Source organism: Paracidovorax konjaci (assembly GCF_900112675.1).
In the GTDB taxonomy this organism is placed as follows: Bacteria; Pseudomonadota; Gammaproteobacteria; order Burkholderiales; family Burkholderiaceae_C; genus Paracidovorax; species Paracidovorax konjaci.
Genome location: NZ_FOMQ01000001.1, coordinates 1 through 57,671, shown reverse-complemented (window position 1 = coordinate 57,671; position 57,671 = coordinate 1). Strand labels below are relative to the sequence as shown.

At 65.3% G+C, this 57,671-nt stretch carries 42 protein-coding genes (1 of these 42 running past the window's edge); 10 read left to right on the top strand and 32 right to left on the bottom strand.

From position 1 onward, the window contains the following. The 3 genes in view from BM144_RS00210 to BM144_RS00200 are tightly spaced (at most 60 nt apart) and all read right to left on the bottom strand, a layout consistent with a single transcriptional unit that may run on beyond the window. Positions 1-835, bottom strand: the 5' portion of a protein-coding gene (locus tag BM144_RS00210; protein ID WP_092948640.1) for an NCS1 family nucleobase:cation symporter-1. It extends 668 nt beyond the left edge of the window; only the first 835 of its 1,503 coding nucleotides appear in the window; it begins with the start codon at positions 833-835; the stop codon falls past the left edge of the window. 16 nt (positions 836-851) lie between these two features. Then, positions 852-2,198 (bottom strand): NAD-dependent dihydropyrimidine dehydrogenase subunit PreA, encoded by a 1,347-nt coding sequence (gene preA, locus BM144_RS00205; protein WP_092948638.1) that lies wholly within the window; start codon positions 2,196-2,198, stop codon positions 852-854. Positions 2,199-2,258: 60 nt separating this feature from the next. Next, positions 2,259-3,614: an NAD(P)-dependent oxidoreductase gene (locus BM144_RS00200; RefSeq protein ID WP_092948636.1), complete on the bottom strand. Its 1,356-nt coding sequence runs from the start codon at positions 3,612-3,614 to the stop codon at positions 2,259-2,261. Positions 3,615-4,101: 487 nt separating this feature from the next. Here BM144_RS00200 and BM144_RS00195 point away from each other — a divergent pair, with 487 nt between their 5' ends. The 3 genes from BM144_RS00195 to BM144_RS00185 all read left to right on the top strand — a co-directional run bounded on the left by BM144_RS00195 (position 4,102) and on the right by BM144_RS00185 (position 8,752). Next, entirely contained in the window at positions 4,102-4,740 is a 639-nt protein-coding gene (locus BM144_RS00195; protein ID WP_092948634.1) for a TetR/AcrR family transcriptional regulator, read from the top strand. A 168-nt stretch (positions 4,741-4,908) separates the two neighbouring features. Continuing rightward, on the top strand, positions 4,909-6,906 hold the full coding sequence (locus tag BM144_RS00190) for a tetratricopeptide repeat protein (protein ID WP_092948632.1): 1,998 nt from the start codon (positions 4,909-4,911) through the stop codon (positions 6,904-6,906). Between the two features lie 16 nt (positions 6,907-6,922). After that, positions 6,923-8,752, top strand: a complete 1,830-nt coding sequence (locus BM144_RS00185) for a glycosyltransferase (protein ID WP_353615059.1) — start codon at positions 6,923-6,925, stop codon at positions 8,750-8,752. A gap of 22 nt (positions 8,753-8,774) precedes the next feature. Here the strand turns inward: BM144_RS00185 and BM144_RS00180 are convergent, their stop codons facing one another. The 17 genes from BM144_RS00180 to BM144_RS00100 form a co-directional block, all read right to left on the bottom strand. Further along, positions 8,775-9,866 (bottom strand): glycosyltransferase, encoded by a 1,092-nt coding sequence (locus tag BM144_RS00180; protein WP_092948628.1) that lies wholly within the window; start codon positions 9,864-9,866, stop codon positions 8,775-8,777. Then, positions 9,857-11,032, bottom strand: coding sequence for a lipopolysaccharide biosynthesis protein (locus tag BM144_RS00175; protein WP_092948626.1), 1,176 nt, complete (start codon positions 11,030-11,032; stop codon positions 9,857-9,859). Before BM144_RS00175 ends, BM144_RS00180 begins: the two co-directional genes overlap by 10 nt. Then, positions 11,033-14,398, bottom strand: coding sequence for a hypothetical protein (locus BM144_RS00170; RefSeq protein ID WP_092948624.1), 3,366 nt, complete (start codon positions 14,396-14,398; stop codon positions 11,033-11,035). After that, positions 14,395-15,909, bottom strand: coding sequence for a DUF2079 domain-containing protein (locus tag BM144_RS00165; RefSeq protein ID WP_139225599.1), 1,515 nt, complete (start codon positions 15,907-15,909; stop codon positions 14,395-14,397). Before BM144_RS00165 ends, BM144_RS00170 begins: the two co-directional genes overlap by 4 nt. A gap of 44 nt (positions 15,910-15,953) precedes the next feature. After that, positions 15,954-17,222, bottom strand: a complete 1,269-nt coding sequence (locus BM144_RS00160) for a DegT/DnrJ/EryC1/StrS family aminotransferase (RefSeq protein ID WP_139225598.1) — start codon at positions 17,220-17,222, stop codon at positions 15,954-15,956. Continuing rightward, the gene (locus BM144_RS00155; protein ID WP_092948618.1) at positions 17,164-18,114 is read right to left on the bottom strand and encodes a GDP-L-fucose synthase family protein; all 951 of its coding nucleotides are present in this window, start codon (positions 18,112-18,114) and stop codon (positions 17,164-17,166) included. Before BM144_RS00155 ends, BM144_RS00160 begins: the two co-directional genes overlap by 59 nt. 19 nt (positions 18,115-18,133) lie before the next feature. Beyond that, complete coding sequence (gene gmd, locus BM144_RS00150; RefSeq protein WP_092948616.1) at positions 18,134-19,213, bottom strand: GDP-mannose 4,6-dehydratase; 1,080 nt, start codon at positions 19,211-19,213, stop codon at positions 18,134-18,136. Positions 19,214-19,253: 40 nt separating this feature from the next. After that, the gene (locus BM144_RS00145) at positions 19,254-20,030 is read right to left on the bottom strand and encodes a hypothetical protein (RefSeq protein WP_092948613.1); all 777 of its coding nucleotides are present in this window, start codon (positions 20,028-20,030) and stop codon (positions 19,254-19,256) included. A gap of 4 nt (positions 20,031-20,034) precedes the next feature. Continuing rightward, on the bottom strand, positions 20,035-21,327 hold the full coding sequence (locus BM144_RS00140) for an oligosaccharide flippase family protein (RefSeq protein ID WP_092948611.1): 1,293 nt from the start codon (positions 21,325-21,327) through the stop codon (positions 20,035-20,037). A 34-nt stretch (positions 21,328-21,361) separates the two neighbouring features. Then, positions 21,362-22,462, bottom strand: a complete 1,101-nt coding sequence (locus tag BM144_RS00135) for a UDP-N-acetylglucosamine 2-epimerase (RefSeq protein ID WP_139225597.1) — start codon at positions 22,460-22,462, stop codon at positions 21,362-21,364. Between the two features lie 9 nt (positions 22,463-22,471). After that, on the bottom strand, positions 22,472-23,602 hold the full coding sequence (gene rffA / locus BM144_RS00130; protein WP_092948607.1) for a dTDP-4-amino-4,6-dideoxygalactose transaminase: 1,131 nt from the start codon (positions 23,600-23,602) through the stop codon (positions 22,472-22,474). Continuing rightward, positions 23,599-24,321: a GNAT family N-acetyltransferase gene (locus BM144_RS00125; RefSeq protein ID WP_092948605.1), complete on the bottom strand. Its 723-nt coding sequence runs from the start codon at positions 24,319-24,321 to the stop codon at positions 23,599-23,601. Before BM144_RS00125 ends, rffA begins: the two co-directional genes overlap by 4 nt. Positions 24,322-24,324: 3 nt before the next feature. Further along, positions 24,325-25,389 carry a glycosyltransferase family 2 protein gene (locus BM144_RS00120; protein WP_175525900.1) on the bottom strand — a complete coding sequence of 355 codons (1,065 nt, stop codon included), beginning with the start codon at positions 25,387-25,389 and terminating at the stop codon, positions 24,325-24,327. A 38-nt stretch (positions 25,390-25,427) separates the two neighbouring features. Then, a complete protein-coding gene (locus tag BM144_RS00115) occupies positions 25,428-27,209 on the bottom strand; it encodes a hypothetical protein (protein ID WP_245783463.1) in 1,782 nt (593 codons plus the stop codon). Continuing rightward, positions 27,206-28,168 carry a glycosyltransferase family 2 protein gene (locus BM144_RS00110; RefSeq protein WP_175525899.1) on the bottom strand — a complete coding sequence of 321 codons (963 nt, stop codon included), beginning with the start codon at positions 28,166-28,168 and terminating at the stop codon, positions 27,206-27,208. The genes BM144_RS00115 and BM144_RS00110 overlap by 4 nt, the downstream gene beginning before the upstream one ends. Positions 28,169-28,233: 65 nt before the next feature. Continuing rightward, positions 28,234-29,682, bottom strand: a complete 1,449-nt coding sequence (locus tag BM144_RS00105) for a mannose-1-phosphate guanylyltransferase/mannose-6-phosphate isomerase (protein WP_092948599.1) — start codon at positions 29,680-29,682, stop codon at positions 28,234-28,236. Continuing rightward, positions 29,679-30,047 (bottom strand): DUF2304 domain-containing protein, encoded by a 369-nt coding sequence (locus BM144_RS00100; protein ID WP_092948597.1) that lies wholly within the window; start codon positions 30,045-30,047, stop codon positions 29,679-29,681. Before BM144_RS00100 ends, BM144_RS00105 begins: the two co-directional genes overlap by 4 nt. 529 nt (positions 30,048-30,576) lie before the next feature. Between BM144_RS00100 and BM144_RS00095 the strand changes: the two genes are divergently transcribed. The 3 genes from BM144_RS00095 to BM144_RS00085 are packed head-to-tail and all read left to right on the top strand — an operon-like array spanning position 30,577 to position 37,418. Then, positions 30,577-32,271: a YfhO family protein gene (locus BM144_RS00095; RefSeq protein WP_245783462.1), complete on the top strand. Its 1,695-nt coding sequence runs from the start codon at positions 30,577-30,579 to the stop codon at positions 32,269-32,271. Beyond that, positions 32,264-34,042 (top strand): carbamoyltransferase family protein, encoded by a 1,779-nt coding sequence (locus tag BM144_RS00090; protein WP_092948595.1) that lies wholly within the window; start codon positions 32,264-32,266, stop codon positions 34,040-34,042. Before BM144_RS00095 ends, BM144_RS00090 begins: the two co-directional genes overlap by 8 nt. 25 nt (positions 34,043-34,067) lie before the next feature. After that, a complete protein-coding gene (locus BM144_RS00085) occupies positions 34,068-37,418 on the top strand; it encodes a hypothetical protein (RefSeq protein WP_092948593.1) in 3,351 nt (1,116 codons plus the stop codon). A 27-nt stretch (positions 37,419-37,445) separates the two neighbouring features. Here the strand turns inward: BM144_RS00085 and BM144_RS00080 are convergent, their stop codons facing one another. Next, on the bottom strand, positions 37,446-38,150 hold the full coding sequence (locus tag BM144_RS00080) for an SDR family oxidoreductase (RefSeq protein ID WP_092948590.1): 705 nt from the start codon (positions 38,148-38,150) through the stop codon (positions 37,446-37,448). 119 nt (positions 38,151-38,269) lie between these two features. Here BM144_RS00080 and BM144_RS00075 point away from each other — a divergent pair, with 119 nt between their 5' ends. From BM144_RS00075 to groL, 3 genes are all read left to right on the top strand, one after another. After that, positions 38,270-39,151 (top strand): LysR substrate-binding domain-containing protein, encoded by an 882-nt coding sequence (locus BM144_RS00075; protein ID WP_092948588.1) that lies wholly within the window; start codon positions 38,270-38,272, stop codon positions 39,149-39,151. 296 nt (positions 39,152-39,447) lie between these two features. Continuing rightward, complete coding sequence (locus BM144_RS00070) at positions 39,448-39,738, top strand: co-chaperone GroES (protein ID WP_092948586.1); 291 nt, start codon at positions 39,448-39,450, stop codon at positions 39,736-39,738. A 53-nt stretch (positions 39,739-39,791) separates the two neighbouring features. Next, positions 39,792-41,429: a chaperonin GroEL gene (gene groL / locus BM144_RS00065; protein WP_092948584.1), complete on the top strand. Its 1,638-nt coding sequence runs from the start codon at positions 39,792-39,794 to the stop codon at positions 41,427-41,429. Positions 41,430-41,541: 112 nt separating this feature from the next. Here the strand turns inward: groL and BM144_RS00060 are convergent, their stop codons facing one another. The 11 genes from BM144_RS00060 to tal all read right to left on the bottom strand — a co-directional run bounded on the left by BM144_RS00060 (position 41,542) and on the right by tal (position 55,890). Then, complete coding sequence (locus tag BM144_RS00060; protein ID WP_092948582.1) at positions 41,542-43,632, bottom strand: TonB-dependent siderophore receptor; 2,091 nt, start codon at positions 43,630-43,632, stop codon at positions 41,542-41,544. 224 nt (positions 43,633-43,856) lie between these two features. Beyond that, on the bottom strand, positions 43,857-45,329 hold the full coding sequence (gene xylB, locus BM144_RS00055) for a xylulokinase (protein WP_092949482.1): 1,473 nt from the start codon (positions 45,327-45,329) through the stop codon (positions 43,857-43,859). A 79-nt stretch (positions 45,330-45,408) separates the two neighbouring features. Then, positions 45,409-46,338 carry an AraC family transcriptional regulator gene (locus BM144_RS00050; RefSeq protein ID WP_092949480.1) on the bottom strand — a complete coding sequence of 310 codons (930 nt, stop codon included), beginning with the start codon at positions 46,336-46,338 and terminating at the stop codon, positions 45,409-45,411. A 66-nt stretch (positions 46,339-46,404) separates the two neighbouring features. Continuing rightward, entirely contained in the window at positions 46,405-47,382 is a 978-nt protein-coding gene (locus BM144_RS00045) for a carbohydrate kinase family protein (protein WP_092948580.1), read from the bottom strand. A 5-nt stretch (positions 47,383-47,387) separates the two neighbouring features. After that, positions 47,388-48,830, bottom strand: a complete 1,443-nt coding sequence (gene dalD / locus BM144_RS00040; protein WP_092948578.1) for a D-arabinitol 4-dehydrogenase — start codon at positions 48,828-48,830, stop codon at positions 47,388-47,390. 52 nt (positions 48,831-48,882) lie between these two features. After that, entirely contained in the window at positions 48,883-49,935 is a 1,053-nt protein-coding gene (locus tag BM144_RS00035; RefSeq protein ID WP_092948576.1) for an ABC transporter ATP-binding protein, read from the bottom strand. 43 nt (positions 49,936-49,978) lie between these two features. Then, positions 49,979-50,809 carry a carbohydrate ABC transporter permease gene (locus tag BM144_RS00030; RefSeq protein WP_092948574.1) on the bottom strand — a complete coding sequence of 277 codons (831 nt, stop codon included), beginning with the start codon at positions 50,807-50,809 and terminating at the stop codon, positions 49,979-49,981. A gap of 10 nt (positions 50,810-50,819) precedes the next feature. After that, positions 50,820-51,677: a carbohydrate ABC transporter permease gene (locus BM144_RS00025; protein ID WP_092948572.1), complete on the bottom strand. Its 858-nt coding sequence runs from the start codon at positions 51,675-51,677 to the stop codon at positions 50,820-50,822. A 78-nt stretch (positions 51,678-51,755) separates the two neighbouring features. After that, on the bottom strand, positions 51,756-53,066 hold the full coding sequence (locus tag BM144_RS00020; protein ID WP_092948570.1) for an ABC transporter substrate-binding protein: 1,311 nt from the start codon (positions 53,064-53,066) through the stop codon (positions 51,756-51,758). Between the two features lie 257 nt (positions 53,067-53,323). After that, positions 53,324-54,922, bottom strand: coding sequence for a glucose-6-phosphate isomerase (gene pgi, locus BM144_RS00015; RefSeq protein WP_092948568.1), 1,599 nt, complete (start codon positions 54,920-54,922; stop codon positions 53,324-53,326). Positions 54,923-54,942: 20 nt separating this feature from the next. After that, complete coding sequence (tal, locus tag BM144_RS00010; protein WP_092948566.1) at positions 54,943-55,890, bottom strand: transaldolase; 948 nt, start codon at positions 55,888-55,890, stop codon at positions 54,943-54,945. 251 nt (positions 55,891-56,141) lie between these two features. On the opposite strand from tal, the gene zwf reads away from it, so the two are divergent. Continuing rightward, positions 56,142-57,608: a glucose-6-phosphate dehydrogenase gene (zwf, locus tag BM144_RS00005; protein WP_092948564.1), complete on the top strand. Its 1,467-nt coding sequence runs from the start codon at positions 56,142-56,144 to the stop codon at positions 57,606-57,608. Positions 57,609-57,671 lie beyond the last annotated feature (63 nt).

The following is a 57,671-nucleotide window of genomic DNA, read 5'->3' as shown; positions in this document are numbered from 1 at the left end:
CCATCGGCACCGGCAGGCCGATGGCCTGGCCCACCACCTGGTCGCGCTGCGACTTCGCGAAGCGCGTGAAATCGGGGATGTTGAGCGCGAGCGTGGCCCAGAAGCCCACCATGGCCGTGAGCGAGGGCCAGAACACCGCGTGGAACTGCCCCGCCTTGGGGCCGCCGGGCGCGAACTGCGAGGGCTGGTGCAGGATCGGCCCGAAGCCGCCGGCCTTGCCGTAGGCCCACCACAGCAGCACGAAGCAGATCACGATCTTGAAGGGCGCCGTCCAGGTCTCGAGCTTGCGGATCGACTCGATACCGTGTACCACGAAGTAGAACTGGATGGCCCAGAACACGAGGAAGCACACGAGCTGGCCCGCGTTGATGCCCAGGCCCGCGATCTTCTCGCCCTCCAGCGGATGGCCCACGAGCACGCCGGCCAGCGTGTAGATCATCATCCCGCCGAACCAGGTCTGGATGCCGTACCAGCCGCAGGCCACGAGCGCCCGCAGCAGCGCGGGCAGCTTGGCGCCGCGCGTGCCGAACGAGGCCCGCGCGAGCACGGCATAGGGGATGCCGTACTTCGCGCCCGCATGGCCGATGAGCAGCATCGGCACGAGCACGATCAGGTTGCCCAGGAACACGGTGCCCACCGCCTGGCTCCACGACATGCCGCCCTCGATGAGGCTGGCCGCGAGTGTGTAGGCGGGTATGCACATCACCATGCCGATCCACAGCGCGGCGAAGTGGTACCAGCGCCAGGTGCGCTGGTGCGCCTGCGTAGGCGCGAGGTCGTCGTTCCAGAGGCCGTGGGCGCCGGCGGGGGCGGAGGGGCTGGAGGGGCGGTTCATGGCGGGCTCCAGGACATCACGCGGCGGCCACGGCGGCGGCCTGCGAGGCGACGGCCGATGGCGCGGCGCGGTTCGGGTTGTGCGGGTGCGTGGTCCAGTTGGCGTAGTCGCCCGTCACCACCCGGCCGGTGCGCGCATCCACCTCGCCGGGCGCCAGGCTGCGCAGCGTGATGCACTCGGGCACCGGGCAGATCGACACGCAGAGGTTGCAGCCCACGCACTCGGCCTCGTTCACCTCGAAGCGGCGCACGCCGCCCTCGCGCGTGAAGGTGATCGCCTGGTGCGAGGTGTCTTCGCAGACCACGTGGCAGCGGCCGCACTGGATGCACGACTCCTGGTGGATCACGGCCTTGTCGATGTGGTTGAGGTCGAGCTGCTTCCAGTCCTTCACGGTGGGCACCGCGCGGCCCTGGAAATCGGCCAGCGTGGCGTAGCCCTGCGCATCCATGAAGTTGGAGAGGCCGTCGCACATGTCCTGCACGATCTTGAAGCCGTACACCATCGCCGCGGTGCACACCTGCACCGTGCCGCAGCCCAGCGCGATGAATTCGGCCGCATCGCGCCAGGTGCTCACGCCGCCGATGCCGCTGATCGGCAGGCCCGCCGTCTGCGCATCGCGTGCGATCTCGGCCACCATGTTGAGCGCGATGGGCTTCACGGCCGGCCCGCAGTAGCCGCCGTGCGAGCCCCATCCGCCCGTGTTGGGGCTCATGGCCATGCGCTCCAGGTCCACGCCCATGATCGAATTGATGGTGTTGATGAGCGAGACCGCGTCCGCCCCGCCCGCCCGGGCCGCGCGTGCGGGCTGGCGCACGTCGGTGATGTTGGGCGTGAGCTTCACGATCACCGGCAGGCGCGTGTAGTGCTTGCACCACTGCGTGACCATCTGGATGTATTCGGGCACCTGCCCGACGGCCGCGCCCATGCCGCGCTCGCTCATGCCGTGCGGGCAGCCGAAATTCAGCTCGATGCCGTCGGCGCCCGTGTCCTCCACCATCGGCAGGATGTGCTTCCAGCTCTCTTCCACGCAGGGGACCATGATGGAGACGACCATCGCGCGGTCGGGCCAGGCGCGCTTCACGCGGCGGATCTCCTCCAGGTTCACGGCCAGCGGCCGGTCGGTGATCAGCTCGATGTTGTTGAGCCCGATCACATGCCGGTCCTGCGACATCAGCGTCGCGTAGCGCGGGCCGTTGACGTTGACCACGGAAGGGTCCTCGCCCAGGGTCTTCCAGACGACGCCGCCCCAGCCGGCCTCGAAGGCGCGGGTGACGTTCACCTCTTTGTCGGTCGGGGGCGCCGAGGCGAGCCAGAACGGGTTCGGGCTGCGGATGCCGAGAAAATCGCTGCGGATGTCTGCCATGTGCTTCTCCGGTCTCTGTCGTCGCGGGGGAATGTTGCGTGCGTGCGGGATGGCGCGGCGTCAGGCCGCCAGCAGCGCCTCGTGGATGGACACCGCGGCCACCTTGCCGTGCTCCACGGCCTCCACGGTGAGATCGCGGCCGCCGGCGCGGCAATCGCCGCCGGCCCAGACGCGCGGCACGCTCGTGCGGCCCTCGGCATCGGTGGCGATGCGCCCCTGGTGCAGCGCGACGGAGGCGCCGGCATGCTCGGACAGGTAGCTCTGGCCGATGGCCTTGAGCACCATGTCGGCTTCGATCGTGAAGGTCTCGCCCGTCTCCACCAGGCGGCCGCCCTGCAGCCCCATGGCCGCGAACCGCATGCCGCGCACCGCGCCGCCTTCGCAGAGCAGCTCCTTCGGCGCGGCCCAGTGCCGGATCGCCACGCCGTTCGTCTGCGCCCATTGCTGCTCCACGAGCGATGCGGACATGCTCTCCTGCCCGCGGCGGTACACGATGGTCACCTCCTCGGCGCCGAGCTTGGCGGCCTGCACGGCCGCATCCACCGCGGTCATGCCGCCGCCCACCACCACCACGCGGCGCCCTACGGGCAGGGTGGAGAGGTCCTGCGCCTGCCGCAGGTCGGCGATGAAATCCACCGCGTTCAGCAGGCCTTCGGCCCGGGGCTCGGCGATGCCCAGCGCATTCACGCCGGCCAGGCCCAGCCCCAGAAACACCGCGTCGTGGGACTGCAGCAGCCCGGCAAGCGCGATGTCGCGCCCCAGCACCTGGCCGCAGCGCGGCGCGATGCCGCCGATGGACAGCAGCCAGTCGATCTCCTTCTGCGCGAAGCCGCCCGTGGTCTTGTAGCTCGCCAGGCCGTATTCGTTGAGCCCGCCGAGCTTGGGCCGCGCGTCGAACAGCTCCACGTCGTGCCCGCGCCGCGCCAGCCCGTGCGCGCATGCCAGCCCCGCAGGGCCCGCCCCCACCACGGCCACCCGCTTGCCCGTGGGCGCGGCCCGCGTGAACATCGGGGCGCCCGGCTGCGCGAAGTGCGCATCCGTCGCGTAGCGCTGCAGCGCGCCGATCTCCACGGGCTTGTCTTCGTTCACGTTGCGCACGCAGGCCTGCTCGCACAGCACTTCGGTGGGGCAGACACGCGCGCACATGCCGCCCAGCGGGTTGGCTTCCAGGATGGCGCGCGCCGCACCGCGCTCGTTGCCCTGCGCGATGCGGTGGATGAAGGAAGGCACGTCGATGCCGGTCGGGCACGCCGTGGCGCAGGGCGCCTCATAGCAGTAGTAGCAGCGCTCGGCCTCGATCAATGCCTGCGCACGCGTGAGGGGCGGGTGCGCATCGCTGAAGTTCTGCGCGTATTCGGCCAGGTTCAGGCGTGCGCCATGCACGCCGCAGCCGGCGCTTGCGGTCGTCGTTTCCATCGGATAGCTCCTGTGGTGTGGGGTCCCGGGAGGGATTCAGGAAGGCAGGGGGGAGGAAGCCATGCGCAGCGGGGCCGCGCCGGTGGATCGGCCGCGTGCGCCGCCCGGAGGCAGCGCCGTTGCGGCGAATGGCGCACGCCGGGCGTACCGGGGCCGGAGGGAAGGCGGAGGGGTCATCGGGGGTCCTCGCTCGTGGTGGCAGGTGCGTGGCCCGCCGTTGTGTGATGGCAATTTACCAACCGGTAAAAACTTACCCATTGGTAAAATCCCGAACTGCAAGCACCATGCCAGCGGCGTTCCCTCTGCGAGAACGCCCGGAACGCCCCGGCTTCGGCCCACAATGGTGCGCATGAGCCCCCGCCGACCGCCTTCTCGCCCTGCCCCTGTGCATCCACGCACCGCGAGCGCGCCACGCCGCCGCGCCGCCGCCACGCCGACGCCATCTTCACCAGAGCCTTCTTCCGCGCCCTCTCCGGCTGCGGCACCCGTGTCCGCCCCGGGCGCGGGCGCGCTGCGCAGCCCCTCGCCCGCGCGGCTGCGCAAGGAGTTGGCCATCCTCGCGGAGGCCGAAAGCCACTTCGCGCAGTTCGGCTTCGAAGGTGCATCGCTGGAGAACATCGCTGCCGCGGCGGGCATCAGCCGCCACAACCTGCTCTATTACTTCCCGAGCAAGGAAGCGCTCTACCGCCGCGTGCTGGACGATGTGCTCACGCAGTGGCTGGACGGCATGGAAGAGATGTCGCACGGCGAAGACCCCGCGCAGGCGCTGCGGCGCTACATCGGCGCCAAGCTGCGCTCCTCGCTGGAGCGGCCCAACGCCGCGAAGGTCTTCGCCAAGGAGGTGATCGCCGGCGCGCCGCGCTACGGCAGCGTGATCGCCGAGCGCGTGGGCCCTGTGCTGCGCAACGACGTGCGCACCTTCGAGCGCTGGGCCCGCGAAGGCCGCATCGCCCGTGTGAATTTCACGCATCTGATGTTCATCATCTGGTCGGTCACCCAGGCCTATGCCGACCAGCAGGCGCAGTTCGCGCTGCTGCTGGGCAAGCCGGCGCTGACCCCGAAGGACTACGCGCAGGCCGAGGACCTGATCTGCCACATGGTGCTGAAAGGGCTGGCGCCCGGCTGAAACCGCCCCGGCCTGCGGGGCGCACGGCACGCCGGCTCGGCCATGCCGGCGGGCACCGCCCCATCGCTTAGACTTCCGCGGTTCATCGCCGCAGGGGCGCGCGCTCCTTGCGCGCCCGCCCCTTATTGACCGCCGCGGCGCCCGTCTCCGCGTCACGCCCCCATCGCCATGGCCACCAAACCGTCCGCCTCCTTCGTCGTCTTCGGGCTCGCCGTCCTGGCCGCCGTGCTGGCCATCTACCTGCCCAGCTGGAGCCATGCGCTGCTCTTCGACGATCTGGCGCTGACCGACGGGACGATCTTCGCAAACTACGGCAACTTGCTCGCCTTCAAGCAGCGCATGCTGTCCTACGGCAGCTTCGTCTGGGTGGACAGCCTGGCCGGCGCGGGCTGGGGAAAGCAGCGGCTCTTCAACGTGGCGCTGCACCTGGCCACCGTGGCCGCCCTCTATGCCCTGGTGCGCGAGCTGCTCGCGCGCACGCGCTTCCCCGAGGAATTCGAGGCGCAGCCGCATTTCGGACCGTCGCGCAGCGCCGCCGTCCGCGTGGGCGTGGCGCTCTTCGCGGTCAACCCGATGGCCGTCTATGCGGTGGCCTACCTCGTGCAGCGCTCCATCGTCATGGCCACCTTCTTCGCGGTGCTGGCCTGCTGGTGCTTCGTGCGGGGGTTGTCGGGCCGGGGCGCAGGCTGGTATGCCGGCGCCATCGTGGCCTATGCCGCGGCGGTGCTCTCCAAGGAGCACGCGGTGATGGTGGCGGCCATGGCCGTGCCGCTCTACATCCATGTCCGGCGCCCGGGCTGGCGCACCATCGCCGGCATCGCGGGGGTGTCCGCCGTGCTCGTCGCCGTGGCGGCGGCCGTGCTGTTCGGCGTCTACGGCGACCTGCTCGGCAAGGTCTTCGACCAGCGCTCCATCGATTTCACCCGGCAGCTCGAACGTCTGAGCCCGGGCATCGGCGCGCGCATGTACCCGCTCAGCATCCTGAACGAGGCGGCGCTGTTCTTCGCGTACGGCTTCCTGTGGTTCGTGCCGAACGTGATGTGGATGTCGGTGGACCTGCGCCCTGCATTCCCGCTCGGCTACGCGGCCTTCCCGCAGGTGCTGGGGCTCGTGGGCTACGTCGCCCTCTGGGCCGCCGCCGTATGGGCCGTCCTGCGGCGCCGGGGCGTGCTCAGCCTCGTCGGCGTGGCGCTGCTGTTCCCCCTGCTGCTCTACGTGACCGAATTCGCCACGGTGTGGGTGCAGGATCCTTTCGTGCTCTACCGCAGCTACCTCTGGGCGGTGGCGGTTCCCGTGCTCGTGGCGATCGTGCTCACGGGCTTCAAGCCCCGCACCATCTACGTGCTGGGCAGTATCGTGGGGCTGGTCTTCGCCATGCTCGCCTTCGAGCGCGTCGCCTCGCTGAGCGACGACTACACCGCCTGGGGCGACGCGGCCGAGAAGACAGACCTGAAGGCGCCGCAGAACGCGGTCGGTCGCTGGAGACCGTTCCTCAACCTGGGGGCCTACCACCTGGACCGCGGTTCGGTCACCGAGGCGCAGAAGGCCTTCGCCACTGCCGAAGCGCTGGGCGCCCTGCGCGGCACCGCGCGCTTCAATGCGGGCGTGGCACTGCAGCAGCAGAAGAAGCATGCCGAAGCCATCGCGGCTTTCGACGAAGCGCAGAAGCAGGGCTTCGATGAACTGCAGCTCTACTACCACCGCGGCGAGTCGGAATTCGCGCTGGGGCTCTACCCGCAGGCCTTCGAGCATTTCAGCCAGGGCTTGCGCCTGGAGCTGCCCAGCGTCAATGCGGCGGAGATGGACCGCATCCGGCAGGCCATGCGCCTGCGCCGTGCCGAAAGCGCGATCGGCGCGAACCGGTTCGACGACGCCATCGGTGGCTTCACGGAACTGCTCGCCGCCAGCCCGAACAATCCGCGGCTGCTGCTGGGCCTGGGGATGGCGCACGTGGGCAAGGGCGACACCAAGGCCGCCCTGGCCCTTTTCGACACGATGATCGCCCGCACGCCCAACGCCGCGGCCTACTACGGGCGCGCCATGGCCTACCGCGGTGCCAACCAGTTCGCGGCGAGCCTGAAGGATCTGGACGAGGCCATCCGACTGGATCCCCGCAACCCGCAATACGCGCAGATGAGGGCCCAGGTCGCCGCCGCCCGGAAATAGGCAGGAGGGCCTGGTGGTGCTGCGCGTCCTCCATGTGGGGAAATTCTTCCCGCCCTACCGCGGCGGAATGGAGGTCTTTCTCTCCGACTTGGTCGCGGCCCAGCGCGCCCAGGGCATCGATGCGTCCGCCCTCGTCCACGGCACGCCGCTGCCGGACGATCCGCCGTGGCTGGAACGCGTGCCGGTGCAGTTCCAGCTGGTCTATGCCCCGTTCGCGCTCGGGTTCCGCTCGGCCCTGGCGCGGGCGATCCGCCGCTTCCGCCCGGATGTGCTGCACCTGCACATGCCCAACAACTCCGCGCTCTGGGCGCTGACACTGCCCAGCGCACGCAAGATCCCCTGGGTGGTGCACTGGCACTCCGATGTCGTGGTGTCGGAGATCAAGCTCTCCGTCGCCCTGGCCTACGCCCTCTACCGCCCCTTCGAACACGCATTGCTGGATGGGGCCGAGCGCGTCATCGCGACCTCGCCTCCCTACCTCAAGGCCAGCAAGACGCTGCAGTACTGGCGCAGCAAATGCGTCGTCGCACCGCTGGGCATCGACCTGGAGTCCCTCCCACCGGCCGCGGTCAGCAACGACTGGTCGCCCGGGACGGCCCTGCGGCTGCTGTCGATCGGACGCCTGACCTACTACAAGGGCTTCGAAACGCTCATCCAGGCCGTTGCTGCCCTGCCGGGCGTGGAACTGCTCATCGTGGGCGATGGCGAACTCCGGGCCAACCTGCAGGCGCGCATCCAGGCCGCCCGCGCGCGCGGGTCAGGCGGCACGGTCCGGTTGCTCGGAGACGTGGACGATGCGCAGAAACATGCGCTGCTCGCCAGCTGCGACGTGTTCTGCCTGGCCTCCAGGGAGCGCACGGAGGCGTTCGGCGTGGTCCTCCTCGAAGCCATGTTCCACGCCCGGCCCTGCATCGTGACCGATCTTCCGGGCTCGGGAATGCCGTGGCTGGTCGCCCATGCCAGGGCCGGGCTGCGCGTGCCGATCGAGGATGTGGAGGGATGGACCGCCGCGATCACGCGCCTGCGCCATGATCCGCCACTGCGCCAGCGCCTGGGCGCCTCGGGCCGCCAGGCGCTGCTCAAATCCTTCGACATCCGCAGCAGCGCGCAAGCCATCGAGCGCGAATACCGGCACATCACCTCCAAGCCGCGCCCGTCCTCCCAGGGCAAGGGCCTGCTGGCGGTCATCACCACGCGCAACGATGCCGGGTCGATCGGTGCCCTCGTCGCTTCGCTGCGGCAGGCCGGCATGGACGCGCCGCTGGTGGTGGACAACCGCAGCACCGACGGCACCTGCCTTTTCGCGGAACAGGCGGGCGCGAAGATCCTGCGCCCCCTGATTCCCATGGACGCCTGGGAAGCCATCCAGACCGGCATGCGCTACGCGCTGTCCAAGGGCTATTGCGGTGTCATCACGGTACCGGGCGACCAGCCCCCGGGCGCCGAGGGCCTGCAGCCTCTGCTGCAGCACGCGGGGCAGGCGGACGCGGTGGTGATCGAGCCCCCATCGGCGCACGGCCTGCGCGCCCCCTGGTGGTGCCGGATCGTCCGCTTGGCCAGGCCGGAGCCGCCACGCCTGGGCTGCTACAGCCGCGCGGCGGTGGAAGCACTGTCCTCGCGCGAAGCCGCCCTGCTGGACGATGCGGAACTGGGACTGCTCTGGCTCCGGCGCAGCGCGCAACTGCGCGTCCTTCGTCTGGAACTGCCACCGGCGGAGGGAGCCCCGGCCGTGCCGCGGACGCCGCCCGCTTCATGGTGGAGCCTCGCCCGCCGGCTCGCACTGCTGGCCCTCTTCCGCTTCGCCGTGGCGCGTCCGCGGCCTGCGCGCTCCTCGCCGGCGGATTGAGCCAGGCCCGTCCGGAGGCCTTTCATTCGGCGACGAGGTCTTTCATCTTCCGCAGGAAGCGGTCTTTGCTGAACAGCTGCGCGCGGCTCTCGCAGGCGGGCCGCATGGCCGCGGCCCTGTCGCCCGACAGGGACATCACCGATTCCATCAATTGCTCCACCGTGGGCTCGGCCGGCAACAGCCAGCCTGTTTCGCCGGGAACGATGGTTTCGAGCAGGCCGCCCTCGGCCACTCCGATCACCGGCTTGCCCGCGGCCATGCTTTCGACCGGAGACATGCCGAAATCCTCGTCGCGGGGAATGTAGATCGATGCACGGGCCCCGCCCATCAGCTCGGCCAGGGCCTCATCGCCCAGCCACGAGGTGAACCGGATGTTGGGCGCAGAGGCGGCCTTGGCGCGCAGCATCTCGAACTGCGACCCACCCGAGACCACCACCAGTTGCCGCGAGGGCATGCGCAGGAAGGCATCCACGATCAGTTCGACGCGCTTGAAATCCTCCAGGCGTGCCAGCGAAAGGAAGTAATCGCCTGGCTGGCGCCAGCGGAAACGCTCGACGTCGATGGGCGGGTGCACCACCCTCGACTCCACACCCAGGTGGGTGCGCAGCCGGTTGCGCACGTTCTCGGAGTTGGCGATCACCACATCCATGGCGGCCACCGAAGCTTCGTACTGCTGCTTCAGGTAGGCCGCGAGCACCGCCAGCGCGGGCCGCAGGAGCGGCGAGAACTTGTCCCGGTAGTAGTCGCGGAGGTCGTACACGAACCGTGGCGGCGTGTGGCAGTAATAGAGGTTGCGTTGCCCCTTGCGGTGCCGCACGGCCACCGGTGCGAGCACGCCGCTGTAGATCGCCCAGTCGTACCCGTCCAGGAAGGCGGCCCGCCGGCCGGCAAAGGCACGCAGCACCTTCAATGTGCGCCAGCCCGGCACCGGCGTCGTCGCCTCCAGGTCATGGCATGCGATACCGGCCAGTTCGCTCGCCGGGAACACCTCGGGCTGGCGGTAGCCGTAGCACAGCTCGGTACCTTCCAGGCCGCGCACCAGGTCCAGCGTCAACCGCTCGGCACCGCCTTTCGCATGCAGAAAATCGTAGAGCACCACGCCCTTCATAGCCATGAACGCACCCCTTTGTACAAAAGCAGCATCAGCACCGCCTCGGTCGCGATGCTGGCCCAGGCCGCACCGACGACACCGAACCGGGGAAGCAGCCAGAAATTCAGACCGACATTGACAGCGGCGGCCACGCACACCGCGCCCGCATACCAGCGCTCGCGTCCGAGGGCGACCGCGGCCTGGGTCAACACATAGTTCGGCGCCAGGAACAGAAAGGCGACGAGCAGCCACGACAGCAGCGGAGCCGCCCCCGCATAGGCCGTGCCGTAGGCCAGCACCAGCAGGGGTTCGGCCAGCCAATGCACCACGGCGGCCCCGGCGGCAGCCAGCGCCAGCGCTCCCCCCAATGCACGCCGCAGCAGCACCCGCGCGGCTTCGCGTTCCTGCCAGCGCAGCCGCAACTCCCGGAAAAGGATGGTGGCAGCGGGTGCCAGCAGCAGCACGCCACCTTCGAACAGGCGATAGGCCGCGGCATAGCGGCCGATGTCGTCGGGCGGCACGCCCAGGCGCTCCATCATCACGATGTCGATGCGGAAATAGACGGTCGTGGCGAGGTCGATCAGCATGAACGCCGCGGCCGTCCGGTACACGGCGCCAGGAGGGTTCCACCGGGGCTTCGCCATGAAACGCACCACGGCCAGCGAGACCACCACACCGGCCGCCCACCCGACGAATACCGCCGTGGTGTCCATGCGCCAGAGCAGCACGCAGGCCAGCACCGCCAAGGCCGTGGCGCTGCGCAATCCCACTTGCCACAGAGCATCGCGCGCATAGAGCCCCTGCCCTCGCCAGCGCGCGGATACCGTGTTCGCCACCGCCAGCAGGGCCATCGTCGCCACCGCAAAGGACAGGGGAAGCCGGCGCTCTCCGGCCAGGGCCAGCACCAGGGCCAGCGCCACGGCACTGACCAGCAGAATGTGCCCCAGCGCATAGCGCAGCACCATCGGGGGCTCCACCTCGATGCTGCGGTGCGCGGACTCCCGCTGCAGCAGGGTCTTGAAGCCGCCGTCCTGCAGGATCGCGATCAGCGATGCCAGCGTCAGCACATAGTTGTATTCACCGAATGCCGCGGGCCCCAGCAGGCGCCCCAGCGCGAACACCAGCACCATGGAGACGGCCGCGACCCACAGGCTCGCAGCCGCCTGGTTGGCCCATCCGTGCAGCCACATCTACGGGGGCCCCCGCCTTGCATGCACCCAGGCCTGCAGCGCGACGCCGAGGCAGAGCTGGTAGAAGCACAGCGTCACCACGTGCGCTGCCAGCTGGCTCATGCCGAGTTGCAGCAGCACCATCGACGCCACCAGCGCGATCATCGCGCCGGCGAGGAAAGGCCCGCCACGTTCGTCGTACAGCCAGCGGGCCAACCCCGGCCGCCACCGCGTCAGGCCGTCGCGCGCTCCCCGCACAGCACACCACCATGCCGCGATCATGCAGAGCCCCCCCAATGTGATGAATACGTTCTCGCCCCAGTCGACCGTGCTCATGAAGCCGAGGCCATAGCAGGCAGCCGCCATGAACAGCACGCCGCCGATCAGCAGCCCCATGCCCCTGCGCATCCACCACAGCGACCGGTGTACCGCCGAAGCCACCGGCCAGAGGGTGCCGGCCACCACGGCCGCAGCGGCGGTCAGCGTCGCTGGCGCTTCGTAGGAGCCCAACGCCCAGGCCACCCAGGCCATCCACATGCAGGGCCACAGGTACCGGGCAAAGAACCGTCCCCAGGCCGGCAATTCCCGCCACAGGTGCAGGGCAGAGGTGATCCAGAGGGAAACGCCCGCACCCAGCAGCCAGGGGGCGCCCTCGTCACCGCGTCCCGCCCGCCAGAAAAGCGGCAGCGCGGCCACCATCACGGCGAAGTGGAACAGCGGCATGTAGCGGCTGGCGGCAGCGCTCAGGCGCTCGCACAGTGCCCAGGCCTTTGCGGCCAGTTGGCGGCCGCGGTCCAGCCGTGGCTGCACCAGCCGCAGGACCGAGCGCCACCGCGAGGCCAGCCCTCGCCACACCAACCAGACCACCAGCCCGGTCAGCAGTGCCGCACCGAGTTTCTGGAGCTTGCCCATGCCGGGCGATGGCGCCGGCGGACGCAGCTGCTCGCGCCAATGGACCACGGCCCCGGACTGCGCATCCTGGTCGCTGACGAGCGTGACACGCTTCAGCTCGAACAGGTCATCGTCCTGAAGCAGCGCGGGAGCCATGTCCTGCTCCGGTGCGACGGTCAACCGGCCGTAGTCCAGCCAGACAGGCCGGCGCCCCTTTGCCAGGGTCTTCCGGACATCGGCCGTCAGCGTCCCGGGAAGCCATCGCTCGCCCCCCATGAGCAGCACCGGTCCGCGGGACAGGGTCTCGTTCACGGACGGGCGCGCGCCGACGCCGATCGAGGCCTGCAGCTTCACCTGCGCAGGCTGCTCCACGTACAACGCTCCCTTCCAATGGATGGCGACGATCCGTTCGTCTTCGTCGAAATGTTCGAGAAGGTCGGCGGTCACGCCCTCCCGGATGTTTCCGTCGCGGGAGCACAGCTGCCGCTCCAGCCGGTGGCCGCGGTCGCCGCGGATCTCCGCGCGCAGCCAGCAATGGTCGATTTCCGCCCCCTGGATCTCATACCCCAGCCGCAGGTCGAGGACGTGCCGGGCCGGCAGTTGGACCGGGGTGGTCCAGCTCAGTACCGTGCCGCCCGGGGCTCCCAGGCGTGAGTGCAGCGCTCCGACGGCCTGCATGCCGTCGGAGCGCCACGTGTCGCCCGGGTCCGTTTCTTCCGGCTGTACCACGAGGGGGATCACGCCCCAGCCAGGGCGGTAGGCATCGCTCACCTGCGCAGCTTCCATGCGGTAGGGGCGGAATACCGTGACCCCGCGCACCGACCATGGCGTGCCCAGCCCCTGCGCATCCAGACGCAAGGCGATGGACCGCACCTGCACGCCTTCGGGGATACGGCGGTCGAGCAGCAATGGCTGGTTGGGCGGCACCCGGAAGTCATACTGCCGGCCCCCTTCGGCGGTGACCCGGACGTCGATCTCCGGCAGCCGGGGGTCTTCGGAGCGGACGTCCACGTGGAGGCGCTGGCCCGGCCGTACCCGGAAGTCGACGCGCCAATCCATCGATACCGCCGCCCCGCCGGAAAAAGCCAGGCCCTCTCCCTGCGCTCCGTCCAGGGCATCGCCTGCGGCCGCAGCCACACGCAGGCCCCACCCCGGGTACTCCGCGTCGGAGCCCCGCACCCGCGGAGACTGCGGCAGCGGCTGCGCCCAGGCGAGCGGCAACTGGGCTGCGATATCCAGCCATTCGATGCCCGTACGGTCCTCCGGCCTCACCAGGAAAGGACCGCCCAGCGCACGGACATGCGCCGCCATGTAGTTCACGAAAGCCGGCGAGCTGGATCGCTTCAGCTTCACCAGATGGGCGCCCAGAAGCTCCACCCGGCATGCGGCACCGCCGGTGATCTGCCACTCCGCCATGCGCAGCGGCATGCGGGCGACCCAGCGGCCCGTGACATCCTTGAGATCCAGCGACGTGCGCCAGGTGCTTGCCGTGAGCTGCTCCGTTTTCATGGGCGCCTGCAGCGTGCGGTCCCCCGCCGCCACGAGCCCGGAGCCGGGAAGGCTCAGTACGGTCAACCGGCGCAATGGCTTGTCGGCGAGCGCGCGCTCCTTGGTGCCTTGGTAGAACACCAGCACCTCGGCCAGAGACACCGGGCGCTTGCGTTGGCGGTACTCCGCGAGGACCCGGTCCACGCGCAACCGCACGCGCGTGCGCACGCCGTCGTCCTGGGTTTCACTGGTGAAATCGGCCGGGGTCAGCAGCCGGCTCGGACGATGGTGGTCTCCCACGCTGATGAGGAGGTTGACCCCGTTGAGGCGCGCCCCGGAAGGAAATTCCAGCTCGATGACCTGCGCCCGGTCCAGCGGAACCTGCAGGCGCCGCTGGAACACCGTGGCATCGCCATCCTGGGCATAACGCCACTGGCGGTCGTCGCGGCTTCCCAACTGGCGGGCCAGCAGGTAGAACATGTCCTTGCCGACCCACGGCATGCGGGACGGCTGCTCGGTGAAGAGAACGCCGCGCCCCTCGGCCATGCCCACGATGGTGGTGCTGCTGAGGCGCCCCTCCTGCAGTCCTTCGTTCGTCTGCAACTCCAGCTGCGGCGTACAGTGGCCCGGCGCACCATGGTCGACCCAGAGTTCGTCGTAGGCCGAGAGGTCCGTATCGGCAGGCGGGGTCAACCGGACGCCGCGCTCGGCTCCCGCAGACCGGCCGGACGAAGGGCCGGCTTCCAGGGGCACGCTCGAATCCAGCTCCATCGCGGGCACATGCTTCAAGCCCAGTTGCGCCTTGAGATCGAAAGACCCCGGCAGCAGGGGATCGCCCGCCTTCACGGGTTGCAGGAGCCGCCCGAGGTACCCCGGCATGGGCGGCGGACCAAACGCCACATCGGTGGCGACATCCGCCGCAGGAGCGGCGCCGGGAAGCAGCAGCAGCGCCAGGGCGCTTTGCCAGAGCCCCTGTCGCAACACGGTCCGCAGGACGGTTTTTCTCATGGTGTCTCCGTACGGCGGAAGATGGAAAAACCATCGTCTTCATAAACCAGCGCGTAGCGCTTTCTTACCTCGGCCACCGCACCGCGGTAGCGCTGTGCGGCGGCTTCGTCCGTGCAGCGGCCATGCAGCCAGAGGCACCCCTGGTCCAGCAGGAACCATGGGCGCTTTTCATCCAGGACGACATAGTCGGCATGGCGCATCCGGGCCGGTGCAACGCGCCATCCGGCACTGCCCGAAGTCCAACCGGGGACGGCCTTCGCGTCGAAGACCCCGTCGGGAAAAGCGAAGTACGCCTCGCGCCGTGGCAGATGGCCCCAGTTCAGGGGATTCTGCGTTGCGACGCTGACACCGGGATCGCGTGGAATCCAGTGCGCGATGGCCGACTTGATGCGTTGGGTGCGCGCATCCGGCCAATAGGCCTGCTTGCTGTAACTCCACACCTTGTCACTCCAGAAAAGACGCCCCAGCGGGGAAGGCGCGAACATCGCGTGGCCGACCAGCAGCACGAAACAAAGCGACCGCACCGTTGCCACCGAGGACAGTCCGCACCGGGAGCAGATGCGCTGGAACACCGGCATGCCGTGCGCAAACGCCACGATCAGCGGCGCGATGAGGCCGGCCGTGTAATGGTTGCCGTAGCTGTAATAGTTCTCCGACCGCGCCAGCATCGCAATCAACAACGGCGGCAGGGCCGGAATCAGCCATTGGGGGCTCAGCAGCGGGATGAAGGCCAGCAGTCCGAAACAGATGAACAGATAGAGCAATTTGCCCGGGTTCGCCAATGCTTCGGTCACGGGAAGCCAGGGGTGCGCCACCAGATGCCCCACCATGCTGCCCAATCCCTGGCCGAGCCAGGTGAACGCATCCGCATCCAGGCCCCCGCTCGACCCGGTGAAATGCGGAATGAGCCATTGCGTCGCCACATAGAACCACGCCAGTCCCGCAGCCACCAGCACCCCGCCTGCCATGGCCCAGCGCCGGGAAAGCGGGTCTGCCGCCCGATGCCGCCACGCCTGCCAGATCAGGAACACCCCGCACGCCGCGGTCTGCAGCGCGAACGGCTCCTTGACCCAGGCCAGCAGCAGAGCGCAGGCCATGGCCCAGGCAATCCTTCGCCGCTCATAGGCCACATAGAAGCCCAGCAACAACGGAACGGCGAGGTGATCGAAGTGGAAATCGAACAGCGCGTTGGCCCACAGCGGGTAATACAGCAGCAGTGCCAGGGCAGGCCAGGGACCGTACTGGCGCCAGACGCCCCATGCCGGAAGAGCGGCCAGCGCCAGCCCCTGGAGCGCCAACAGTCCCAGCGGACCCAGCCACAGGTAGACATGCGCATAGAGGCCCATGAACGGCTGGACGTGCCCGAAAAAGGCATGCCCGGTGCCGCCCTCCTGCGCGTAGGCGTAAAAGACGCTTTCAAAAAGCCCGAGATCGAACCAATTGCTGGCCAGCGCCTGGTATTTGAGCAAGGGCATGGCGACCATCGCGCCCGCGAGGGCGACAAGGACCACCCGGGTCCTCCAGCCCGCCGCATCCGCTCCAGTCACCGTGCGCCTCAACGCACCAGCGTGTCGAGCGCACTACGGAGCAGCTCGAACTCGGTGTCCAGGGGGTAGTGGTGGTTGCCGATGAACAGTCCGTTCTGGTCGATCCAGTCGGCGTTGCGCAGTTGTCCATGGATCTCATGGTCGAACCATGACATCACCTCGTTCTTGGCGAAGTTTCCCGCCACGATCGGGCGGCAATCGATCCGGTGCGCCTCCAGCGCCGCCACCAGTTGGCGCCGGTCGAAGGGAGCGTCCTCTGCCAGGACCATGCTGAAGCCGAACCAACTGCTTTGCCCGATCTCCTTCTGGACATGGAGCATCGGGTAGTCCGCCATCAGCGCCACGAACTTGCGGGCATTCTCCTGGCGGACTTCCACCATTCCTGGCAGCTTCCTGAGTTGTGCCGATCCCAGGGCTCCGCTCATCTCGAGGGGGCGGACGTTGTAGCCGGGCAGCACGAACCGGAAAGACTCCTGGAACGGGTCGTCCGATTTCTCGCCGCACACGTGGTTGAACTTGGGCAGGTTCCGTGTCCAGCCGTGTGCGCGCAGGCACACCAGGAGATGGTGCAGTTCGTCGTCGTCCGTGACCACCAGCCCCCCTTCCATGGTGGAGATATGGTGGCTGAAGAATGAGCTGAACGTCCCCATCAATCCGATCGTTCCCGCCTGCTTGCCCTGGAAGACGGCACCCATCGATTCGCAGTTGTCTTCGATGAGGGCGATGTCCCGCCCTTCCAGCAAGGAGGAGATGCGATCGAAATCATTGGGGTTGCCCAGCAGATTCACCGCCATGACCAGGCGCGTGGCCGGGGTGATGGCGGCTTCGAGCTGCGCCAGATCGTAGTTCAAGGTGTCGCGGTCGATATCCACGAACTTGAGCTTCAGTCCGTATTGGTACAGCGGATAGTAGGTGGTGCTCCAGGAGACCGCCGGCACGATCACCTCGTCGCCGCGGCGCAGCCTCGTGCCCTGCTTGCGGTAGAAAAGCGCCGCCACCATCAGCAGGTTGGCCGCCGACCCTGAACTCACCATCACGGCATGCTTGCTGCCGGCATAGTCCGCGAACTCCCGTTCGAATGCGGCCACCCGTGGCCCCATGGTGAACATCCCGGAAGTGATCACTTCCTGCAGGGATGCGTATTCTTCGTGGTCCCACGTGGTGCTGGCCAGGGGGTAGCTGTTTGCTGCTGTCATTTGCTCTCGCTTATCTGCTTGTTCACGCACGGCCGGCGGCCTGGGATGGGGTTTGTGGAGCCAGGCCGAGGTAGTAGTCATACGCCTTGCGCATTCCCTCCTCCAGTGGCGTCGAAGCCTGCCACCCCCAGCGCTGTGCCAATGAGGTATCGACCAGTTTGCGCACCATCCCGACGGGCTTAGTCAGGTCGTGGCGGAACGTGCCGGTATAGCCGACGATCTCGGCACCGATGCGGTAATAGTCATTGATGGTGTGATCGGCCCCGATGCCCACATTCATGACGGAAGGCAGGCTGTCGAAACGCCGGATGGCCTCTACCAGGCAATCCGCCAGATCGCCGGCATACATGAATTCGCGCCGTGCATTGCCATCTCCCCATATCTCTACGCTGGGAGAGCCGTCGCGCTTCGCGGCATGGATCTTCTGCAGGATCGCCGGCACCAGATGGGACACGTCGGGAGAAAACTTGTCGTGGCGGCCAAACAGGTTGCAGGGAATCAAGGTCTTGTATTCAAACCCGTCCTTCTGCCGGCTGATGTAGTCGCACAGCCGCGCCACCATGATCTTCGCCAGCGCATAGCCCTCGTTGGTGGGTTCCAGCTCGCCCGTGAGCACCATGTCTTCGCGCAGCGGTGTGGTCAGCCCCCGCGGGAACATGCAGGAGCTCCCGAGATTGAGAAGCCGACGAACCCCGGCAGAGCGTGCCGCCATTACCACGTTGCGGCCCATGTCCAGATTGCCCAGCAGGAACTGCACCGGCCGGGCGATGTTGGCCTGGATTCCTCCGACCACACCCGCAGCGTGAATCACCACATCCGGCTGGTTCTGCGCCATGAAGCGCTCCACCTGCGAATAATCCAGCAGATCGAGCGATTGATGGGACGGCGCAAGGATTTCGAAATCCTGCGCGGCAGGGTGCTCCATGAAGTTGCGGCCGACCATTCCGGTCGATCCCGTCAGAAGAATGCGCATCGCTTTCTCACCCACCGCGTCAGACGCCGCCGCCGGGCTGGAACCCCTCTTCCAGGCACAACCTGTCCCGCTCGGCGAGCTTGAGATCCGCCTGGGCCATCTCCTGGACCAACTCTTCGAACCGGGTCCGGGGCGCCCAACCCAACGCCTGCTTGGCCTTCGCAGGATCACCCAACAAGGTTTCGACTTCGGTCGGACGGAAATACCTCGGATCCACACTCACCCGCACGACGCCATTCTCGTCGTACCCCTTTTCGTCGATGCCCTCGCCTTGCCAACGAAGCACCATGCCCAGTTCCTGCGCAGCGGCATTCACGAAGTCCCGCACGCTGTATTGGATACCGCTGGCGATGACGAAGTCTTCGGGCGTGTCCTGCTGCAGCATCAGCCATTGCGCTTCCACGTAGTCCCGCGCATGGCCCCAGTCGCGCTTGGCATCCAGATTGCCCAGATAAAGGTTCTCCTGCATCCCGAGTTTGATCCGGGCCAAGGCGCGGGTGATTTTCCGGGTCACGAATGTCTCGCCGCGAATGGGAGATTCATGGTTGAAAAGTATCCCGTTGCAGGCATATATACCGTAGGCTTCGCGGTAATTGACGGTGATCCAGTAGGCATACAGCTTGGCGGCGGCATAAGGAGAGCGCGGATAAAATGGCGTGCTCTCACGCTGGGGAATCTCCTGCACCAGCCCATAAAGCTCGGATGTGGATGCCTGATAGAAGCGGCATTTTTTCTCCATGCCCAGGATACGTATGGCCTCCAGAATTCTCAACGGGCCGAGGGCATCCGAGTTCGCCGTGTATTCAGGCTCTTCAAAAGACACAGCCACGTGGCTCTGCGCGGCAAGATTGTAAATCTCGTTGGGTTGGACCTTCTGAATGATGCGCACCAGGGACAGCGAATCCGTCATATCGCCATAGTGGAGAATGAACTTCGGATCGGGCGTGTGGGGATCCTGAAAAAGGTGATCGATGCGCGCGGTATTTATCAATGAGGTCCTGCGCTTGATGCCATGAACCGTATATCCTTTTTCAAGCAAGAACTCCGCCAGATAGGCGCCGTCCTGTCCCGTAATCCCGGTAATCAATGCTGTTTTCATTTGGATTCCATTATTCTTGAATTTCTGAATAGATTGCTCTTCAATAGCAGATCAGGGCCCGCCGCAACGTATGCATCCACCGCAGACGACGCGGCCACGGAACGCGCGCCATCCAGCCGAAGTAGAGAGTTTGCAATACGGCGATACGCCCGCGCTGCCCCGTGAGCGCAGGCCGCTTCGCCACGTCGAGCGCAACACCTTCCTGCTTGGCCCAGCGAAGGGAGTCGGGAATCCAGTGTCCTTTTTCCACCAGATTCACGAAGTCGAAAAGGGGCTCTTTCATTCCATAGAAGCCGTCGCTATATGACGTCCTGTATGACCCCATGATCTCGAAGTTCCAAGGATTCTCTCCATCCAACAAGAGCTTGAGAAGATAATCGCGGTCCCAGAAAGCAGCCACGGTCGCCCGATAAGGGGCACCCCGCTTGAATTCACCGATGGCCGGATCATTCGTATCCCGGTCCGTCTTGATGTGATTCCAGTATTTCAGATGCAATGCATCGTGCCGCTCGATGAATTCCACACAGTGCCTGAAACGCGCGGCATCGATTCTCGTTGCCACCATCAGATCCTCGAGAAGCACGAAGACCTTCCTTGCCGGAATCTGTTGCAGGATGGCCCTGAAACTGCTGGACCAATCCCTGTCTTCGCCTGAAAGGATTGGAATTACTCCATTTTCAGAGAACGGTATTTCATTGGTACCGAAATAGACAGGATAGTTATTCTCAGGAAACTGCTTCCTGAATTGCCCCATGAACGGAGCCCAGAGGTCGCTGTACTTGTCGCACGACAATATCAATATTGCGAAATCACTCATCCGATCAGCCTCTGAAAATTGAGATCAGCGTACGGTATGCCGTACCTCTCCTGCGCACCAGCCAAGATATCAGCGCCACGGCCAGTATTCCAACACCGGCCGACAGCATGACCCAGACGAGATTCATCGGACTTCCGCGGAAGTACCATGCGCCCAAGGCCAATAGAGGCGCCGCCAGGAATACCAGGTAAGCGAACAGCAACTTGCCTTGGGCCAATAAATAATGCTCCAGCACCATGATGAGTGCGACCGGCACCATCGCCCATCCATACCATTTCAGAATGTGCCCCGCATCCCGATAGGCCTCTCCGAATAGAAGCAGGGTGACCTGCTCGGCGAAAAGCCAGTAGAAGCCTGCCCCCAGCACCGTCATGACCAGGGTCAATGCGATAGCCTTCGCAAGCAGATGGCCTGTATTGCTCTTCAAGGCCGAACCGGCGGCCGCCATAGGCAAGAGAGGTACCACCACGGCGGAAGGCAGATACATCACTGCCTTGCCCAAGGTCGCGGCGGCAGCATAGTACCCGGCATGCTCGGCATCGAAAAATGCCTTGGCCAAAAGCACATCGACCTGAAAGAGGAAATTGAAAGCCAGCGTGGCCAAAAGCACAGGAAACAGATCTCTCAGTCCGACATGATCGACAGGATTGTTCAGGCTGAGCGGAGCGTCCAGTTTTTTCCAGCAATAGGCAATGCTGAAAATCGCCAGGAACCCGCTGGCCAGTGCAAGTCCCAGCGTAGCCCCTTGCACACCCCAGCCGATCGCCACTAGGGCAGCACTGCCAACCAGCTTGGCAAGAGGCCCCAGAACGTTCAATACCGCGAGGAACCCGAAATGGTGCCGAGACTGTGCCAAGGCATTGGCTATGGGCAGCAAAAGCATGAAAAAGATATTCAAGCCAATGAAAGCAATGGGCAGGATGTCAGGCGAACGCAAGGCATTCCGGAGCATGACCGACACCGCGGCAAACACGACCAGCCCGCAGACGCCCAACCCCAGAAGCCAGAACTGGTTTCTCCAGAAGATCTGCCGAATATCCTTGCTGTCATGCAACGCCAGGTGCCGGGAAAACAACCGGGCCATGGCGATGTTCATGGTGGAAATAGGCACGCTCAGAATGGGTACCAAAGCCAGCAACGCGCCCAGCAAGCCGTAATCCTCGGGCCCGAGCATTCGCCCCATGGCCACGGAATAGGCGTACCCCAGAAGCCCACCCGCGATCGAAGTGACGAAAAGATAGCCAGATGTACTGACGAGCTTCTGCCCCAATGGCTTTTGCCCGGGCGATTCAGCCATTATCGGTAGCCCTTCATTGCAGCATGCACACGCATCATCGAATGCCTGAAAGCCGGTCCACAATGAGATCGCTGGCTTTGAAATCTGCGGGAGTCGGGGTGCGCTGATGGATCGACGGATCTTTCAAGAATTCGTCGATGACGGAATCATCAAGCTTGCTGAGCACTGCGTTATGTCCGATTCCCTCCATGCGCTCGGTCACGTTTCTCAGTATCAGGCACGGTTTGCCCAGGTAATAGCACTCTTCCTGATTCGACCCGCCGTCAGTGACTACATATTGAGCCCCGCCCAGGACCTTCATGAAGTCCATGTATGGCAAGCGCTTCATCAGCGTGATTCCAGCTTCTTTCTTCAGCACATCCAACAGACCAAGCCGAACCAGTGCCACCTCCGTAAGATGGTGAAGAATGAAAACGCATTGATCGCGTTTGGACTGCCGAATCGCCTTGGCAACAAGGCTCCTTACCAACCGGTCATTGAAAAGGTTCTCTTGGCGATGCACCACGAATACGAAATAAGGCCGGCTGATATTCAACGCCGGATCTGACGAAACCGCAGGTGAGGCCTGCGCCATGGCAAGGGCATCGCGCAACGTATTTTCCGACGTGTTGATCTTTTCGCCACCCAACCGATGGATGTTTTGCAGCGACCATTCATTCGGGCAAAAGTGCAGGTTGGCCAACCGTGAGGTGATGACTCGGTCGATCTCTTCCGGAAACGGATGGAGATAATTGAAGGAGCGCAAACCTGCTTCCACGTGAGCCACGTCCATCCGATGGATTTTTGCGAGCATGGCACCCATCACGGTAGAAACGGTATCGCCGTGGACCACCATGACGCTCGGGCCTGGCGCAGCACGTATGCTTCTTCTCAAAATACCGATAGACCGGAGAAAAGTCTTGAAAAACCAGAAAAGGAGCGAGGCCGCGCTTTTTCTGATGTTTCCTTCAAAAAGGATGACGTCCGGGCGGTTTTTTCCCAGAAGACCCAATAATTCACTGCTGCGGATGTCGTTCTGCCCAGAAGCGATGAGTTGGAAAGGAACACCACGCCTCCAGCAGACATGCATGACGGGCATCATCTTGATGAGCTCGGCAGTGGTTCCGATAAAGAAATAAATATTCTTGTATTGCACGGACAAGGCTCAAAGATAGAAATCGTGGATCAGCGTTGTAATACGCTCGACCTGCGCCTCTTCCAACTCATAGAAAAGAGGCAGCCTCAACAATGAATCCGCATACTTCTCGCAGTGGCTCAAAGAACGGCCATCATGGCGAGCTGCGTAATAGGGACTCAAATGCAGGCTTTGATAGTGGAAAACAGCATGAACTCCAGCCGATTTGAGGTGCTGTATCAAAGCTGAACGTTCATCCAGATTTGCACAGACGATGTAGAACATATGCGCATTGTTGGTCGCATATTCGGGAATATGGGGTAGCGTCAGCAGCCCCCTCTCTCCCAACGGCTGCAACTGGGAATAATATTGCGCCCAGAGTGCCAGGCGACGGTCCTGGATGCGCCTGAGCTGCTCGAGTTGCGCAAAAAGAAATGCTGCCGTGACATCGGATGGCAAGAAAGAGGAACCGATGTCCACCCAACCATATTTATCCACTTCGCCCCGCCAGAATGCGGAGCGGTTGGTACCCTTCTCCCATACGATTTCGGCCCTTGCCTCCAGCGCAGGATCGTTGATGCACAACATTCCGCCTTCGCCTGAGATGATATTTTTCGTTTCATGAAACGAGAAAGCACCCAGATCGCCAATGCCCCCGAGCGGTTGCCCCTTGTAATAGGAGTCGATGGCTTGGGCCGCATCCTCAACCACGAGGAGATCGTGGGCTTTTGCCAACTCCAAAAGCGGATCCATATCGCAAGCCACACCGGCGTAATGCACCGGAACGATGGCTTTGGTGCGAGAGGTGATGAGGGATTTCACACTCTCGCAGTCCATGTTGGGCTCATCCGGTCGGCTGTCGGCAAATACGACATGAGCGCCCCGGAGTACGAACGCATTGGCAGTCGACACGAAGGTATAGGAGGGAAGGATGACCTCATCTCCAGGAGAAATATCAGCCAGCAATGCCGACATCTCCAGAGCATCGGTACATGACGATGTCAGCAGCGTGCTTCGGAAGCCAAACTGCTCTTTCATCAGGCTATGGCATTTACCTGTGAAGCCGCCATTTCCCGATATCTTTCCTGACGCCACCGCTTGCTGGATGTAGTCCAACTCTCTGCCCGTCATGAAGGGCTTGTTGAAAGGAATCATTTTCATTGTTTATTCCCCGTCCAGCAGTGAAAAGTATGCGCAGCTTTCTTGATGAGAAACCCACTTTCCATCACCCCCCGAAGAGCTGGGATGTTTCTCAATTGGGTGGAGTATTCCATTTCCTTGACCCCCTGTTTTGCGGCCCAGGAACATGAAGCCTGAAGCAGTGCCCTGAAAATCCCCTTTTTCTGATAATCAGGAGCGACAGAAAAAAGCATTCCGTCGCAGCAGTCAGCACTCAACAGCTTCAAAGCAGCAAATCCTGCAACCACAGAATGGTGCTCATACACCAGCACACAGTCAGCCACTGAAGGAACCAAGACACATCTGCGGGCCCAGTCGGGATATATCCGATCGGCGGCATCGCGGGGCAACCGGCTATCAGCATGGTAATGCCCAACGTAATTCGCAAAAGATGATCGGGCGACACCCTCTACGGCATCTGCGTCGGCCGCTACCGCCTGCCTCACTTTTTCTCCATGCGTTTGAATTTCAACGGCGCTCACAGAGCGCGCCAGATAAATCAACGTGTCCATCAACTCAAATCCATTGGTTTCCAATTGATGGATTGCGGCCACCTCGTCCACCGGGCAACGTGCGATCATGAGCTCAATCTGCTCTTCTTTCGCCGCGTGCATCAGCCCTCTGGCTGCTTCCAGCCCGGAAATGGCCGTCTTGCCGATTCGCAAAGAGAACCGTTCGCTATCCATGGGTGAAAACAGCATTCTCTATTTCCCCTTGATGACGGATTTTTCATCGTAGCTCATCATTTCCGGATGGTGACCAACGATCTTGAGCACCATGTAGTGGCATATCTTCCAGGCCGTATAAAGCGTCAGCAAAGGATGGGCCATGTACAAAGCTTGGCGACGGCTGAACGACAACCATGCTCCATCGATCAATGGAAATACCAGCGTGAAAGCATAAGGAAGGAAAAGAAATTTCCTCACGGATAAAGACATCGGCTGGAAAGACTGGCGCCCCGTGAAACCTGCCGCACCGACCCCCTCGAGGTGGAAAATATTGTTCTTGATTCGCCACCTGATCTTCGCGAGGAATTTCGCCCACGTATCTCCAGAATAATGCCGCAGCGGATTATTCTTGGCTACAGCAAACGAAGCACCTTTTTCATTCAGCAAGAAAAACAAATGGCACAAATCCTGCGATTTTTCGATGGCGATCTGGCTCTTCAAAAAATCGATATCCGTCACCACGCCTGCCGCCAGATTTTCAATGAAAAGACGGTTATTCGATGCTGAGGGAGCAAAGATGATTGCATGGGGGCCCTCTGCAGTCATCTTGGCCTGGCGAGCTACCGCCGGCAGGTGAAAGCCCATTCCGCGGGACTGCCGATACATGAAGAATGAGAAGGGTTCTCCGAATTCATTGATATATTCATTGACGAGCGGATACCCCTCGGGATTGATGTATCCAGAGCTGTCCACCGTTCTCACATCGGGAAATTGCCTGAACGTGGCAATTATTTCCGACAGTGCATCGGAATTGACGACCTCCTCGTCGTGGTCAAGGTACATCAAATATTTTCCACGCGCCGCCTGGAAGCCCAGATACTTGGCATGCACAGGCTCGGTGAGGGGGTTATCGATCACCCTGCAACCCATGCTTTCCGCCATTTGCCTTGTTCCGTCGGAAGAGCCGCCATCCACGGCCAATATCTCCAGACACTCCTGGGGATAGCTCTGTTTCCGCAATGCCCCGATCACCATCGGCAAGAGCCTGGTCGAATTGAAGGTGGCTATGACTACGGTGATGAGCGGCATGTCTGTGCGCATGGGGCTTTCCATTTCAGTCTGCATTTTTTCCACGGCTATCACATGCTCCTGGAGATTTCAGGCAATGCAGGTGCTGCAACCTGCTTGATGCCATAGACACTGATATCCAGTGAACGGCACAGCAAGGATGGACCACACTCATGCTCAGGTATTCTTCGGTTCTCCAGCAAAATCAGCCGGGGATCAGCGTTCAATTCGGCATTGACCGCTGAAGCATTTTCCAGAATTCGGTTGTAGATCACGATGCGATTGATACCATTTCTCGCCAAATTGGCCACCGTCCCCGGGTCATCAATCTCTCCATAAATGGGACGCCCTTCGGGATCTCGCTGAAAGAGACGAAGATCTTTGCCGCCTGCGATAGGCTTCTGGTGGACAATCTGCCCCAGTGCCTCGAACAATGGTGCGGTCCCCCAATTGACGTTGGAATAAACCATGGGGTAACTTGCTATGGCGGTGATTTCTTTGTCTTCTGCCAAGCCTTCATAGATCTTGGCGACTTGGCTGAAATCGGTTTTCTGCACCACCGTGGGTGAACCCGGAAATACCTCCCACACATACAGCAAGCAAAACAGCAAGGCGATTGGTATTTGCGCTCTTGGCCTCAGACGTTCCGAGGCAAAAACCAAAGCCAGCAGCAATGCGCCGAAAAAGGACGCCAACTGAACGATCCGAGAGACCCCGCGAAACATGTCGAAGAAAAAGAAATACGCATGATTCACCAGAATCAAAGCGGGAAAATTGGATGAAAGCACCACAGCCGCTAAAAAGCTGATGATGAATGGCGCCCAGTATCTCCGTTTCCATGCGCCACGATAAAAACACGCTGCAGCTATCAAGAATACGACGGAATAACCCAAGAAAGCCCCTACATCGACAGGGGCAGAAAATGGATAAAGCTTGGAACCGACACCGGGAACCAGTGGTACGCCTTGCTGGAATATGGCATTTTCAAGCCCCCCCGCAGGCCTCACCAGATTGGACTGGATGGGATTGGTCATGAGAAACCACTGCTGCTGGATGAACTGTATATTCACCAAGAACAGGAAAACGCCGCTCAACAGGCAGTATGTGGCCAACCGTTCAAGCCGCAGCCTCCAGGGCCACCGTTGCATGACAAGAATCAATGGCGTGAAAAGCCATCCATAAAAAGCCCAGTAAGGATTGATCCTGAATTCCAGGGCATTGAGCAGGCACGATAACAGCACGTGCCGCAACAAACCTGTCTCCAGGTACTTCAAGAAAAAAAGATACACCAGGGGAAGCAACCAGAAGTGGTTGTTCGACATCGATCCCCTTGACAACATCAGAAAATAGCCGGAGAAGGCAAAGACAATCGCCCCCACAAAGGCCGGCACATGCTTGCGCGTAATATGCCAGCACAGCAGATACATGCTATACGCCGAAAGCGGATAAGCAATCAGCGCAGACATGTTGATAACCCAGACCAAGTCCCGCCAGGAGCCGCCTGCCCATTGAACGACCAGGGCTCGGGCGTCGTCCAGAATATTGTCGAATGGGAATGGAGAAAGATCGTACCCGAACGGAAAAGTCAAATCTTTGGCAACACCAAGACTTGAGAATATATTCCCGGTATGTACTTTCAGCCAAATGAACCACAGCGTTCCATCCGTATCCACATCGGGCATGGAGTAAACCGAAGATGGATCCACCCAAAGCCATCGATGCGCAAACAGTGCAGCTGTCAGTGCAGTAAAAAGCAATAGGGCACCCACATGCCACTTCCAGCCGATGCGGGTCAGGGCAGTCGGCCTTTCTTCCCCCATTGCGATCGAACTGTCCCTCATGGCGAGATTCACGGACGGTCTTGCTCGGGCGTTGCCTGGAAATTCAGCCGCTCGCGAATGATGTACACAGGCCGGTGAATCGCCTCCGTGTGGATCGCACCGATGTACAGCGACATGAGGCCCATGGCCATGAGCACAAGTCCGATGAAAAATGTGTTGGCCACCACCACGATAGCGAGCGGTGTATAGACATGCAGCTCCGAAAGAAAATAGGACATCAGCATCCAGGCCAGAAGCCCCCCACTCAGAAGCGTGATGAATGCGCCGATATATCCAATCAGTCGAAGAGGAAAAAGCGAAAATGACGTGATGCTGGAGACAGCCATCTTCATCAAGCGCAGGTAGGAATATCCCGGCACCCCCGCTTCCCGAGCACCCGCGTGGAACTCGACATATACCTTGCGGAATCCCATCCAGTCCATGATTCCTCGGAACATTGGCTGGCGATCGGTGACGGTACGGAATGCCTCCACCACCTTCCGGTCAAAAAGACGGAAATCTGTGGTTTGGGAAACCATATCCAGGCCAGATATCTTGGACATCAGCCAATAATATCCATGGGACCCGACACGCCTCAAGATCGGCTGCTTGTCGATCCCTGTGCGTATCGTTGCAACAATATCAGCCCCGCTGGCTCTCCATGTTTCGATCAATGTGGGGATCAACTCCGGAGGATGCTGCAGATCGGCATCCATGCAAATCACGGCGTCTGAATCCGCACAATGGACGCCAGCGGTCAAAGCGACTTCCTTGCCAAAGTTTCTGGAAAAATCGATCACCTTGATATTGGCATGGGTCTGCGCCATCTCACGCAGCACGTCCATGGACCTGTCGGAGCTTCCATCGTTGACGAAAATATAGTCCACCGAGATATCCCGGACCTTCTCCATAGCAGCAGCGGTTCTTCTATGAAGGTTGGCAATATTCTTTTCTTCACAGAAAACCGGTACCACGATCGATATTTTTTTCATCATTGCCTATCCGCCATTGATTCACTCACCGCCGGCCTTGCGGCCGCCCCCTGTCCGCCAGGCGCTCAGCGCCCGTAGGTATCCTGCAGACGGACGATGTCGTCCTCGCCCAGATAGCTGCCTGACTGCACCTCGATGATTTCCAGAGGCACCTTGCCGGGATTCGAGAGGCGGTGCACATGCCCCAGCGGAATGAATGTGGATTCGTTCTCGCCAAGAAGAAAGACCTCATCACCCTTGGTCACTTCTGCGGTCCCCTTCACAACCACCCAGTGCTCGGCGCGGTGGTGATGCTTCTGCAAGCTCAGGCTGGCTCCAGGATTGACCACGATGCGTTTCACCTGGAATCTGTCGCCACTGTCGATCGCGTCGTACCACCCCCAGGGACGGTGCATCTTGCGGTGGTTCTGGGCCAGTGCATGGCCGTTCTGGCGGAGCATCGCAACGATCTGCTTGACATCCTGCGTCTGCCGTTTATCGGCCACCAATACTGCATCCGGTGTCTCGATGACGACGACATGTTCCAGCCCCACCCCGGCCACCAGCCTGCTGCTCGAGAAAAGCAGCGAGCCCTCACAGTCGTGTGCCACCGCATCGCCCACCACGGCATTGCCGTTGCAGTCATGCGGCGAGATCTCCCAGACCGCATCCCATGCGCCAAGGTCCGACCATCCCACGTCCAGCGGAACAACGCAGGCAGGAATACCCAATTCGGGCATGGCGGGAAGGCGCTCCATGACCGCGTAGTCGATGGAGTCCGAGGGGCATGCTTCGAAGGCCGCGCCATCTGGCCGTACAAAGTCCAGATCCTTCTGCGCTTGTTCCATCGCAGCCGCGCAAGCGGAGGCAATATCGGGTCGGCACTTCCGGATGGCCTTCAGCCAGATGCTGGCTCGGACCATGAAAAGACCGCTGTTCCAGAAATAGTTGCCGTCATCGATATACCGCTGCGCCCGCTGCGCATCGGGCTTCTCCGCAAAGCTGATGATGCTGTCGATACCGGGCCCGTGCGGCCCTCCGCGCTGGATGTATCCATACCCGGTCTCGGCGCGACTGGCGACGATGCCGAAGGTGATCATGGCTCCGGCGCACGCGTGTGGAAAGGCGCACGACACGGCTCCATGAAAGGCAGGAAGATCGGCCATGACGTGGTCTGCCGGCATCACCAGCATCACCGGATCGTTGCCTTCCGCCCGTGCCTGCAGCGCCGCCAAGGTGAGCGCAGGCGCGGTATTCCTGCCCGACGGCTCAAGAAGAATGCGGGCCCGATCGACACCCGCCGCGATCAGTTGGCTTGCAGCCAGGAAACGATGCTCTCTATTGCAGACCACGACCGTAGAAAGATCCACGGGTATGGACGATGGCAAGCCTCGAAGGCGCAACGCGGTCTGCTGCAGCATCGTTTGCTGCCCTGCCAGCGGAAGAAATTGTTTGGGGTAGGTTTCTCTGGACAAAGGCCAGAGGCGCGTCCCAGAACCGCCACACAGGATGACGGGAAGCAATTGATCATTCATAGCGGAGCATCCGAGACAGAGTCGTGGCGCACTCCTTCGTTGTCTGCTTCCAGCATGGCAAGGCGCTGGTTCAAACGGCGCACGTCCCTTTCGATCCGGGTGTTCACCATGTCGGAGTGCAACGCCTTGACCAACAAGACGATGGAAGAGAGCAACAGCAGGAGGGCCGGCGGATAGCTGATTCCCAGCACCTGCGCCAGCCGATCGATGAGACCAGGCCAAGCACCCAACAGCGCGGCGGAACATGCAACCACCACCCAGAACAGGCCATGCATCAGATAGAGATGGTCTCGCCGAATCAGGTAGAGGATGAGGCCCGCCAAGCCGATGCCCATCAATGCGGTGGTTACTTGCAGGGAAGCCATCGGACTCCGGTGATTTTTGATGAGTGATCGCTGGCCGGCAGGTTCGCTACGGCAGCAGCAGCATTTTTCGGACAATACGCAAAGCCCGTGAGGCTTTGGCCCCCTCCTGTCCGATCTCCCGGAGAGCGGCGATTGTAGTCGCCGGCTCCACCATTCGACCAGCGCAAGCACCAACACCAAGCGTTGATTTTCCGATTGCCATCACTGGCATTAGCACGCGAACACATCGAAAGGCAACCCCCGCATGCATTAAGGCGTTGGGTAACAGCATCGGATTCTCGCACACATGGTGTTACATTCCTCCAGCACGGCAGTGGAGGGCCATGATCTGGGAAATTCCAGGAGGGCAGTCCCACAAGCGTTTATGGGATTCATTCTCACAATCCCATTATTCACGGCCTTTCTTCGGTTTGCCAACGGCGGCGCGTGAAAATCTAGATATATGGCGCCATATAACATCCGTAATTCGCACTATTCCATCGCACTGCGATATGGATCGGCATTTTCCCTTTTCATATGCCTGACTGCGGTGCTGTTCAGCCACCGCTGGTGGTCCGTGAACCCGTTCGCCGTTTACTCGATGCCCGACGTCGATACCGATGGCACGCTCTGGTTCATCTGGATCAAGGCCTATTCAGGCAAGATCTTCTCCAGCATGGAGTTGACTTCATTGCTGAGCTATCCCTACGGGTTCGATCTGAGCCCCTTCCCGTTCGATAATCTCATCGACGATCTGCGCTCTGCCGCAATCCGATGGTCCGGGGGCGGGTGGCAAACTGCCGTGTTTGTCATCAACGCGTCGGCCCTGATTGCCTATCCGTTGTCTGCGGCCACGATGTACATGCTCTGCTGGCACCTCACGCGGCGGCAACTCGCGTCTTTGGCCGGCGCTATCGTTTTTGGATTTTCTGGCTACTTCATCATGCTGTCCCGGGGATCCATGGCAAACAACCATTTCTGGTTGCTTCCCTTGGTTTATCTCTGCTTCATTCGTTATTGCGAATCAGGCCGCTGGCATCAGCTTGTGCTCTCCTGCATCTTGACGGGAATCCAATTTCGCATCAATCCATATTGGGCATTCTACGGCTGGCTATTCACCCCGGTATTCCTGGCTTTTGCCCAAAAAAGCTGGAAATCCAAGGCCGCCGATTTCATCAAGTATTCGCTCTTGAGTGGCTTGTTTCTTTTTCTCCTGAACATCCAGTTCATTCAGCAACAGTGGTATCTCATTACCAATCCTGTCATGGCAGGATTGGTTCGACCGCCCGGTGAAGTGCTGTCTGCCATATTCGAGCAGGGCGCACCTTTCATGCCGGGCGTGATACCAAAGATCTACCCTTTCTCCGCACCCATGGATGTGGGCGCCTTTCTCGGCTATTCCCTCCTGCTGCTGCTGACGGCCGCATGTTGCCGCAAAGCATCCTGGAGCCATCCAGCATTCAAGCCTGCGTTGCTGTGCTTTGCGGGCGCGGTCGTTCTTTCTTCTTATGTACCGGCACTGACGGGCTTCAATTTTCTTTATTTTGTCTTTTTCGATATGTTCCGCGGCGTATCGCGGGTCATACAGATGGCTTCATTTTTTGCGGGCCTTCTCGTGGCCATCTACGTTGCCAGCTACAAACAGCGGCCCTCATGGGTATTGATGGGCCTGGCCGTCTTTCTGACCTGGTACCTGGCGGAGACGTACCCCGGTTCGCCGACGATTCGCCAGAAGACAGACTTCTCGCAGGTGGCAAAAGTCTACGAAAGCCTTGCCGAAGACACCCGGGTCACGGCCATAGCCAGCTATCCAATGACTTATTACAACCAGCGATGGGGAACCGCCCCGTTGTTTGAAGTCATTGGACAAGTCGTGCACCAGAAACCGCTCGCAGGCGCAAAAGACCTGCGCCTCTTCCAGTGGGATCCTGAAGCCCGCCCTTTGTTTGGCGACATCGCCGATCCACGGACCATCGATGTGCTGGCGAGCCACGGGATCAATCGCATCGTCATCTACAACCGGCTGATGGATAACGTACGACAACTCCATCAGACGCTTTCTTCCGACCCCCGGCTGACATCGCTGGGCCGCCATTTCCTCGAAGAAAAAGACTGCGGTGTCTCTCTGACCTGCAGATCGCTGGATATCAGCATTTACGAGATCAACGGCGTCGACGTCCTGAAAGAAATACCTGCGCCCATCGGCAGCATCCATACAACACAGCGTTTGGGAAAAAATGAATAGCGATTCTTTGTTCATCGGCATCTCGCCTCAACATACGTCATCCGTTTGCGTCGTCGATGCGGAAGGAAAGATTCTTTTTGCGGCATCTGAAGAGCGGTTCAACCGAATCAAATGCTACAACTCCATCCCGTTGAATGCGCTAGCCCATGTCGCGCAGAATTTCGACATGGCCCGGGTCCGCGGCGTTGCCATTGCGGGCGGGCACCGTTTTAGAAAAATTGATTTTCTGCCATCGGATCAGCAGGAAAAGAGCCTGAGAAATCCGTTGCTGCTACCGCGCTTTCTTTCAAAGAAGGACGGCCGCTCGGAATGGCAGGCCATACTGCGCAATATGGGCATTTCCGGCACGCCGGCATGGTATGACCACCATGAGTGCCATGCGGCGAGCGCCTACTATGCCTGCGGATTCGACGATGCCCTGGTGGTCACTGTCGATGGGGGGGGCGACGGACTTTCTCTGACCGTATCGCACGGCAAGGGCGGTTCACTGAAACGCCTTAAAGAATTCAAGGAAAACGCATCGCTGGGGTTTTTCTATGGAGCCATTACCAGCGGCCTGGGTTTTCGCATCTTCAGGCATGAAGGGAAGCTGACAGGCCTTGCGGCCTATGGAGATAAGGCGAAGCTGTATTCCAAGCTCAGCAATCTCTTCCAGATCAGCACGGAGGGAGACGAGATCAAGATCAAGTCGGATCTCGTGGATGCCATGTTTGCCCGGGACTTTCCCTCGGAGCAAATATTCCTGGCCCGCAATTATTTCAAATTCATCAGTGGTCGGCAGACCATGCAGCAATTCAAGGATGAATTGAACAATTACCGACCCGGTTCTGCTTTCCGGCAACATTTCCAGGATGGGCAATACACCCGCGAGGACATGGCGGCGGCTGCGCAGGCGGTGCTCGAGGACAGTATCAAGCAGCTCATTCGGCATTACCTGAAAAAGACCGGCTGCTCCAATCTGGTACTTGCGGGCGGCGTGGTCGCCAATGTGAAGATGAACCAGCACCTCTTCAATCTGGAGGGCGTTCAGAATATTTTTGTCGCTCCTTACATGGGTGACGAAGGACTGTGCGTGGGGGCGGCTTATCTGGACCTGAAGCGCCAGGCCCCTGCATTTTCGGGACGGGTGCTGGACACGATGTACCTCGGCCCTTCCTACGGCAGCGAGCGCGTGGCCAAAGCCCTCGAAAAAGCGGCAGTACCCAATGTGGAGCGCATCGACGACCCGGCCCTTCGGGCCCAGCGCATTGCCAGCCTGATTGCACAGAACCGTGTGGTGGGGTTTTTCAGTGGCGCCATGGAATTCGGACCCCGCTCGCTCGGGGCCCGGAGCGTTCTGGCGTCGGCAAAGCAATATGAGATCAACGACACGCTCAACAAGCGCATGAAACGCTCCGAGTTCATGCCCTTCGCCCCCGTGATGCCCCATGAACGCGCAGGAGATGTGCTTGCCGGCAAGGTTGCAGGCTCGGAATTCGCAGCGGAATTCATGACCATCACTTATGAGGTGCATGAAAAATACCGGCAGCTTGCGCCTGCCGTCGTCCATGTCGATGGAACGGCGCGCCCTCAGCTGATCAAGAAGGAAAAACATCCGCTGTATCACGAAGTGCTGATCCAGTACGAAAAGCTCACCGGTGTGCCGATCTTGGTCAATACCAGTTTCAACATGCACGAGGAGCCCATCGTCAACACGCCGGAAGACGCGATCCGGGCCTACCAGCAGGGCTGCGTGGATGCGCTCGCCATAGAGAACTTCGTCGTTTCCTGATGGGCGATCGCACTTTCACGCCAGCATGACGCGCGATTTCTCATCCCTTTGGCAGGTCACGTCGGGTGCGCTGCGGCGGGGCCTTGCCCTGCTTGCCGTGGCCGGAGCAGGCGCGCATGCCGCAAGCTCCCCGGGCTCTGTCCAGGAAGTCACCTTCGGCCAGGCGACCGTTGCCAGCTACTGGGGGCAGAGGATCCAGCCGCTCGGCGGCGGCGAGGCGATGCTGGCCGGCAGTTACCGCGTAAAAGCAGAGCTCGTGCCCCGCTTCGCCAGCGACGAAGCCAGCGACCTCGGCGTCGCGCTCCAGTCCGGTGGGGCGCCACGGACCAGCCAGGGCACCTCCACCGTGGAACTGTCTCCGCCGTCCGCCACCCGCCTGCGCAGGTACGGCACGCTGGTCGTCGAACACGATTACCGGCCCGGCTGCCCGGCAGAGCTGGACATGGTGCTGCAGTCGCCGCAGCCGGGGGCGTCCCGGCAGGTGGTGAATCTGCAGAAAGACCATGGCACCAATGCCGCGGAGGCGATGGCAGAGCACCCCCACGAGATGGAGTGGGCCAAGAAGGATCTGGGGTACATCGTCCGGCGCCAGTTGGGCTTGGCACCCGATCTGCGGTGGCGGTACGCGCAGGACGGCGATTTCACGGTGCTTCAGCGCCGCATGGATGTGCCGCTGCGCCGCAGCCATACGATCCAGCTGGAATTCCCGAGCAAGACGGTTCTCAGTGGCGTGAATCTGTCCATCGGCAAAGGGACCGGAGCACGCGCCACCCAACTGCTCTCGGGCAGCGAGTTCACGAGCCGCACGGAGGACGACGGAACACGCACGCGGGTCTCCCTCTATCTGGGGTCCGTACTGTCGGACACGGCGCGCTGGGGCACCGACCCGCACCTCGCCGAAATACTCATCGCCTACCAGGGCACCGAGGCCGAGGTGGCCGCGCGCAAGCCCCTGCAGAGCATGCGCGTGCTGGCCGATCCGGAAATGGGCGCGGCCGGTGCCGACAGCGGCCAGGCCGCAAAAATCCAGACCCTGAAGGATGAGGCGTCCGGCAAGCTTCGCCGCCGATACCAATTTGCCTTGCGCGACCTGCAGGGCGGGCCACCGGAGGCGCCCCAGGAGGTGGTGGGCCTGGTGGTGCAAAGCACCGCAGGATGCGATCTCGGCCCCATTCGGGCCCATCTGATCCAGGCGCAGCGTGCGCAATCCCAACCGGTCTTCCAGTCGAAGGTCGGCAAGACCCTCGAGAAGCTGGGAGGGCCGTTCCTGCCGCCCCGCGAGGGCTCGGTGGAATGGCTCCAATGGATGGCCTGGCTGCCGATCGCCCAGGCCCAGCCGGCGCTGAAGCCCAGCGAAATCCCCGGGTTCCACGCCGAGTTGCCCGGCTGGGAGGCCCGCTGGCAATGGACGGGTGACAAGCCAGTCGCCACCGTGGGCAAGGAGGGCATGCAGGCCTCGGGCATCCGCACTGCGCAGTTGGAATGGAAGACGGACGTCGCCGTGCAGCCGCAGCTTCGCATCTATGTGGATATGCCCGCAGGTGCGCGGCAGTTCGACACACTCCATGCAGAGCTGCAACTGGACTCCGGGGCCGTAGAGCGGTTCGAGGTGGGCCCGAACCGGGCGCAGCTTCTGCCCCCCGGCCTGCCGATGGGAAGCCGGGTCAACGCCGTCCGCGTGCGCTTCCAACCCACGGGGACGACAGAGGAATGGACCCTGGCCGGCATCGGCATCTTCCGTTCCGACGCCGTTCCGCAGTCCCTGATCGTGGAGCAGCCGCGCCCCGGCTGGAAGCTGCTGCCCCAATCGCTGGCGCGCCAGACGGGATTGCTGGCGGATGGCACCTATCGCTGGAACAGCTCCCCTGCGCCATTGCGCGCCGGCGACCTGCTCCAGGCCCGCATCACGCAGGGAACCGGCGCGGTGCCTTCCGAAGCGTGCTGGCTCACGCTGGAAGTGACAGGCGATCAGGGTTCACACGCCCGGCAGCGCCTGTGCCCGGTGGACACGGAGTGGCAGACCGGACTCTCCGAGGTACTGAGGAAGGGCGGTTTCGCAGCCGACGAAACGGTCCTGACCATGGCGTGGACGGCCCACCTCTCCACGCCACCCGCGCCCGGGGCTGAACTGGGCGTCGTTCTGGGGGTCGGCACGGTGCCTTCGGTGCGCCAGGCCCTTGCGGACGGGCTGGTCCTGCGTCTGGGCACGGGCCACGCGGCGCTGCAACCGGACCGGAGCGCACTGAAGGACTTCCCGGCATTGCCTGCCCCGATGTGGCTGGACTACGGGCCATGGATCGGTGCCGAGGGGCAGCCGGCACCGGCCGTGCACTGGGACGACGAGGACCTGTTCGAACTGCGGCGCATCACCTGGGTGGCAGAGCCCGCGCTGTGGCCCCGGCTCGCCGAACGGCAGGAGGCCGGGCGCCGCCAGTCCCTGCAGGCAGCGCCGTCCCCCGAGGCGGGGTTGCGCCTGCAAAGTGCCTGGCTGGTGTTCTTTGCCGTCGCGGTGTTGCTGGCGACTCTCCGCATGCCGGCACTGCAGGCCGCGGCAGGGCGCTGGACAGTGCCGGGCCACGAAAGCCGCGCGCTCCGCAGTGCGTGGGCTCGCCTTCGAACGGCGGTGTCCCTGTATGGAGAACCTGTGCTCAAGGTGGCGGGGGTCGCGCTGGCCTGCTTCTGGATCTGGCGCGGTGGCCGCGGGGGTCCGGACGCGCCCTGGTTCATCGCGGCCGGCGGGTTGCTGGTCCTGACGGTGTGCATCGGGCTCTGGTTTCCGCGCGTCGGCGCTCCGGCAGCCCTGGCCCCGCTCCGCGCCACCGTGGCGGTGCTGTGGCTGGCCTGGCTGGCCTGGCTGGCGGGTACTTCCGGCTTCCCGAAGCAGCCGCTGACCTATGCAGCCCTGCTGGCTGCGGCCGCCCTGCTGCCGGGACACTCCACCCTGGCCAGGGGTGTGCCATTCCTGCGCACGGCAGTGGCCAGTCCGGCCCTCCTCGTGGGAGCATGCAGCGCCGGGCTGTACGCCATAGGCTTGGCTTCGCCCCAGGTCGTGCGGCGCGAGAACCTCTGGATCACCATGGGGGCCATCGTTGCCGTCGCCGCATGGTGGCTCGCCATGCACGCTGCGCGCCCTGCCCTGGAAGCTTTCCGCCCCCGCTGGGCCAGCAGGCTCTATGGTGTGCCTGGGGGCCCGCTCTTCCTGGGCGCGGTGGCGGCCCTGGTGCTGTCGATCGCCGCGCTGTGGCTGGGCCTGAGCGGTATCGCGGCCCACCTGACCACGCTGTTCTTCTATTTGTGGTGTGCGGGGGCGCTGCTGACCGGAGTCAGCCTGTGGGCCCGCGCGGCGCCAGAGCCCGGGCCGGGGTCAGGGCCGTAGCCCTGCGGCAGAGGATGCGGTTGCCCGTCAGGGGGACCGCATCAGCCCGCCGTCGACCCGCAGGTTCTGCCCGGTGATGTAGGCCGCGCCTCCGGATACCAGGAAAGCCACCGTGGCCGCCACCTCCTCGACCCTGCCGTACCGCCGGAGGGGCACGCTGGCGCGGCGCTCCTCCCACACCGGCAGGCTGTCGATCCAGCCGGGCAGCACGTTGTTCATGCGGATGTTGTCGCGGGAATAGCTGTCGACAAAGATCCGGGTGAACGACGCGAGGCCTGCCCGGATGATGGAAGAGGCCGGAAACAACGCGCTCGGCTCCAGCGCCCAGGCCGATGAGATATTGACGATCGCGCCAGCCTGCTGCCTCTGCATGATGGGCGCGACGAGCCTGGTAGGGCGGACCACATTGAGCAGGTACGTTTCCAGACCCTGCAGCCACTGCTCGTCGGACAGTTCGAGCAGGGGAGCGCGCGGCCCGTGACCCGCACTGTTGACGAGTGCATCGATGCGCCCCCACCGGTCCTGCACGCGATCCACGAGCCGGCCGATATCTTCCACCGACTGGTTCGATCCGGTGATGCCGATGCCGCCCAGTTCTTCGGCGATGGCCTCGCCCCTGCCGGACGAGGAAAGGATGCCCACCCGAAAGCCGTCCGCCGCTAGCCGGCGCGCCGCGGCTGCGCCGATGCCCGTTCCTCTGGCCGTGATCACTGCCACTTTTTCTACTGCCATCAATCGCCCCTTCCACCCGCCACCCGGCAGATGTGCAGGAATTGTTTCTCTTTTCCTGGCGGGCAAACCGATCGGATGCAGGGGAATAACTGCTTCGATTCAGTAGAAAATCTACACCTATGAGCAACCCTCTCGGTTCCACGCCGTCCCTCAATGCCCTGCGTGCGTTCGAAGTGGCCAGCCGGCACCTGAATTTCCGGCTGGCCGGGCTGGAGCTGGGTGTGACCCAGGGCGCCGTGGCGCAGCAGATCCGTGCGCTGGAGGCAGACCTCGGCCTGAAGCTGTTCGAGCGCCAGCCCCGCACGCTGGCGCTGACGCAGAACGGGCAGCGCTACGTGGTGGGCGTGCGCCGTGCCTTCGAGATGCTGGCCGAAGCCACCCAGGGCCTGCGGCCCGAGCCCCTGCGCCTCACGGTCAGTGTCACGCCCACGTTTGCCGCCAAATGGCTCATCCCGAGACTGGCGGACTACACGCGCCTCCATCCCGGCGTGGACTTGCGCATCCTCGCGACCGAGCGGCTGTCGCACTTCCACACGGAGGCCGTGGACCTGGCCGTGCGGTATGGCCGCCCCCCTTTCGGCCCGGGACTCCAGGCCGACCTGCTGTTCGAGGAATGCCTGGTGGCGGTCGGCAGTGCCCGGTGGCTCGATGGCTCCGGGTCGATGCCCGCGGCCCCGGCCGCTGGCCGGTATGTGCTGCTGCACGACTCGCAATCGCCCTGGGACCAGTACCTGGAACACTGCGCCGGTCAGGCCGCGACAACGCCGCCGCAGGCCATCTGGTTCAACCAGACCACACTGGCCATCGACGCCGCGCTCACGGGCCAGGGCGTGGCGCTGGTCCAGCAGGACTTCGTGGCCCAGGATCTGTCCGCGGGCCGCCTGGTGCAGATCTTTCCCCACGCAATGCGGACCGACGCGGGGTACTACCTGGTGTCGCCGCGCAAGCAGCGGCAACCCCAGGCCGTGGCAGAACTCAGGCATTGGCTGTCGGGCGCCTGATCGGCTCCCGCACCGGGGCACGTCGCAGGAGGCCTTCGGCGCGCTCCTGCAGGACGGGGCACCGTCCCGGAAAAGTCACGCGAATGCCGTACCGTCCCGGCATCTTTTCGCGCCCGGTCCGTGCGCTTTGGTTGCAACCCGGGCTCTTGAAACGCCAATAAATGCCCGTATCATTAGCACTCGAAGCGGACGAGTGCTAACAATCCTGTGGGACACGGCCGCTGAAGATCCCGACGCCCGCCCCTGCGGGCGTCTTGTCGATGTCGCAATCCTTTACTGACTCAGGAGAGATGCAAATGAACCTTCGCCCCCTGCACGATCGCGTGATCGTCAAGCGCATTGAAAGCGAAACCACGACGGCCTCCGGCATCGTGATCCCCGACAACGCCGCTGAAAAGCCCGATCAAGGTGAAGTGCTGGCCGTGGGTCCTGGCAAGAAGAACGACAAGGGCGAGCTGAGCGTGCTGAGCGTCAAGGTCGGCGACCGCGTCCTGTTCGGCAAGTATTCGGGCCAGACCGTCAAGGTCCATGGCGACGAACTGCTCGTGATGAAGGAAGACGACCTGTTCGCGGTCGTCGAGAAGTGATCCGCTGACAAGCGCATTTCCACCTTCCTGTTGACTGAATCCGGAGAATCAAAATGGCAGCAAAAGACGTAGTTTTCGGCGGCGAAGCCCGCGCTCGCATGGTCGAAGGCGTGAACATCCTCGCCAACGCCGTCAAGGTGACCCTGGGCCCCAAGGGCCGCAACGTGGTGCTCGAGCGCTCCTTCGGCGCCCCCACCGTGACCAAGGACGGTGTGTCCGTGGCCAAGGAAATCGAACTGAAGGACAAGCTGCAGAACATGGGCGCCCAGCTCGTGAAGGAAGTGGCTTCCAAGACCAGCGACAACGCCGGTGACGGCACCACCACCGCCACCGTGCTGGCCCAGGCCATCGTGCGCGAAGGCTCCAAGTACGTGGCCGCCGGCCTGAACCCGATGGACCTGAAGCGCGGCATCGACAAGGCCGTGACGGCCCTGGTCGCCGAGCTGAAGAAGGTTTCCAAGGCCACGACGACCTCCAAGGAAATCGCCCAGGTGGGTTCGATCTCCGCCAACTCCGACGAATCCATCGGCAAGATCATTGCCGACGCGATGGACAAGGTCGGCAAGGAAGGCGTGATCACCGTGGAAGACGGCAAGAGCCTGGACAACGAGCTGGATGTCGTCGAAGGCATGCAGTTCGACCGCGGCTACCTGTCGCCCTACTTCATCAACAACCCCGAAAAGCAGGCCGCCCTGCTGGACAACCCCTTCGTGCTGCTGTTCGACAAGAAGATCAGCAACATCCGTGACCTGCTGCCCACGCTGGAGCAAGTCGCGAAGGCCGGCCGTCCGCTGCTGATCATTGCCGAAGAAGTCGAGGGCGAAGCCCTGGCAACGCTGGTGGTGAACACGATCCGCGGCATCCTGAAGGTCGTGGCCGTGAAGGCGCCTGGCTTCGGCGACCGCCGCAAGGCCATGCTGGAAGACATCGCCATCCTGACGGGCGGCAAGGTGATCGCCGAGGAAGTGGGCCTGACGCTCGAGAAAGTGACGCTGGCCGACCTGGGCCAGGCCAAGCGCATCGAAGTGGGCAAGGAAAACACCACCATCATCGATGGCTCCGGTGCCGCTGCCGACATCGAAGCCCGCGTGAAGCAGATCCGCATCCAGATCGAGGAAGCGACGAGCGACTACGACCGTGAGAAGCTGCAGGAACGCGTGGCCAAGCTGGCCGGCGGCGTGGCGGTGATCAAGGTCGGCGCAGCCACCGAAGTCGAAATGAAGGAAAAGAAGGCACGCGTGGAAGACGCGCTGCACGCCACCCGCGCTGCCGTGGAAGAAGGCATCGTGGCCGGCGGTGGCGTGGCCCTGCTGCGCGCCAAGCAGGCCGTGGGCGAGATCAAGGGTGACAACGCCGACCAGGACGCCGGCATCAAGCTGATCCTGAAGGCCATCGAAGCGCCCCTGCGCGAGATCGTGGCCAACGCCGGTGGCGAGCCTTCGGTGGTGGTCAACGCCGTGCTGGGCGGCAAGGGCAACTACGGCTTCAACGCCGCCAACGACACCTACGGCGACATGCTCGAAATGGGCATTCTGGACCCGACGAAGGTGACCCGTACGGCCCTGCAGAACGCCGCTTCCGTGGCTTCGCTGCTGCTGACGACCGAAGCCATGGTGGCCGAGGCTCCGAAGGACGAAGCTGCAGCGCCTGCCATGCCCGACATGGGCGGCATGGGCGGCATGGGCATGTAATCCACGCCCGGCCCCCGGCCATCGAAAAAGCCCGCAGGCTGCGAAGCCTGCGGGCTTTTTTTTCTGGCGCGCATGCGCCGGCGCGGGCAGGCGGCTGCCCGCCCGCGGTGGCTCAGAACCGGTAGGTGGCGCTCAGCACCACGTTGCGGCGCGTGGCCCACCAGCAGTCGCCGCGCGACAGGCAGGTGCTCATGTACTGCTTGTCGGCCACGTTGTTGATGTTGAGGGCGTAGCGCCACTCCTGGCTGTCGTAGGCCAGCACCGCGTCGCCCACCAGCGCGGAGGGCACGCGCGGCCCGGACCCATCGCGGAACGCGGAGAGATAACGCGCGCCCGCACCCACCGAGAAACCGCGCACGCCGCCGATCGAGAACCGGTAGAGCCCCCAGACGGCCGCCTGGTTGCGCGGCAGACCTTCGAGCGCGGGATCGACGTCGGTGTAGTTGTAGTGCGCGAGCACGTCGAAGGCCGCCGAGACGCGCGTCTTCAGTTCCAGCTCCAGTCCCTTGTTGCGGGTCTGGCCGGCCTGCAGCGAGTTCATGGGGTTCGTCGGGTCGGCGGTCTTCTGGTTCTTTTCCTTCAGGTCGTAGACGGCCGCCGTGAAAGCCGTGGAGCCGCCTTCGGGCAGGTATTTCACGCCGACTTCCACCTGCTCGCCCTGCAGCGGCTTGAAGCGGGCGCCGTAGGCATTGGTGCCGCTCACCGGGCTGAAGGATTCCGCGTAGCTGACGTAGGGCGTCCAGCCGCCGCCGAGTTGGTACATCACGCCCAGGCGCTTCGTGGTGGCGCTGCTGCGGTCGTCCGGCGAGCCCGCCACGGCGTTCACCGCGCGGTCGTGGCGCAGGCCGGCGACCACGATCCAGCGGTCCAGCTTGACCTGGTCCTGCACGTAGATGCCGTTCTGCCGCTGCACGTTCTTCGGCTGGTCGATGAGCGTGGGGGTCAGCCGGTTGCCGTACACCGGCGCGTAGGCGTCGATGGGCTGGTTGTAGCTGTCGCCCGATTCGGCCTTGTTCTCGGCCTGGCGGTTCCAGTCGAAGCCCAGCAGCAGCTGGTGCTCCGCCGCGCCCGTGCGCAGCCGGCCCAGCAGGCTGCTGTCGACGGCGGCCATGTGCGTGCGGGTGACGTTCACGCCGTAGAGCCGCCCGATCATGCGCTGGTTGACCGGATCGGCGCCCCAGCCGCCCGGAATGGTGAAGAAGTCCGCGTAGTGGTAGGCGCCCCGGTTCTCGTTGCGTGTCCAGCGCAGGTTCTGGCGCAACGTCCAGGCGTCGTCGAAGCGGTGCTCGAACAGGTAGCCGAGCGAGCTGCGCTCCGTGTCGTAGTAGTCGCCCGGCTCGCCGATGAAACGGCTCGTGGGGAGTTGGCCGTTGGGGTTCGGCAGCAGCGTGCCCGACCAGGGCAGGAACTGCGAGGTGCTGCCCGAGTGGTCCTTCTGCCAGAAAGCCTGCAGGACGAGCGAGGTGGCCGCGTTCGGCCGCCAGGCGAGCGACGGGGCAAGCAGGCGGCGGTCGTTGGGCACGTGGTCCACCTGGGTGTCGGCATCGCGGCCGAGCGCGACGAGGCGGTACGACCACTGACCGTCGGCCGTGAGCGGGCCGGTCAGGTCGGCCTGCAGCTGCTTGCGGTTCCAGCTGCCGATCTGCACGCCCACCTCGCGCTGGGCTTCCTGCTGCGGGCGCTTGCTCACCATGTTGACCACGCCCGCCACGGTGCCCGCGCCGAACAGCATGCCCGAGGGGCCGCGCAGCACTTCGAGCCGCTCCAGGGCGTAGGGCTCCACGGGCGCCGTGCTGGTGTACCAGTTGTAGCTCTGGCGCAGGCCGTCGAGGTAGATGTCCGGGTAGCTGCCGCGCACCCGCACGCTGTCGGAGCGGCTGTCCAGCCCGTAGGCATCGCTGCGCACGCCGGCCGCGTAGAGCAGCGCGCCCTGGAAGGTGGTGGCGCCCTGGTCCACCATCTGGTCGCGCGTGACGACGGTGACGGACTGCGGCGTTTCGGAGAGCGGCGTGTCGGTCTTGGTGGCGGTGGCCGCGTTGCGCGCGCGGTAGCCCACGACGGGGCCGGTGGCGCTTTCCTTTTCGGCATTGGCGTCCACGCGCACTTCGGAGAGGGTGGCGTCCGCGGCATGGGCGGCCGCCCAGGGCAGCAGGCCCGCGGCCAGCACGGCCCGGACCGCGCCGGGGGTCTTGCGAATCGGCATGATGAATCTATTTAATGCAATTGATAACAATTATCATTTTAGAAATCAGCGCGACCCGGGGAAGGGCAGTGTTGCGCGGTGGCGACGCCGGCGGCAGCCGATCCCGCAGGCCGGCACAGACGGCGCCGTCACGAACGGCGCATTTCCGCATCGTTTGCTACATTTTTAATAGCAAACGATCGAGATTATCCGGCGGCATGGAAGCGATTTGGGTGCCGATGGCGTCAATCGACCGGAAAGGCAGCCCGCAGTGCCAGATAGAGCGCGCGGAAGCGCACGTGGCGCTCGCGCAGCAGCGCGGCTTCGGCGGCGCGCGGCAGGAACCGTTCGCGCACGGCCGGCGCGGTGCAGACCCGTGCCTCGTCGCCGCCGGCCGCCAGCCAGCCCAGGCGCGCCGCGCCCAGCGCGCCGCCGGCTTCGCCGCCCTCGCCCAGCGCCAGCGGCACTTCCAGCGCATCGGCCAGCAACTGTGCCCACCACCGGCTGCGCGCGCCGCCGCCCACCAGGGCCAGGGCGTCGGCGGGGCGCTGCAGCGTGTCCAGCCCGTCGCGCAGGCCCAGCGCCACGCCCTCGGCCACCGCGTAGGCGATGTCGGCACGCCCGTGCGCATGCGTGAGGCCGAAAAGCACGCCCTGGGCATGCGCGTCGTTGTGCGGCGAGCGTTCGCCCGACAGGTAGGGCAGGAAGAGCGGCGCGCGGCGCCGCGCGCCGGGCTCCACGCCGGCGGCCTCGGCGAGCAGCGCGGCCTCGTCCGGCAGGCCCAGGCAGCGCGTGGCCCAGGTGACGGCGCTGGCCGCCGAGAGCATCACGGCCATCTGGTGCCAGCGGCCCGGCAGCGCGTGGCAGAACGCATGCACGGCGCGCGCCGGGTCGGGCGCGAACCGGTCGGTGGCGACGAAGATCACGCCCGACGTGCCCAGCGACACGAAGCCCTGCCCCGCCGCCACGATGCCCATGCCCACGGCGCTGGCGGCGTTGTCGCCGCCGCCGCCGGCCACCACCACGTCCGCGCCGCCGCCCTCCCCCAGCCCCCAGCGCGCGGCCAGTTCGGGCCGCAGCCGGGCCGAGGGCGCACAGCCCTCCACGAGGCGCGGCATGTGCGCGCGCGTGAGGCCGGTGGCGGCCAGCAGGGTGTCGGACCAGTCGCGCCGGCCCACGTCCAGCCACAGCGTGCCGGAGGCGTCGGAGGGGTCGCTCACGGCCTCGCCGGTCAGCATGAAACGCAGCCAGTCCTTGGGCAGCAGCACGCGCTCGGTGCGCGCGAACACCTCGGGCTCGTGCTCGCGCACCCAGAGCAGCTTGGGCGCCGTGAAGCCCGGCATCGCGAGGTTGCCGGCGATGTCGCCGAGCCGCGGCACGGCGCGGGTGAGGGCCGCGCATTGCGCCGCGCTGCGCCCGTCGTTCCAGAGGATGGCCGGGCGCAGCACCTCGCCGCGCCCGCCCAGCAGCACGGCACCGTGCATCTGGCCCGAAAGCCCCACGGCGCGCACCTGCAGCAGCGCCGGCGCGTGCGCGGCGCGCAGGTCGTGCATGACCGATTCGAGCGCCTGCGCCCACTGCGCCGGCGCCTGCTCGGACCACAGCGGCCGCGGCCGGTCCACCGCCAGCGGCGCGCGCGCCGTGCCGACGATGCGGTGGTCCGCGCCGAGCAGCAGCGCCTTCAGCTCCGAGGTGCCCAGGTCCAGCCCGAGGAACATGCCGCTCATGGATGAAAACCCTTCCATGCCGCCGATTCCATTGAATAGTTTGCTATCAATTCAGTAGCATTCATGTGCATCAGCTTCCGAAGCGGCTTTCGGCCTGGCGGCGGAACTCCGTGGGGGTCATGCCCTTGATCTCCAGGAACCGGCGGTTGAAGTTGGCGACGTTGTTGAAGCCCACCTGGTAGCAGATGTCGGTCACGTAGTGGTCGGTCTGCATGAGGAGCTGGCAGGCGCTGTTGATGCGCAGGCGGCTCACGAAATCGGTGAAGCTGTTGCCCGTGGAGCGCCGGAAGAAGCGGCTGAAGCGGCTCTCGCTCATGCCCAGTTCGGCCGCGGCGGCGGACAGGCTGATGGGTTCGGCCATGTCCGCCAGGATGCGGTTGACGATGCGGTTGATCTGGTCCACCTGCACCTCGCCTTCCACGCCCTGCATCTGCACGGTGGACAGCAGCCGGTAGTCGGTGCACTCGGCCAGGTCGGCCAGGAAGTCGCAGAACACCGCGAAGCGGCGCAGGCCGCGGCTGGCCTTCACGGCGTCCCAGTGCGCCTGCGCGGCCGCCGCCATGCCGAAGAATTCGATGCCGTGGCGCGCGCGGTCCAGCAGCGGCAGCACGTCGCGCAGTTCGGCGATGGACTCGGCCGCGCGCGCGACCGGGTCGTGGCGGAACTGGATCACGCGGTCGCGGCCCGGCGCGCCGCCCTCGGGCGTGTCGAGCGAGATCCAGTTGTGCGGCAGGCGCGGCCCGCAGAGCACGAGGTGGCCGGGCCCGAAGGGGCCGATCCAGTCGCCCACGAAGGCGCGGCCCGAGGTCTCGGTGATGAGGTGCAGTTCGTACTCTTCATGGAAATGCCAGCGCACCAGCGGGCTGGGCACGCCGTGGGCGAGGCAGCGCACGAGCCCCGTGTCTTCCGCGTCCTCGTAGCCGAGCGCGGGCGAGCGCGCGAAGTCGCGTTCCAGTTCGGGGTGGCGCTGGCGGGGCGGACGGGTGCGCGCGGAGGGCATGGCGGTCGTCATCGGTTCGGTGCGGGGCCAAAGGCCGCGAAGGGGCGGAGTCGGGGCGCCACGGTATCACCCGCGCGCCGCGGCGCCCACGGCATCTTCCCCAGCGCCCGTGGCATGCAGGGCCGCGTCGAGCGCGGCGCGCAGCGGCGGATCCGCGCCCTCGCGCGCGCAGTTGAGCGCGGCGGCCGTGGCGGCGAAACGCAGCGCGGCCTGCCACGCGGCCGCCGGCAGCGCGGCCAGCTCCTCGGCCTGCGACACGCCGGCTTCCAGCAGCGCCACGATCAGCGCCGCCCCGAAGGTGTCGCCCGCGCCGATGGTGTCGGCCACCGCCACGGCGGGCGGCCGCACGGCCAGGGGGGCGTGCCCCGGCCGGTACAGCACGGCCCCCTGCGCGCCGCGCGTGATGGCCACGGCCCGCGCGCCGAGCGCGAGGTATTCGGCCGCCGCCTCCGGCAGCGCGAGGCCCGGCGAGATCGCCGCCGCGTCCTCGTCGCTGAGCTTGACCAGATCGGCCAGCGCCATCCAGCCGCGGCAGCGCACGCGCCAGGCCGCGAGGTCGGGGATCAGCGAAGGCCGCACGTTCGGGTCGAAGACCACCACGCGCCGGCCGCGCTGCGCGGCGACCAGGTCCACGATGCGCGTGGCCGCGGGCCCGTGCAGCAGCGCGATGGAGCCGAACTGCACGAAGCGGCACGACCCGGGCAGCACGGGCAGCTCGGCCGGCGCCCACAGCGTGTCGGCCGTGCCCTGCAGGTAGAACGCATAGCGGTTGCTGCCGCCCGCGCCGCGCTCGACGAAGGCCAGCGTGGAGGGCGCATCGCTGCGCAGCACGAAGCGCATGTCCACGCCGTTGCCCTGCAGGTGCGCGAACAGCCGCTCGCCGAACAGGTCGTGCGAGAGCTGCGACACGTAGCCCGTGGGCTGCCCCAGCCGCGCCGCGGCCACGGCGCAGTTGCCCGGCGCGCCGCCCGGATGGCCCTGGAAGGCCAGGCCGCCCGTGGCGGTGAAGTCGATCAGCGATTCGCCGATGAATGCGATGCGCATGGGAATCAGCCCGCCAGGAAGGCCGCCACGCGCGCGCTGGCGCGACGCACCGCATCCACCAGCCGCGCGTCGCCCGCCAGGCCGCCCCACAGCCCCGCATGGGCGCAGAGCGCGGCCACGGGGTCGGGCGCGGCGCAGATCGCGTGGGCGGCGTCCGGGTCCATGGCCTGGTCCTGGTAGGCGTAGGGCAGCAACCCATGGTGCCAGCGCTGCAGGAAGGCCAGGAACAGCGCGGGCAGCATCGCCACGCCGTCGATGGGCTGGCCCTGCGCGAGCCGTTCGCGCACGGTGGGCGCGATGAAGCCGGGAATCTTGGCGAAGCCGTCGGCCGCCACGCGCTGGTTGGTGTCGCGGATGGCCGGGTTGCCGAAGCGCTCCAGCACCACGTCGCGGTAGGCGGGCAGGTCCACGGGGCTGGGCGCGCCGGGCCGCGACAGGCACGGGATCACATCGTGCGTGACGTAATCCCACGCCATGCGGTGGATGGCCGGCGTGCGCGTGCCTTCGTGGATGAACTGCAGGCCCGCGAGCGTGCCGGCCCAGGCGATGCAGCTGTGGCTGGCGTTGAGGATGCGGATCTTGGCCTCTTCATGCGGCGCGACGGACGCGACCATCTCCACGCCCACGCGCTCCCAGTCCGGGCGGCCCGCGACGAAGCGGTCTTCGATCACCCACTGCAGAAAGCTCTCGGCCGTGACGGGCGCGGCATCGTCCCAGCCGGTGGCCGCGCGCACGCGCTCCCGCAGCTCGGGCGGCGGGCGCGGCGTGATGCGGTCCACCATGGCGTTCGGGCAGCTCGTGTGGGCCTCGGCCCAGGCGGCGAGGTCGTCCAGCCCCGCGTGGGCGAGGAAGTCGCGCAGGCCCGCACGGAAGCGGTCGCCGTTGTGGCGCAGGTTGTCGCAGTTGAGCAGCGTGAGCGGGCCGGCCTGCGCCGATTGCCGCGCGCGCAGGATGGCGCAGACGGCGCCGTAGACCGTCTCGCCCGCCTGGCCCTGGCGCGCGCGGGCGATGTCGGCCGCCACCTCGGGCACGCGCGTGTCGAGCCGGCCGGCATCGTCCAGTGCGTAGCCGGCCTCGGTCACCGTGAAGGAGACGATGCGCGTGGCGGGGTGGGCGCCGCGCGCCACCACGGCCGCGATGCCGGGCACGTACGGAATGACCTCGCGGATCGCCCCGATGCGCTGGTAGTGCACCTCGCCCGCGGGCGACACGGTCTCCAGCGTGTAGGCCCCGCCCTGCGCGGCCAGCGCGGCGATGGTGTCGGCCATGTCGGGGCGGAGGTTGGCGCCCGAGAGCGTCCAGCGCACGCCGTCGCCGCCATCGCCCGCATCCAGCAGCCGCTGCAGGTAGACCGCCTGGTGCGCGCGGTGGAAGGAGCCCAGGCCCAGGTGCAGCACCGTCAGGCAGGCAAGGGAGGGAGAGGCGGTCGCGTCGGTCGTCTGCGGCATAGGTGCGATGGAACGGCGGTGGAAGAACAGGCAGGGGCGGATCGGGCGGCGCTCAGGCCGAGGCGGGAGCGAGCGCGCGGCCGGCGCGGTCGAAGCAATGCAGCGCGCCGGGGTCGAACGCCACCGCCACGGCATCGCCCGGGACGAGCGGCGTGCGCTCGCCCTGGCGCGCGATGACGGGCACGCCGTCCAGATCGACGTGGATCAGCGTGTCGGCCCCCAGCGCCTCGATGAGTTCGACGCGGCCGGGCACCGAGAGCGCGGGCACCGTACCGCCGCCCGCATGCACGCGCAGCGCCTCGGGCCGCGCGCCCAGCGTGCCGTCCGCGGGCAGGCGCGTACCCGCCGCGGCGGCCAGCGCCGGCACCCGGCCCGCGGCAATGAGGTTCATCGACGGCATGCCGATGAACTGCGCCACGAACTGGTTGGCGGGGCGGTCGTAGAGTTCGAGCGGCGAGCCCACCTGCTCGATGCGGCCGTCGCGGAACACCACCACGCGGTCGGCGAGCGTCATCGCCTCCACCTGGTCGTGCGTGACGTAGAGCGTGGTCGCGCCCAGCGCCTTGTGCAGCTTGTGGATCTCCACGCGCGTGTTGCCGCGCAGCGCGGCGTCGAGGTTGGAGAGCGGTTCGTCGAACAGGAACACCTTGGGCGCGCGCACGATGGCGCGGCCGATGGCCACGCGCTGGCGCTGCCCGCCCGACAGCTCCCGCGGCGTGCGCTGCAGGTAGGGCGTGAGGTTCAGCACGCCGGCGGCCTGCTCCACCTTGCGGCGGATCTCGTCCTTCGGCGCGCCCGCGAGCCGCAGCGCGAAGGACATGTTGTCGAACACGCTCATGTGCGGGTAGAGCGCATAGCTCTGGAAGACCATGGCGAGATCGCGCTGGCCCGAGGGCACGCGCGTGATGTCGCGGCCGTCGAGCGTGATGCGCCCCTCGGTCACGGGCTCCAGCCCCGCGATCAGGCGCAGCAGCGTGGACTTGCCGCAGCCCGAGGGGCCCACGAAGACGACGAACTCGCCCTGCTGGATCGACAGCTCCACGCCCTGGATGATGTGCGCCTCGCCGAAGCTCTTGCGGATGTCCTGCAGTTGCAGATAGGCCATGGGAAATGTCTCCTTTCCTTGCGCGGGCGGGCCGCTGCGTTGCTTACTTGACGGCGCCGAAGGTCATGCCCTGCACGAGCTGCTTCTGGCTGAACCAGCCGAACACCACGATGGGCGCGATGGCCATCAGCGAGGCGGCCGACAGCTTGGCCCAGAAGAGGCCCTCGGGGCTCGAATAAGAGGCGATCAGCGTGGCCAGCGTGCCTGCCTTGGCGCTGCTGAGGTTGAGCGCCCAGAACGCCTCGTTCCAGCTCAGCACCAGGCACAGCAGCCCCGTGGAGGCGATGCCGCCCGCGGCCAGCGGCAGCACGAGGTGGCGGAACTCGGTCCACAGGCCCGCGCCGTCCATGCGCGCGGCCTCCAGGATCTCGTGCGGGATGTCCTTGAAGGCGCTGTAGAGCATCCACACCATGATGGGCAGGTTCGAGAGCGTGAACACCACCGTGAGCGCGGTGAGCGAATCGAGCAGGCCCGCGGTCTGCGCGAGCACGTAGACCGGCAGCAGCGCGCCCACGGCCGGCATCATCTTGGTGGAGAGCATCCACATGAGGATGTCGCGCGTGCGCCGCGTGCGGAAGAACGCCATCGAGTACGCGGCGGGCACCGCGATCGCCAGGCCGATCAGCGTCGAGCCCAGGCTCGTGACGAGCGAGTTGCGCGCATACAGCAGGTAATCGCTGCGCCGCTGCACCTCGCCGAAGTTCGCGAGCGTGGGCTCGAAGAAGAAGTGCGGGGGCACGGCGATCGCCTGCAGCTCGGTCTTGAAGGCCGTGAGGAACAGCCAGCCCAGCGGGAAGAACAGCAGCAGGGCCACGCCCCAGGCCGCGCCGGTGCGCAGCAGGGTGCCGGCGGAAATGCGTTCGGGGATCGGCATCGCGTTCCTTTCAGTCCAGGCTCCGGCCGACGATGCGGACCAGGAAGAACGAGACGATGTTGGCCAGCACCACGGCGAACAACGCGCCCGCCGAGGCCACGCCCACGTCGAAGTTCATGAGCGACTGCTTGTAGATCAGGTAGGTGAGGTTCGTGCTCTCGTTGCCGGGGCCGCCGGCCGTGGTGATCGCGATCTCAGCGAACACCGAGAGCAGAAAGATCATCTCGATCATCACCACCACCGCCACGGGCCGCGCCAGGTGCGGCAGCGTCAGGTAGCGGAAACGCTGCAGCGCGTTGGCGCCATCCATGCGCGCGGCCTCCATCTGCTCGCGGTCCAGCGACTGCAGCGAGGTGATGAAGATCAGGCACGCGAAGGGCAGCCATTGCCAGGCCACCATGACGATGATCGACAGCAGCGGCACGTCGGTGAGCCAGTCCACGGGCGGCAAGCCGAGCGCCTTGCAGAAGCTGGCCAGCACGCCGTAGATCGGGTTCATCATCATGTGCTTCCAGAGCAGCGCGTTGACCGCGGTCATCACGAAGAACGGCGAGATCAGCAGCACCCGCACGATGCCGCGGCCCGGGAAGGGCTCGTTCACCAGCAGCGCCAGCAGCACGCCCAGCACCACCGTGATCGCCACCACGCTCGCGAGGAACAGCAGCGTGTTGAGCACGGCGGGGATGAAGTCCGGGTCGGTGACGAAGAACGCGTAGTTGCTCCAGCCGGCGAACGCATGCTCGCCCGGCTGCATGAGGTTGTAGTTGACGAGCGAGAAATAGATCGTCATCAGCAGCGGCACGAGCATCCAGCACAGCAGCGCGGCCACCGCCGGCGCCATCAGGGCGCGGGGAAGGAGACGGGTCATGGCAGGGGTCCTGGGAGGCAGGCGGGGCGGCGCATGCCCGGCACGCCGGACCGGCGTGCGGGCAGCGGCGCGGCCGCGTCACTTGGGGTAGCCGGCCTTCTTCATCTCGCGCTCGGCGAGCGTCTGCGAGGTCTTGAGCGCCTGCTCCACCGTCGCCTTGCCGGAGAGCGCCGCACTGATCTGCTGGCCCACCGCGATGCCGATGGCCTGGAACTCGGGGATCGCGGCGTACTGCACGCCGACGTAGGGCGAGCGCGGCAGCGTGGCGTCGTTCAGGCGCGTGCTGTCGATGGCGCGCTTCTCGGCCGCGGCGAACGCCGCCACCTTCTGGAACTCGGGGTTCGCGTAGGTGGACTGGCGCGTGCCGGTGGGCACGGCGTGCCAGCCGTGCGTCTTCGCCACGAGCTGCACGTACTCCTTGGACGTGGCCCACTTCACGAAGGTCTGCGCCGCGTCGGCCTTCTTCGAACTGGCGGGGATCGCCAGGTTCCAGGTCCAGAGCCAGTTCGCGCCCTTGGGCGTGGTGGCGACCGGCGCGGCCGCGTAGGCCACCTTGTCGGCCACCTTCGACTGCTTCGGATCGCTCACGAACGAGGCCGCGATGGTGGCGTCCACCCAGGCCGCGCACTTGCCTTCGTTGAACAGCGCGAGGTTCTCGTTGAAGCTGTTGGACGCCGCGCCCGGCGGGCCGTAGGCCTTCATCAGGTCCACATAGAAGCCGACCGCCTGCCGCCACGCGGGCGTGTCGATCTGCGGCTTCCACTGCATGTCGAACCACTGCCCGCCCCAGGTGTTGACCATGGTGGTCAGCAGCGCGATGTTGTCGCCCCAGCCCGGCTTGCCGCGCAGGCAGATGCCGTAGACGCCCGCCTTGGGGTCGTGCGCCTTGGCGGCGAAGGCCTTCACCTGCTCCCAGGTGGGCTGCGCGGGCATCGCGATGCCGGCCTTGTCGGCCAGATCCTTGCGGTACATGAGCATGGAGCTTTCGCCGTAGAACGGCGACGCATAGAGCTTGCCGTCCTGCGACAGGCCCTCGCGGATGGTGGGCAGCAGGTCGTCCGCGTCGTAGGCGGCGTCGGTGGCGATGGGCAGCAGCCAGCCCTTCTTCGCCCAGATCGGCACTTCGTAGATGCCCACGGTCATCACGTCGAACTGTCCGCCCTTGGTGGCGATGTCGGTCGTCACGCGCTGGCGCAGCACGCCCTCTTCCAGCGTCACCCACTTGAGCCGGATGCCGGGGTGGCTTTTCTCGAACTCCGGCGTGAGCTTCTGCATCTCGATCATGTGGCCGTTGTTCACGGTGGCGATCACGAGTTCGGTGGCGGCCCGCGCGAGGCCGCCGGCCGCGCACAGGGCCAGTGCCACGCCGGTTGTCAGAAAGCGCTGCATGTTCGTCTCCTGGAATGGTTTTCGTGCAGCCGCAGGGGCTGCGGCCGTGGCGCCCATTCTGGCGAGCCGGGCGGCGGCCACCGGTACCGGATGGCGGGCCGTCGATACTTTTATGCGTTCATTCGGCTAGTGGAATCCCTGATCCCGCATCACAGGATGTAACGAGCGGCGCGACAGGCAGGCAGGCGATGCCCCAAAAGCCGACGCCCCCGCGCGCCGCCGGGGCGCGAGGGGGCGTCGCCAGGGAGGGCTGCGGCTCAGCGGCGCGCGTGCGCCAGCCGCGCGAGCAGCCCGCCGGTGGAGCCGTCCAGCCCCGAGGCGTCGCCCGAGGCGAGGCGCGGCTCCAGTTCCTTGGCGAGCACCTTGCCCAGCTCCACGCCCCACTGGTCGAAGCTGTTGATGCCCCAGAGCGCCCCGCTCACGAACACGCGGTGCTCGTAGAGCGCGATCAGCGCGCCCAGGCCCGCCGGATCGAGCCGCTCCAGCACGAGGAAAGTGCTCGGGCGGTTGCCGGTGAAGCGGCGGTGGCCGTCGTCGCTGGCCTTGCCGAGCATCAGCGCCTTGGCCTGCGCGAGCGCGTTGGCCACGAGGCGCGGGTGCTGGTCGGCCAGATCGCGCCCCGGCTCGCGCAGCGCGATGAATTCCACGGGCACGATGTCCGGGCCCTGGTGGATCATCTGGAAGAACGCGTGCTGCCCGTTGGTGCCGGGCTCGCCCCAGACCACGGGCGAGGTGGCGAAGGGCAGCGCCTCGCCGGCCGCGTCCACGCCCTTGCCGTTGCTCTCCATCTCCAGTTGCTGCAAGTAGGCCGGCAGCCGCCGCAGGCCGTGGCTGTAGGGCGCCACGCTGCGCGTGGCGAAACCGTGGAAGTTGCGGTACCAGACGTCCAGCAGCCCCAGGCGCACGGGCAGGTTGCGCTCCAGGGGCGCGGTGCGGAAGTGCGTGTCCATCGCGTGCGCGCCGGCCAGCAGGCTGCGGAACGCGTCGGCGCCCACGGCGATGGCGACCGGCAGGCCGATGGCCGACCACAGCGAATAGCGCCCGCCCACCCAGTCCCAGAAACCGAAGGTGGTGTCGATGCCGAAGGCCGCGGCCGCGGGGATGTTGGTGGTGAGCGCCGCGAAGTGACGCGTCACCGCGTCTTCCGCCCCGCCCTGCTGCACGAACCACGCCCGCGCGGCGTGGGCGTTGGTCATGGTCTCGGCCGTGGTGAAGGTCTTGGAGGCGATCAGGAAGAGCGTGTTCTCGGCCCGCAGCGTGCGCAGAACGCTGCCCAGTTCGGCCCCATCCACGTTGGAGACGAAATGCAGGCGCTTGCCCGGGTGGCGCAGGTCTTCGAGCGCCTTCGCCACCATCGAGGGACCCAGGTCGGAGCCGCCGATGCCGATGTTCACGATGTCGGTGATGCCGTCGTCGGCACGCACGCGCTCCGCGAAATCGAGCATGGCCTGCAGCGTGGCCTGCACTTCGCGGCGGCCGTCTGCTACCAAATTTGTAGCAAACTTTTCAATGGAATCGGCGGCATGGGGCGGCTCTCGCAACAACCAGTGCATTACCGCCCGCTGCTCGGTGTGGTTGATGGCCTCGCCCGCGAACATCGCGTCGCGCCAGGCCTCCACGCCGCACTCGCGCGCCAGTTGCAGCAGCAGCCCCTCGATAGCGGCGTCGATGCGGTTCTTGGAGAGGTCGGCGAAGACGTGCGGCGCTTCCTGGCTGAAGCGCTCGAAGCGCTGCGGATCGGCGGCGAACGCCTCGCGGATGTCGAAGGCGCGGCCGCCGGCGGCGTAGTGCGCCTGCAGCGCGGCCCAGGCGGCGGTGCGGTCGCAGCGGGTGCGGACAGCGGGAGGCGTCGTCATCGGGGCGTTCCTTTGCATCGTCATGCGGCGAGGATCATCTGTTCGAGCTTGGCCGCGTCGGCCGCGAAGGCGCGGATGCCCTCTGCCAGCTTCTCGGTGGCCATGGCGTCGGCGTTGAACGCGTAGCGGAAGCCCGGCTCGTCGTACTGCACGGGCTGCAGCTCCAGGCCGCGCGCGGCCTCGGGGTCGAGCGCGCGGGCGAGCGGCGCCTCCGACGCGGCCAACTGCGCGAGCAGGTCCGGCGCGATGGTGAGCAGGTCGCAGCCGGCCAGCGCCGTGATCTGGCCCACGTTGCGGAAGCTCGCGCCCATCACCTCGGTGCGGATGCCGAAGTGCTTGTAGTACTGGTAGATCTGGCGCACCGACTGCACGCCGGGGTCGTTCGCGCCGGCCATCGCGGCTTCGTCCCACTGCGCGCCAGCCTGCTTCTTGAACCAGTCGTAGATACGCCCCACGAAAGGCGAGATGAGCTGCACCCTGGCCGCGCCGCAGGCCACGGCCTGCACGGGCGAGAACAGCAGCGTGAGGTTGGTGCGGATGCCGCGCTCCTCCAGGATGCGCGCGGCCTCGATGCCCTCCCAGGTGGCGGCGATCTTGATGAGCACGCGGCCGGTGTCCACGCCTTCAGCGCGGTAGAGATCGACGATGCGCTCGCCGCGCGCCACCGTGGCCAGGGTGTCGAACGAGAGGCGCGCATCCACTTCGGTGGAAACGCGGCCGGGGATCAGCGAGAGGATCTCGCAGCCGAAGCGCACGATGAGGCGGTCCACGATCTCATCGAGCGCCCGGCCGCGCCAGCGCTCCACGGATTCCTGCAGCAGGGGCGCGTATTCGGCCTTCTGCACGGCCTTGAGGATCAGCGACGGGTTGGTGGTCGCATCCTGCGGCTGGTAGGCGCTGAGCTGGCGGAAGTCGCCCGTATCGGCCACCACCGTGGTGACCTGCTTGAGGGCGTCGAGTTGGTTCATGCAATCCTCCGGGGGTTTGTGGGGGCGGACGCGGGCGGGGAGCCGCGGCAGCCATCGCGCGGCGGGGCCGGGATGGCGGCGGCCACCGGGGGCCCGCGCGCTGCGCCACCCGGGAGTGTAGGCGGGATGTAACCGGAGTTTCTGTCAGCGGGCGCCTCATGGTGAAACTCGGTAACATGCGCCCACGGCTTTTGCGGGCCCTGCCCGCGGCAGCATCCATCCAACAACCAACTTCCGGGAGTGCGGCGTCAATGAGTTTCGATCTGGTCCTGTTCGGCGGCACGGGTGATCTGGCATGGCGCAAGCTCCTGCCCGCCCTCTTCCAGGCCTTCCGGCACGGCTCGTTACCCTCGGAGGGCCGCATCATCGGCGTGGCGCGCGACGACCTCAGCGACAGCGCCTACCGCGAACTCATCGCGAGCCGCTTCGCCGCCGTGGAGGGCGACAAGCGGCCCAACGCCGAGGAGTTCGAGCGCTTCGCCGCGCTGCTGCACTACCAGCGCATGGACCTCTCCAAGCCCGCCGACTACGCCGCGCTCGCCGCGCGCCTCGCCGAGCGGCAGGCCGACACCGTGGTGATGTACCTCGCCACCGCGCCGGGCCTGTTCACCACGGCCTGCGAGCAGCTCGGCGCCGCGGGCCTGGCCACGCCGCACACGCGCGTGGTGCTCGAAAAGCCGCTGGGCCATGACCTGGCCTCCAACCGCGCGATCAATGCCGCCGTGCGCCGCGTGTTCGACGAGGCGCAGATCTTCCGCATCGACCACTACCTGGGCAAGCCGTCGGTGCAGAACCTGCTGGCGCTGCGCTTCGGCAACGCGCTCTTCGAGCCGCTCTGGCGCCGCGAGACGGTGGCCAGCATCGAGATCACCATGGCCGAGAAGCTCGGCGTGGAAAAGCGCGGCGCCTTCTACGACGGCACCGGCGCGCTGCGCGACATGGTGCAGAACCACGCGCTGCAATTGCTCTGCGCGATCGGCATGGAGCCGCCGATCAACGCCCATGCCGACGCCATCCGCGACGAGAAGCTCAAGGTGCTGCGCTCGCTGGTGCCGTGGACGCCCGCCACGCTCTCGCGCGACGTGGTGCGCGGCCAGTACACCGCCGGTTCGATGGGCGGCGAGCGCGTGCGCGGCTACGCCGAGGAGGACGGCGTGCCCGGCGACAGCCGCACCGAGACCTTCGTGGCGCTGCGCACCGAGATCGCCAACTGGCGCTGGGCGGGCGTGCCCTTCTACATCCGCACCGGCAAGCGGCTCGCGGCGCACGAGGCGCACATCGCCATCAACTTCCGGCCCACGCCGCACGCCATCTACCGCACGCCGCTGGGCACCGCCAACCGCCTGGTGATCCACCTGCAGCCGCGCGACGGCGTGGCGCTGCACCTCTTCGCGGCGGGCCAGGAAAAGCGCGGCGTGCGCATCTCCGAGGCCCAGGCGCTCGCGCCCGTGCACCTCGACCTCGACTTCGAGCAGCGCTTCGGCGCCGAGCGCGTGGGCGCCTATGAGCGCCTGCTGCTCGACGTGATCGCCGGCCGCCTGAACCTCTTCGTGCGCGCCGACGAGCAGGAAGCCGCCTGGCGCTGGGTGGAGCCCATCATGCAATCCTGGCGCGACTCGGAAGACAGCCCCCGCCCCTACGCCGCAGGCAGCTGGGGACCCAGCGCCGCCAGCGCCATGGTCGCCCGCGAAGGCCACAGCTGGATGGAAGAGACATGATTCCCCCCCTGAGTCGCCTGCGGCGCCTTCCCCCCGAGGGGGGACGACGCCTGTGGCCCGGCA

Excerpts from the sequence above, each read along its gene's own strand:
- preA (WP_092948638.1), bottom strand. The coding sequence starts at position 2,198 with ATGGCAGACATCCGCAGCGATTTTCTCGGCATCCGCAGCCCGAACCCG.
- BM144_RS00200 (WP_092948636.1), bottom strand. The coding sequence starts at position 3,614 with ATGGAAACGACGACCGCAAGCGCCGGCTGCGGCGTGCATGGCGCACGC.
- BM144_RS00190 (WP_092948632.1), top strand. The coding sequence starts at position 4,909 with ATGGCCACCAAACCGTCCGCCTCCTTCGTCGTCTTCGGGCTCGCCGTC.
- BM144_RS00180 (WP_092948628.1), bottom strand. The coding sequence starts at position 9,866 with ATGGCTATGAAGGGCGTGGTGCTCTACGATTTTCTGCATGCGAAAGGC.
- BM144_RS00175 (WP_092948626.1), bottom strand. The coding sequence starts at position 11,032 with ATGTGGCTGCACGGATGGGCCAACCAGGCGGCTGCGAGCCTGTGGGTC.
- BM144_RS00170 (WP_092948624.1), bottom strand. The coding sequence starts at position 14,398 with ATGAGAAAAACCGTCCTGCGGACCGTGTTGCGACAGGGGCTCTGGCAA.
- BM144_RS00160 (WP_139225598.1), bottom strand. The coding sequence starts at position 17,222 with ATGACTACTACCTCGGCCTGGCTCCACAAACCCCATCCCAGGCCGCCG.
- BM144_RS00155 (WP_092948618.1), bottom strand. The coding sequence starts at position 18,114 with ATGCGCATTCTTCTGACGGGATCGACCGGAATGGTCGGCCGCAACTTC.
- gmd (WP_092948616.1), bottom strand. The coding sequence starts at position 19,213 with ATGAAAACAGCATTGATTACCGGGATTACGGGACAGGACGGCGCCTAT.
- BM144_RS00145 (WP_092948613.1), bottom strand. The coding sequence starts at position 20,030 with ATGAGTGATTTCGCAATATTGATATTGTCGTGCGACAAGTACAGCGAC.
- BM144_RS00140 (WP_092948611.1), bottom strand. The coding sequence starts at position 21,327 with ATGGCTGAATCGCCCGGGCAAAAGCCATTGGGGCAGAAGCTCGTCAGT.
- rffA (WP_092948607.1), bottom strand. The coding sequence starts at position 23,602 with ATGAAAATGATTCCTTTCAACAAGCCCTTCATGACGGGCAGAGAGTTG.
- BM144_RS00125 (WP_092948605.1), bottom strand. The coding sequence starts at position 24,321 with ATGCTGTTTTCACCCATGGATAGCGAACGGTTCTCTTTGCGAATCGGC.
- BM144_RS00120 (WP_175525900.1), bottom strand. The coding sequence starts at position 25,389 with ATGCGCACAGACATGCCGCTCATCACCGTAGTCATAGCCACCTTCAAT.
- BM144_RS00110 (WP_175525899.1), bottom strand. The coding sequence starts at position 28,168 with ATGAAAAAAATATCGATCGTGGTACCGGTTTTCTGTGAAGAAAAGAAT.
- BM144_RS00105 (WP_092948599.1), bottom strand. The coding sequence starts at position 29,682 with ATGAATGATCAATTGCTTCCCGTCATCCTGTGTGGCGGTTCTGGGACG.
- BM144_RS00100 (WP_092948597.1), bottom strand. The coding sequence starts at position 30,047 with ATGGCTTCCCTGCAAGTAACCACCGCATTGATGGGCATCGGCTTGGCG.
- BM144_RS00090 (WP_092948595.1), top strand. The coding sequence starts at position 32,264 with ATGAATAGCGATTCTTTGTTCATCGGCATCTCGCCTCAACATACGTCA.
- BM144_RS00085 (WP_092948593.1), top strand. The coding sequence starts at position 34,068 with ATGACGCGCGATTTCTCATCCCTTTGGCAGGTCACGTCGGGTGCGCTG.
- BM144_RS00080 (WP_092948590.1), bottom strand. The coding sequence starts at position 38,150 with ATGGCAGTAGAAAAAGTGGCAGTGATCACGGCCAGAGGAACGGGCATC.
- BM144_RS00075 (WP_092948588.1), top strand. The coding sequence starts at position 38,270 with ATGAGCAACCCTCTCGGTTCCACGCCGTCCCTCAATGCCCTGCGTGCG.
- BM144_RS00070 (WP_092948586.1), top strand. The coding sequence starts at position 39,448 with ATGAACCTTCGCCCCCTGCACGATCGCGTGATCGTCAAGCGCATTGAA.
- groL (WP_092948584.1), top strand. The coding sequence starts at position 39,792 with ATGGCAGCAAAAGACGTAGTTTTCGGCGGCGAAGCCCGCGCTCGCATG.
- BM144_RS00060 (WP_092948582.1), bottom strand. The coding sequence starts at position 43,632 with ATGCCGATTCGCAAGACCCCCGGCGCGGTCCGGGCCGTGCTGGCCGCG.
- xylB (WP_092949482.1), bottom strand. The coding sequence starts at position 45,329 with ATGTTCCTCGGGCTGGACCTGGGCACCTCGGAGCTGAAGGCGCTGCTG.
- BM144_RS00050 (WP_092949480.1), bottom strand. The coding sequence starts at position 46,338 with ATGCCCTCCGCGCGCACCCGTCCGCCCCGCCAGCGCCACCCCGAACTG.
- BM144_RS00045 (WP_092948580.1), bottom strand. The coding sequence starts at position 47,382 with ATGCGCATCGCATTCATCGGCGAATCGCTGATCGACTTCACCGCCACG.
- dalD (WP_092948578.1), bottom strand. The coding sequence starts at position 48,830 with ATGCCGCAGACGACCGACGCGACCGCCTCTCCCTCCCTTGCCTGCCTG.
- BM144_RS00035 (WP_092948576.1), bottom strand. The coding sequence starts at position 49,935 with ATGGCCTATCTGCAACTGCAGGACATCCGCAAGAGCTTCGGCGAGGCG.
- BM144_RS00030 (WP_092948574.1), bottom strand. The coding sequence starts at position 50,809 with ATGCCGATCCCCGAACGCATTTCCGCCGGCACCCTGCTGCGCACCGGC.
- BM144_RS00025 (WP_092948572.1), bottom strand. The coding sequence starts at position 51,677 with ATGACCCGTCTCCTTCCCCGCGCCCTGATGGCGCCGGCGGTGGCCGCG.
- BM144_RS00020 (WP_092948570.1), bottom strand. The coding sequence starts at position 53,066 with ATGCAGCGCTTTCTGACAACCGGCGTGGCACTGGCCCTGTGCGCGGCC.
- pgi (WP_092948568.1), bottom strand. The coding sequence starts at position 54,922 with ATGACGACGCCTCCCGCTGTCCGCACCCGCTGCGACCGCACCGCCGCC.
- tal (WP_092948566.1), bottom strand. The coding sequence starts at position 55,890 with ATGAACCAACTCGACGCCCTCAAGCAGGTCACCACGGTGGTGGCCGAT.
- zwf (WP_092948564.1), top strand. The coding sequence starts at position 56,142 with ATGAGTTTCGATCTGGTCCTGTTCGGCGGCACGGGTGATCTGGCATGG.